Source organism: Clostridium sp. 001 (assembly GCF_019056555.1).
Classification (GTDB): domain Bacteria; phylum Bacillota; class Clostridia; order Clostridiales; family Clostridiaceae; genus Clostridium_B; species Clostridium_B ragsdalei.
This window is the reverse complement of the sequence record NZ_CP020473.1, coordinates 2,248,473-2,306,143: the sequence shown is the minus strand read 5'-3', so window position 1 is coordinate 2,306,143 and position 57,671 is coordinate 2,248,473. Positions and strand designations below refer to the sequence as shown.

Here is a 57,671-nt window from a genome sequence, read left to right as displayed (position 1 = left end):
TGGTGGACATGCTCAGTATTTAGCTCCAGGTCAGATTCAATTGGGAGGACATGAAACTATCGAGGATACAAGCCGTGTTTTATCTAGATTAGTAGATATTCTTATGGCACGTGTAGACAGACATAAGAGTGTAGTTGATCTTGCAAAAAATGCTACAGTACCAGTAATTAACGGTATGTCTGATTACAACCATCCAACCCAAGAAATGGGAGACGTTTGTACTATGACAGAACATTTACCAGAAGGAAAGAAATTAGAAGATTGTAAAGTTGTATTTGTAGGAGATGCTACTCAGGTATGTGCTTCTTTAATGTTTATTACAACTAAATTAGGAATGCATTTCGTTCAATATGGACCAAAAGGTTATCAATTAAAGAAAGAACTTACTAAGATTGGAGAAGAGAATTGTAAAGTATCTGGTGGTTCATTATTGATTACAGATAACGAAGATGAAGCATTAAAGGATGCAGATTTCGTTTATACTGATGTTTGGTATGGTTTATATGATGCTGAACTTTCTAAAGAAGACAGAATGGCAATATTCTATCCTAAATATCAAGTAACTAAAGAGATGATGGCAAAGGCAAGCCCTAATGTAAAATTTATGCATTGCCTACCTGCAACAAGAGGAGAAGAAGTAGTAGATGAAGTAATAGATGCTGATTATTCTATCGTGTTTGATGAAGGTGAAAATAGATTGACAGCTATGAGAGGATTACTTGTATATTTCTTAAACCAAAATGCAAAAAAAGAAGATAAAGTTGCACAAATGAAGGCTAGAGCTGAATTGGAAGTAGTTCTAAATTCTATTGGCTAGTAGGAATAATTATCTATAGAAATTTGTACAAATAAAGGAGAAAAAATATGTCAAGAATTGTAATTGCCCTTGGGGGAAACGCTTTAGGAAAAACTCCAATAGAACAACAAAAAATGATAGATAATGCAGCTCCATCTTTAATTGGATTAATCAAACAGGGGCATGAAATAATTATAAGTCATGGCAACGGTCCTCAAGTAGGAATGATTAGTCTGGCACTTGATATTGCTTCAGCTAACAATGATAAAGTTGCAAAGTTTGAGCTGCCAGAGTGTACGGCTATGAGTCAGGGATATATAGGATATCATTTGCAAAAGGGCTTAAAAAAAGAACTAAAGAAGCAGGGAATGCCATGGCATGTGGCAACTGTAGTAACACAAATGTTAGTAGATAAGAATGATAATGCTTTTAAATGTCCTACAAAACCAATTGGGGGATTTTATTCAAAAGAAGAAGCATTAAAGATGATGGAAGAAGACCCTAAATTAGTAATGAAAGAAGATGCAGGAAGGGGTTACAGGCAGATGGTTGCATCCCCTAAGCCAGTTGATATTGTAGAAAAAGATTCTATATTAAACCTGCTTGACCATGAATTTATAGTAATTGCCTGCGGCGGCGGTGGTATTCCTGTTGTCTTAAATGAAGATGGTGATTATGAAGGAATTCCAGCAGTTGTTGATAAAGACTTTGGTTCTGCCAAATTGGCAGAACTTGTAGATGCAGATTATCTGTTTATTTTAACAGCAGTTGATCGTGTTGCTATCAATTATGGAAAGCCAAACCAGAAGGAGCTAAAACAAATATCCGTAGAAGAGGCAAAAAATTTAGCTAGTGAAGGCCATTTTGCACCAGGAAGTATGCTTCCTAAAGTAGAGGCTGCAGTTCAGTTTGCGACTAGCAAAGCTGGGAGAAAATCAGTAATTGCTTCTTTAGAAAAGGCACCACTTGCTATGAAAGGTCTTAGTGGTACAGTAATTACTTTGTAATAATATCTATTAAAATATTTGCTAGATTAAAAGTACCATATAAAATTCCAGGTTGGAAATTTATATGGTACTTTTTAGTACTGTCTAAATATAATATTAGCTTTTCTTATAGTAGTTAATTTTTTTAAGGTTCTTATTTAAATTATTTGAAATCTCTTTTAAATTTACTATTTCTTCGAGAATTCCTTCAATTGCTTTTGCCTGATCGTTTATGCCATCAGATATGTAAACATTAGCACTATTGACTTTGTCAAACTTTTCAATTATTTTATTGTTATAATTAAATAGTTCGTTTTCCCATAATTTATTATTTCTTATATCATTGGCATTTAGTTCATGTAAAATATCTAATGACAGATTAAACATGCTATTTATCTCTTCTAATTCGTTATCAAGGTTATCCATATACTTTTTAATAAGTTTGGTGTCAGGGTTTTTAGTATTATTTAAGCATACAAGTTTCAACTTATTAAAGTTGTCAGTAACTTTTTTAACTTCTTCATTGAAATTGTCAACTAAGTTTTTAAAACCAGTATAAGTTTTTTCAAGGTTTGTTATATAATTGTTTTTATTTTTTCTTATAGTTTCTATAGTAAAATTTCTTATGTTTTCGTAGGTATAAACCATTTCCTCAACTATTGATGTAATTACTTGAGCAGATAAATTTACTTTATCTACTAAAGAGTTCAATTTATCTGCTTTTAATTCAATTTCTCTGGAATTTTCAGAAACTATTTTTATTAGAAAGCTTATGTTCTTATTCATAGTGTTAATAGTATGAGTAAAATCCTTTATTTCCTTGATTTTAATAATAGATTCATCAAAGTCTAAGGAGAAATCACCCTCTGAAACTTTTAATACAAGTCCATTCAATGATTTTATAACCTTATTTATAGGTTTAACAGAGAAATAACTAATAAATATTCCAATTAAACAGGTTAGTAAAAACAATAAAATAAATGTTATAAATATTTTATGTTTTAAATTTACTATTTGCTGTGCTGATATATCTACTCCGATTAAAGCTACTACTTTTCCCTTGGAATTATAAAGAGGAGCATATGCCGAATAAAATGTGCCCTCAAGGTCAGTAATAGGAGTATCTAAAACTGTAATTTTTCCATTGTAGTATGCGGCCTTCATTTTATCACTAAACATATAGTCTTTCATAAAGGTTGATTGTGCATCATAGGAAGCAAGTACGAACTTTGTATGGGAGTCATCTGATTTTATCATAGTATATACATCAGATACATTACTTTTACGTCTGAATTCTGTAAGAATATTACACATGTCTTTATATTGCTTTGAAGTATAAGTAGTTATTTTTTCGTGTTCGTCTCCATTTATAATATATTGAGATGCTACTGCAACTTTTTTTAGGGCATCTTTTGTATCATTTATCATTATATTTGTACAATATACATAATAAATTACTGATGTTAATGCTACACATAAAATTATTATAAATAAGAATCTTTTTATTATGTATTCATAAAATGTTATTACTTTGTCAGATTTAAGCTTCGATTTTTTCATTCTATCCCTCCGGATTATCTAGTGTATTTAATATTGTGATACTCTTATAATAATGTTAAATGTAGTTATTTTCAATAAGAATATAGTCCCATTGAGAATAGAATAGGTAAATGTTATAAGTTAAATACTCATAACATTTACTTAAAAAAGGTATTCAATCTAGGAAATACTTTTAAAGCGTTTTTATAAAAAATATAATCATAAAATTTTTCATCAAAAAGGGACTTTATAAGTTCAACATAATTTTTTATAGGTACCAATGGCCAGTCTGTTCCAAATAGAAATTTTTCGTACCAATTTGGAATAACTTTAATAAATGTAATTCCTCTTTGAATATGCTGGATAAAATACTGGTCATTTTTAAATGCATCAATATCATTTTGATTCCCTACTAGAAGTCCTGAAAGATCAGTGTAAACATTGGAATTTTTATATATCACTTCAGCAGCACTCATTATCCAGGGGTTTCCAAAGTGAGCAATAACAAAATTTATATCTCTATGGCTTACTGCAAGTTCATCTATGTGTATTGGATGAGAATATTTTACAAGGGCTTTGCTTGAATATGGATCACCGCCATGGATGACAACTGGTATTTTATAAGATGAAGCTAATTTATATATAGGGTCGTATATTTTATCCCAAACATAATAAGGATAATATCCCGGATAAATTTTTAATCCTACTACTTTACTATTTTTAATTCTTTCTTTAATTTTTGATAGTTCTTCATCATTCAATTTTTGAGGATTAATTCCTAAACAGTAAACTAGATTATCAGGTATTTTTTCTTCAAGATCTAAATCCATAGGATTATCAGAATTTAAATCTGGAAATCCTCCAATTTCTTTTTCTGTTAATCCCATACCTATGCCCATGATTACGTGGCTTTTTTCAAATTCCTCCTTTAATCCTGTACTGGAGTAGTTTACTTTTGATAAGTTTAAGGCTGCTTCTTTAAAACTATTAATATTTGAAAAATGTAAATGTGAATCAATTATTTTCATTTAAATCACTCCTTCAAATTAAATAATGAAGCATAAACTATACCAAATGATTAAGTAAAATATAATTAAAAGTGAATTTTAATATTTGTAGAAATTTGTAGAAAATTATGATATCATAAAGCTAATTAGAAGAAAAGAGTGATTGTATATGTTCGTTTTGAAGTATTATGATGAAAAAAATGCTTTCAATAATAGTATTCTTGATAAATATATCAATATTATGAATATGTATGATAAAGGCGTAATATTTTTTGATTTAATTAAAAATACAGCTTACTTCAATGAAAAATGTAAGAATATTTTTAATACTGATAGTGATATGAGCGAAATTGAAAAGTTTATAAATGGTATAGAAAAAGATTTTTATGAAGATGATAGAGAAAATAAAGAAGTAAATTTGACAGGTTTAGAAACTGATATTACATATACAATTAAACATTTAATAGAAGGAAAAAAAATAAAGTATATTTTATGTACTATTGAGTGGAAGTCCAATAAAAGAAATATGGGAAAAAGTGCCTATATTTCTAAAATCATTGGTGAAAGCGATGTCATGTTAAATCTCAAGGCAAAGGTTAAAATAGTTGGAAGATACGATTCTACCATTCTTTTATTGGGACAGACAGGTACAGGAAAAGAACTGTTTGCAAAAGCTATTCATGATATTTCACCAAGGAGGAATAAGAAGTTTATAGTAGTTAACTGTGGTGCTATACCTGATTCACTTCTTGAGAGTGAACTCTTTGGTTATGAAAGGGGAGCGTTTACAGGTGCAAACTCCAATGGAAAAGTTGGAAAGTTTGAAGAAGCTGATGGAGGAACAATTTTTTTAGATGAAATAGAAAATATGAGCCAGTTTATGCAAAATAAAATATTAAGAGTTATAGAAGATAGAAAAATATGTAAAATAGGTTCAAATAAAGAGGTTGATGTAAATGTTAGGATAATAGGAGCAACAAATATAGAACTTAAAAAGATGGTAGAGGAAGGTAACTTTAGAAAAGATCTATATTATAGACTAAATGTAATATGTTTTAAAATTCCCAGCTTGATAGAAAGAAAGGATGACATTTTTCTCATAAGTGATTATTTGATTAAAAAGTATTGTAAGATATTTAAAAAAGATATAATTGACTTAAGTGCTGAAGTTAAAAAGTTATTTAAAACTCATAAGTGGGATGGTAATGTAAGAGAACTTAGAAATGTAATTGAATATGCAATGAATTTTGAAAATAGCAATTATATAACTGAGGCAAGTTTGCCAAATGAATTTATAGGAGAAAATGAAGTAAAAATAGAGCAAAAAGATATTATATCAATTGAGGAAATGGAAAAAGAAATACTTAGAAAGACGCTGGACTGGTTTGGGTGGGATGAAGCTGGAAAGATTAAAGCTGCAGAAGCTCTTGGAATAAGCAGGTCATCAGTTTACAGAAAAGTTATAAAGTATGGTCTTGAATATAGTGTAAACGATATTTCAAATTGATATGTCAAATTGAGATGAATTTATAATTTAATATAATGAAAAGCCTTATAAATCATATATTTATAGGGCTTTTTTATTTGGTATAAATGTTGCTTATAAAAAGTATTATAAGTTTATAAATTAAAAAATTAAGCTAAAAAGGGATGTTGTATATGTTTACTTTAAAATATTATGATGAAAAAAATGCTTTCAATAATAGTATTCTTGATAAATATATCAATATTATGAATATGTATGATAAAGGCGTAATATTTTTTGATTTAATTAAAAATACAGCTTACTTCAATGAAAAATGTAAGAATATTTTTAATACTGATAGTGATATGAGCGAAATTGAAAAGTTTATAAATGGTATAGAAAAAGATTTTTATGAAGATGATAGAGAAAATAAAGAAGTAAATTTGACAGGTTTAGAAACTGATATTACATATACAATTAAACATTTAATAGAAGGAAAAAAAATAAAGTATATTTTATGTACTATTGAGTGGAAGTCCAATAAAAGAAATATGGGAAAAAGTGCCTATATTTCTAAAATCATTGGTGAAAGCGATGTCATGTTAAATCTCAAGGCAAAGGTTAAAATAGTTGGAAGATACGATTCTACCATTCTTTTATTGGGACAGACAGGTACAGGAAAAGAACTGTTTGCAAAAGCTATTCATGATATTTCACCAAGGAGGAATAAGAAGTTTATAGTAGTTAACTGTGGTGCTATACCTGATTCACTTCTTGAGAGTGAACTCTTTGGTTATGAAAGGGGAGCGTTTACAGGTGCAAACTCCAATGGAAAAGTTGGAAAGTTTGAAGAAGCTGATGGAGGAACAATTTTTTTAGATGAAATAGAAAATATGAGCCAGTTTATGCAAAATAAAATATTAAGAGTTATAGAAGATAGAAAAATATGTAAAATAGGTTCAAATAAAGAGGTTGATGTAAATGTTAGGATAATAGGAGCAACAAATATAGAACTTAAAAAGATGGTAGAGGAAGGTAACTTTAGAAAAGATCTATATTATAGACTAAATGTAATATGTTTTAAAATTCCCAGCTTGATAGAAAGAAAGGATGACATTTTTCTCATAAGTGATTATTTGATTAAAAAGTATTGTAAGATATTTAAAAAAGATATAATTGACTTAAGTGCTGAAGTTAAAAAGTTATTTAAAACTCATAAGTGGGATGGTAATGTAAGAGAACTTAGAAATGTAATTGAATATGCAATGAATTTTGAAAATAGCAATTATATAACTGAGGCAAGTTTGCCAAATGAATTTATAGGAGAAAATGAAGTAAAAATAGAGCAAAAAGATATTATATCAATTGAGGAAATGGAAAAAGAAATACTTAGAAAGACGCTGGACTGGTTTGGGTGGGATGAAGCTGGAAAGATTAAAGCTGCAGAAGCTCTTGGAATAAGCAGGTCATCAGTTTACAGAAAAGTTATAAAGTATGGTCTTGAATATAGTGTAAACGATATTTCAAATTGATATGTCAAATTGAGATGAATTTATAATTTAATATAATGAAAAGCCTTATAAATCATATATTTATAGGGCTTTTTTATTTGGTATAAATGTTGCTTATAAAAAGTATTATAAGTTTATAAATTAAAAAATTAAGCTAAAAAGGGATGTTGTATATGTTTACTTTAAAATATTATGATGAAAAAAATGCTTTCAATAATAGTATTCTTGATAAATATATCAATATTATGAATATGTATGATAAAGGCGTAATATTTTTTGATTTAATTAAAAATACAGCTTACTTCAATGAAAAATGTAAGAATATTTTTAATACTGATAGTGATATGAGCGAAATTGAAAAGTTTATAAATGGTATAGAAAAAGATTTTTATGAAGATGATAGAGAAAATAAAGAAGTAAATTTGACAGGTTTAGAAACTGATATTACATATACAATTAAACATTTAATAGAAGGAAAAAAAATAAAGTATATTTTATGTACTATTGAGTGGAAGTCCAATAAAAGAAATATGGGAAAAAGTGCCTATATTTCTAAAATCATTGGTGAAAGCGATGTCATGTTAAATCTCAAGGCAAAGGTTAAAATAGTTGGAAGATACGATTCTACCATTCTTTTATTGGGACAGACAGGTACAGGAAAAGAACTGTTTGCAAAAGCTATTCATGATATTTCACCAAGGAGGAATAAGAAGTTTATAGTAGTTAACTGTGGTGCTATACCTGATTCACTTCTTGAGAGTGAACTCTTTGGTTATGAAAGGGGAGCGTTTACAGGTGCAAACTCCAATGGAAAAGTTGGAAAGTTTGAAGAAGCTGATGGAGGAACAATTTTTTTAGATGAAATAGAAAATATGAGCCAGTTTATGCAAAATAAAATATTAAGAGTTATAGAAGATAGAAAAATATGTAAAATAGGTTCAAATAAAGAGGTTGATGTAAATGTTAGGATAATAGGAGCAACAAATATAGAACTTAAAAAGATGGTAGAGGAAGGTAACTTTAGAAAAGATCTATATTATAGACTAAATGTAATATGTTTTAAAATTCCCAGCTTGATAGAAAGAAAGGATGACATTTTTCTCATAAGTGATTATTTGATTAAAAAGTATTGTAAGATATTTAAAAAAGATATAATTGACTTAAGTGCTGAAGTTAAAAAGTTATTTAAAACTCATAAGTGGGATGGTAATGTAAGAGAACTTAGAAATGTAATTGAATATGCAATGAATTTTGAAAATAGCAATTATATAACTGAGGCAAGTTTGCCAAATGAATTTATAGGAGAAAATGAAGTAAAAATAGAGCAAAAAGATATTATATCAATTGAGGAAATGGAAAAAGAAATACTTAGAAAGACGCTGGACTGGTTTGGGTGGGATGAAGCTGGAAAGATTAAAGCTGCAGAAGCTCTTGGAATAAGCAGGTCATCAGTTTACAGAAAAGTTATAAAGTATGGTCTTGAATATAGTGTAAACGATATTTCAAATTGATATGTCAAATTGAGATGAATTTATAATTTAATATAATGAAAAGCCTTATAAATCATATATTTATAGGGCTTTTTTATTTGGTATAAATGTTGCTTATAAAAAGTATTATAAGTTTATAAATTAAAAAATTAAGCTAAAAAGGGATGTTGTATATGTTTACTTTAAAATATTATGATAAAAAAAATACTTTTGATAACAGTATTCTTGATAAGTATATTAATATCATGGATATGTATGATAGAGGCGTAATATTTTTTGACCTAATTAAAAATACAGCTTACTTCAATGAAAAATGTGGAAATATCTTTGATACTTATAGTGATATGAGTAAAATTAAAAAATTTATAGATGGTATAGAAAAGGATTTTTATAAAGATGATGAAAAAAATAAAGAAGTAAAGTTAACTGATATAGAAGACAGTATTACATATACAATTAAACATCTAACAGAAGAAAAAAGAATAAAATATATTTTATGCACTGTTGAAAAGAAAGCAAATGCAGGAAATAGTAAAGAAAGAGAGTATCTTTCTAGAATTATTGGTGAGAGTGATGTTATGCTAAATCTCAAGGAAAAAGTTAAAATAGTTGGAAGATACGATTCTACCATTCTTTTATTAGGACAGACAGGTACAGGAAAAGAACTGTTTGCAAAAGCTATTCATGATATTTCACCAAGGAGGAATAAGAAGTTTATAGTAGTTAACTGTGGTGCTATACCTGATTCACTTCTTGAGAGTGAACTCTTTGGCTATGAAAAGGGAGCCTTTACAGGTGCAAACTCCAATGGAAAAGTTGGAAAGTTTGAAGAAGCTGATGGAGGAACAATTTTTTTAGATGAAATAGAAAATATGAGCCAGTTTATGCAAAATAAAATATTAAGAGCTATAGAAGACAGGAAAATATGCAAAATAGGTTCAAATAAAGAAGTTGGTGTAAACGTTAGGATAATAGGAGCAACAAATATAGAACTTAAAAAGATGGTAGAGGAAGGTAACTTTAGAAAAGATCTATATTATAGACTAAATGTAATATGTTTTAAAATTCCCAGCTTGATAGAAAGAAAAGATGATATTTTTCTTATAAGTGATTATTTAATTGAAAAGTATTGTAAGGTGTTTAGAAAAAATATAATTGGCTTAAGTCCTAAAGTTAAAAAATTATTTAAGATTCATAAGTGGGAGGGGAATGTAAGGGAACTTAGAAATGTAATTGAATATGCAATGAATTTTGAAAACAGCAATTATATAACTGAGGCAAGTTTGCCAAATGAGTTTATAGGAGAAAATGAAGTAAAAATAAAGCCAGAGGGTATTGTGCCAATTGAGGAAATGGAGAAGGAGGTGCTTAGAAAAACACTAGATTGGTTTGGATGGGATGAAGCTGGAAAGATTAGAGTTGCAGAAGCTCTTGGAATAAGCAGGTCATCAGTTTACAGAAAAATTGCTAAATATCACCTCGCCCCCCCCGACATGATTAATATTTCTTGATAAAGATTAGTATGTTATTATATTTAAAATTAGCATGAAAAATATAATAACATACTAATTTTAATTTTTTGTACAGTAAAATACAATTAGATGATATTGTATTTTATATTTAAAGTATATAGTTTTATCATATATTTCAATATGAAATGCATTTTTAATTCCAGAAACCTAGATATAATACGGTGTTTATATATTTTTATGTCACTTTGACATAATTTTTTAAATTAGTATAAAAAAAAAGCCTTGAATTGGCGCGATTCAAGGCTTTTTTTTATTGGCACGAGGATTGCTTAATAAAAATATTGTAAACATTTAAATGTAGTAATATGAAAAATAAAATTTAGGCCCTAAAAATAATCTAAATTATGCTATTTCCGGAATGTAGTGTAATGAATAAAGGTTATATAAAACAATATGTAAACAATTTATAAGAACAAGAAGCGAAGAGAAATTAAAGTAGGAAAGGAGAAATTTAAAATGGATAGTGATAAAAAAAAGTTTAGGATGTTTGATGTCATTTTAACAGTTATATGTGTAGTATTTGTAGCAGAAGCAGCTGCTCCTGTAGCTGCAATTGGAAATCAGCAGTTCTTTTGGTGGATATTACTTATAGTGGCATTTTTATTACCTTATGGATTAATAGCAGTAGAACTTGGTACGACTTATGAGGGACAAGGAGGTATGTATGATTGGGTAAAGAGAGCTTTTGGAAATAGAATGGCATCTAGGACAGCTTGGTATTACTGGCTTAATTTCCCACTATGGATGGCTTCTCTGGCCGTTATGATACCTCAGATTTTACAAATAATTACAGGTGACGCAATACCAACATTGCCAACAATTATAATAGAACTTGCATTTATTTGGATTGTTGTATTTATTAGCTTTTATCCAGTAAGTGATAGTGTATGGATTCTTAATGGAGCAGCAGTTCTAAAAATGCTCTTGGCACTCACACTTGGAGGCCTAGGAATTTATGGCGCTATGACACATGGTGTGGCTAATCCATTTACCCTAAGATCCTTTTTACCAACTTTGGATATGAAGAGTATATCACTTATTTCAGTAATAATATTCAATATGTTGGGATTTGAAGTTGTATGTACTTTTACAGATAGCATGGAAAACCCCAAAAAGCAAATTCCACAGGCAATTATTATCGGTGGTATTGTTATAGCTGCAATTTATATATTTTCAAGTTTTGGTATTAGTGCTGCAATACCTACATCTCAAATTAGCAGAAGCAGTGGAATGATTGATGCTCTTCAGATATTGACAGGCCAAAAAACTGGAATGTTTATTGGAATTATGGCTTTTATATTTATGCTTACATTGTTTGGAAATATGATTTCATGGTCATTAGGTGTTAATAATGTAGTTCAATATGCGGCAGAAGATGGAAATATGCCAAAAGTATTTATTGGAAAAAGTAAAAAAAATGGTATGCCTATAGGAGTATCTATAATGAATGGAATTGTTGCAACTGTTGTTGTTGTAATTGCACCATTTATGCCTAATCAAGATTTATTTTGGAGCTTCTTTGGTTTAAATTTAGTTATGTTTTTGTCAAGCTATGTACCAATGTTTCCAGCTTTCTTAAAGCTTCGTAAAATTGATCCTGATAAGGAAAGACCATTTAAGGTTGGTGGAAGTAATTTTGTTGTTAAGCTAGCAGCATATGCTCCAATGATAATAGCTATAATAGCTATCATCTTGACTGCTGTACCATTATCTGCAGATGATATTGGAGCAAAATTGCCAATTACAGTAGGAGCTGTTATAGGTTATGGATTTGAAGAAATTTTTATAAGAGTGAAAAGAATTAAAAATGAAGAAAATGAAAAACTAGTAAAGCAAAATCAATAATTAACATAAAACATTGATCTAAAATTAGGAGGGTTATAATTATGACAAAAAGAATTGAAGGAACAACACCAAAACAGGATGGATACAGAATGCCTGGAGAATTTGAAAAACATACAAGGACTTGGATGTTATGGCCAGAAAGACCAGATAACTGGAGAGATGGAGCAAAACCTGCACAGAAAGCATACGCTGAAGTAGCAAAAGCTATCAATAAGTTTGAACCAGTTACTATGTGTGTTTCTAAAGAACAATATGCAAATTGCCGTGAGCAGTTACCATCAGAAATTAGAGTAGTTGAAATAGCAAGTAATGATTCTTGGATTCGTGATTGTGGTCCTTCTTTTGTAATTAATGATAAGGGCGAAATTAGAGGATGTGACTGGGAATTCAATGCATGGGGTGGCCTTGTAGATGGACTTTATTTCCCTTGGGACCAAGATGATTTAGTAGCACGTAAGGTATGTGAAATTGAAGGAATTGATACATACAGAACTACAGGTTTTGTATTGGAAGGAGGTTCAATTCATATAGATGGAGAAGGTACAGTAATAACAACTGAAATGTGTTTATTAAGTGAAGGTCGTAACCCTCACATGAGTAAAGAAGAAATAGAGAAAAAGCTTTGCGATTATTTGAATTGTGAAAAAGTAATTTGGGTTAAAGATGGTATTGATCCAGAAGAAACTAATGGACACATTGATGATGTAGCTTGTTTCATACGTCCTGGAGAAGTAGCTTGTATTTATACAGACGATAAGAAAAATCCATTCTACGAAGAGGCACAGGCAGCATACAAGACTTTATGTGAAGCAACAGATGCAAAGGGACGTAAATTAAAGGTTCACAAATTGTGTTTACCAGAAAAACCAGTTACAATTTCAGGTGACTTTGCTATAGATGCCATTGAAGGAACTATGCCAAGAGAAGACGGAGACATTTGTATTGCTTCATATATGAATTTCTTAATTGTAAATGGTGGAGTTATTGTTCCTCAGTATGGAGACGAAAATGATGCATTAGCATTGAAACAGGTTCAAGCTATGTTCCCAGAACGTAAGGCAGTTGGAGTTAATACTCGAGAAGTAGTATATGGTGGAGGAAATATTCACTGCATTACACAACAACAGCCAGCAGTTTAAAATGTATTGAGAGTTTATGATACTACAATCACAAATGTAGAGAAAATGTAAAATAGAATACCTTTTCAAATTGACCCAGTGGAATGATTTAAATTTAAAGTTTCACTGGGTATTAATTTAAAAAAGTACATGAAATGAACTTAGTCCGTTAAGGAGGAAGGTTTCGAGTTGAAGAATAAAATCATAACAAAAATAGTTTCTACTATAGTAGTTTGTTTTATTTTAGTTGCTATTATAGTAGGTGGTGTCAGCGTTATAAAATCAACGCAGGTAATTAAATCGGAAGCAATTGACAAGCTGTTGAATATAGCATCCAGTAAAGGAAATGAGTATTCTATACAACCTGCCAAAATGGAGAACACAGTTAGTGAATTGTCAAAAACAATTCTGCAGAGTATGGATGTTTCAAAGATAAATGATACTAATTATATGAATGAATATGAAAATAATATAGGGCTACTAATGAAAAGCTTAGGTGAGAATAATAAAAATATAGTAGATTTATATATGAATTTTGACCCAGATTTTACAGGAGGACATGAAACTTATGATATAGGATATGAATATGACAATGTGAGAAATCAAGGTAATATTAAATTAAATTTATACACACTTGCAGACTATAAAAAGGGTGATAGTAAGATGTCCTGGTATTATGATCCTATTAAATCAAGGAAAGGACTATGGTCTAAACCCTATGTTGATTCTTTAAGAAACATAAATGTGATATCATATACTGCACCTATATATCTTAATAATGTACTAGTAGGGGTAGTAGGAGCAGATATGTCTTTTGAGAGCCTAAAAAGCTTGATATTAAATACAAGAGTGTATGATACTGGCAGGGCATTTTTGTTAAGCAGTGATTATACTTTTATAGTTGATAAAAGCATAACATCTAAATATAATTTAGGTACTATGAATGGCGGAAAGTATAAAAGTGTAATAAGTAAAATAAAAAATAATAAGTCATCGGTTATTGAAATAAATTTTGAAGGACAAAAAATGTTATTTGCATATTATACCGCATATAATGGACAAATTGTAGGGATTATTGTTCCTAGTAAAGAAGTACTTAAGAGTTTAAATAACACGATATATACAATTTTAGGAGCTATTATAATAGGAATAATATTTTCAACAGTTGCTGCATTATGTATGGGAAAAAGAATATCTAAACCAATAGAAGTGGCAACTGATTTTATTACTAAAATGGCTAAGTTAGACTTAACAAAAAATGATTGTTCTAATTTAAATATTATAATATCTAATAAAAATGAAATAGGTATTATGGGAGACAGTTTGGAGTTACTTAGGAAGGAACTATTAGAAACAGTTCAAACGATAAAGCAACATTCCACAGAAATTGTACAATATTTGGATTGTATGGCTGTGTCTTCATCACAGACAACGTCTTCCATTTCTGTTATTACAAAAACTATTAATGAACTGGCCAAAGGAACTAGAGAACAAGTAGATAAAATACAAAATAGCTTTTCCAAACTAAATTTACTTGCTAGTGATATAGAAAAATCTGTTTTAAGTATTTCTAATCTTGGAAAGTATTCAAAGGAAATGAAAAAAATGCAGGGTGAAGGTTGTGAATCTATTGAAGTACTTAATGAAAATTTGAACAAAAATGATAAGATCTCAAAAAATTTAGGTGATAATATAGATAAGTTATGCAAAAAATCAAATTTGATAGGTGAAATTATGTCTACAATTAATTCTATTGCGGAGCAAACAAATCTTTTAGCTTTAAATGCGTCTATTGAGGCGTCTAGGGCTGGAGAAAGTGGTAAGGGGTTTGCAGTTGTTGCAGATGAAATTAAGAAACTTGCAGATAGTTCTCTTGATGAAACTCATAAAATAGGTAAGATATTGAACGAAATACAAGAAGAAATAGCTTTAAATAAGGATAATATGGATGAAGCTAAAATTACCGGCAGGGAAGTGAATAAGTCAATGGTATTATGCATGAAATCATTTCAATTTATCGGTAAATCAATTTCTGATACTATGCTTCAAATTGAAGACTTAGAATGTACTATTAATGAGGTTAATGAGAGCAAAGATCATTTGATTAGGTCTAATGAAGAAATATCTACAATAATAGAAAAATCATCATCATCAACAGAAGAAGTTGCAGCAATAATGGAGGAGCAAGAATCAGCTGTTGAGAATATAGTTGAATCTATAGAGAAAATAAATACATTGGCAGTAACTTTAGATGGCATAGTTCAGAGGTTTAAAATTGTTTAAAAGATTAAATGTGCAGCTTTACAAAGTTTTCAATGTAAAGCTAGGTTGTAATTTGACAGAGAAAAATTATAGTTTTTAAATATAGAAACATCCACTTGTTTATTGTAGCAATATTTACAGTAAACTAGGGATGTTTTTTTGTGTATAACAAAAAGTAATAAGAAGAAATTAAATAGAACAAACTAGTATATGGACTTATACATGAGAGGTGTTTTGTTTGAAATATAAAAAGAACAAGATAATCCATTTTTTTATATTTGGAAGTATTTATTTAAATGTAGAGATAATTTCTAGAGCATGCTGTGGTGCATTAACAGGTTTTAGTGGTATATGTAAATGGAGTTTATGTGGGTGGACTTCCCTTTGGATGTTTCCTATAGGAGGATTATGTGCTGCATTAATTGGAAGTTTGAATGATAGACCTGAATATTATAACTTAAAAATGTGGCAGCAGGTTATAATGGGAGGTTCTTTAATTTGTATAGTGGAACTACTTACAGGAGTATTTTTTAATTTATATTTGCATTTCAATTTGTGGGACTATTCACAAGAGAAATTTAACTTTATGGGACAAATATGTTTAAAAAACAGTATTTACTGGTATGTATTAAGTATTGTAGTAATATGGTTTGATGATGTTTTATCTTACTATTTTTATGAAGGAGAAAAACCATCCAGCTTATTAAGTTATTTTGTGAAGTTAGTTAAGCTGCAATAAAGGGAAATTTTTGAAGGCTGCTATTGGACTTCAGCAGCCAGACATTTTTTAAAAACTTTTAAGGTATAAAATTATTTAATGTTTTACTACGGTTAAAAGCATTTTAAATTTTTCTACAGCTTTTAATCCATGAGGGATGTCAGAAGGCATTATTATAGTTTCACCTGATTTTAAAATGAAAACATTATCACCTATTGTAATTTCAGCTGTACCATCTAGTATTTGAACCATAGCGTCACCAGAAGTCACATGCGTGCTTATACCTTCACCTTTGTCTAGTGAAAATAAAGTAATATTTGAAGTAGGTATTTGTGCTATAGTTTTGCTTATGACTTGACCTTCTTGGTAAGAGATAAGATCCTTTAAATTAAGCACCTTTGAAAATTCTATATTCTTCATTAAATTATTCATAACTTTACCTCCTAGAAATTCTAATTATAGTATAAACTTGTTTTTGACAAAAATACGTACCATAAGATACCACTATTACTGAAATAGTTAACTATATATTAAATAAGTTATGAACATTTTCTTGAGCACATAAGTAAATTTAAATGTTAAAATAAATTATATAAAAAAGGTTTTTGGAAAATCCAAAAACCTTTTTAGTTGTATAGAATATTATAGCTCATAAAATTTATTAAAGGATTCTAAAGCATACACATAATCTTTTATGCCACCTAATTCTCTTACAGAATGCATGGATAATATAGCCAAGCCCATGTCTAAGGACATCATGTTTATATGACTTGAAGATATTGGACCTATAGTTGAACCTCCTCTTTCATCTGATCGATTCACAAATACTTGAACAGGAACTCCAGCTTCGCAGCATATATTTTTATATATGGCACTGGATACAGCATCTGTAGTATAGCTCTGGCTGGCACTTATTTTTATAATAGGGCCTTTATTTATAATAGGTCTGTTTACAGGATCAGATTTCTCTTGATAATTTGGATGCAGTGCATGACCCAAATCACAGGATATTATAAATGATTTTGATATAGCTCTGTAAAAATCATCTTTGCTTTTACCAAGATTGAAAGCTATTCTTTCTAATATAGACAAAAGCATAGGTGAATTTGCACCTTGCTTTGTGGTGCTCCCTACTTCTTCATTGTCAAAGCAGACCATTACACTTGTAGTATTTTTAATCTTGCTATTTGAAATTGCTTTTATCCCTGAATAAACCATGCTTAAATCATCTAGTCTTCCTGAGGATATAAATTCCTGGTCAGCGCCTATTATGCTGCCTTTTTCAAATTCATATAGGAATAAGTCAAAATCCAATATATCTTCTTCAGGTACTGAAAGTTCTTCACTTATAATTTGAGTAAGGTAATGTCCCTGTTTGAATTTATCATTTACTAGTGCTAAAAGAGGGAGGATATGTTTTTGCCTATTTAGTTCAACACCTGAATTTATATCTCTATTCATATGTATTGCTAAGTTTGGTATTACCATAAGAGGTTTTTTTATGTTTAAAAGTTTTATCTCAGGATGAAAGGAATCTTTGCTTTTTAAAACGACTCTTCCTGCTAACGAAAGAGGTCTATCCATCCATGTATTTAATATTGGGCCTCCGTATACTTCTGTATTTAGCTTTACATAAGCACCTTCTACTTCTATGTCTGAATTTGGCTTTACTCTAAAGCTGGGTGAATCAGTATGAGCTCCTATTATTCTAAACCCATCGTTTTCAAGTTCGCCTTTTCCAACTGTAAAAGCAATAAGGGCAGATTGATTTTTAGTTACAAAATATCTACCTCCCTTTTTTATTTTTAAAGCTTCTCCCTCTTTAATTTCTACAAATCCAAATTTTTTAAGTTCAGATACAGCATTTTTTACTGCATGAAAGGAAGTTGGACTTTCGTAAATATAATTTATAAGTTCTTCAGCCTGTTTAATTTCATAATTTTTCATAATGTCCTCCTTAAAATCTAGATAGATGATTTATCTATGTTAGTTTGCCATTTTAAAATTCTTATTTAAATCAGAAAACTTATCTTTAAACTTTGATGATGTGTAAACCTTATTATCTTTGGTAGTAACCTCGCAAGATATACCAGGTGTTTTGTTTACCAAATTTAAACCTTCCTTAGGGCCTAATTCAAATACAAGTAGAGACATGATGTCGGCTGTGGTATTACTATCAGAGACATTATTGTCAACTATAACAGTTACACTCATAACTCCATTATCTACAGGGTATCCTGTTGCAGGATCAAGTATATGATGATATCTTTTACCATTTTTTATAAAATATCTTTCATAATCACCTGAGGTAGATAGTCCTTCGTTTGATAGTTTAACTATACCTAGCATATCATCGCTTCTAGGATTTTTAATTCCTATTCCCCAAGGGGAATTACTTTCATTTTTACCAACTGCATATATAGAACTTGAGCCTAAGTCTATAAGTCCATTTTTTATATTATATTTTTTGTAAATCTTTAATACTTCATCAGCAGCAAATCCTTTGGCAATTCCGCCTAAATCTAAGGCCATGCCGGGCTGCGTCAGCATAATACTGCTATTTTTTTCATCAATTTTGATCTTATCATATCCGACTAGTGGTAATTTAGATTTAATTTCTGAATCCGATGGTAGTCTTGCTTTGTCGGTACCTATTCCCCATAGGTTTATTATAGGACCTACTGTAATATCCCACTTACCACTACTTATTTTTGAATATTTTTGTGAGAGTTTTATCATTTTAATTATTTCAGGGTTAACCTTTACATAATTTTTGCCTGAAGCGTTGTTAATTTTCATAATATCGCTGTTATTTACAGTAGTACTTGCCATATCATTTAGTTGATACAATTTTTTAACACTTTCATCTACTGCTTTCTGAGCATTAGTCCCATAGGCTTTTAAATCCATTGGCGTATCCATAGTTATTATGTTTTTTTCATAGAGCTGATTATTAGAAGCGTTATTGTAAGAACATGAACTAAGTAGTAAAATGAATGACAAACAAACTATTAGTTTTAAAACATGGAATTTTATCTGTGAATTGTATTTTTGACCATTTCGTAACATTTTACATCACCTCATATGTTATATTATATATGACTCATGTTTGTACATCAACTAAAGGAAAAACGGTATAATTTATGTATATATAAATGTGATGTATATATAAAAATAGGAGAATAAAATATGAAAAAGAAAAATAAATTTTTATTGATATTAAGCATAATTGGTCCTGGATTAATCACTGTAAATGCAGGAAATGATGCAGGTGGTATTACTACTTATGCGACTATTGGAGCATCCTATGGTTACAACATGCTTTGGGGACTGTTATTAATAACATTTAGCTTATCTGTTATACAGGAAATGAATGCTAGAATGGCTGTTGTAACAGGAAAGGGGCTTTCTGATTTAATCAGAGAAAATTTTAGCGTTAAGCTTGCCTTTTTTGCAATGCTAATTTTATTTGTTGCTAATTTTGGTGTTTGTGTAGGTGATTTTGCTGGTATAGCTGCTAGCATGGATATGTTTGGCATAAATAAATATGTTTCGGTTCCTGTAATGGCGTTTGTTGTTTGGTTCCTTATTACAAAAGGTTCTTATTCAAATATAGAAAAGATATTTTTAGCTTTTACACTTGTGTTTTTTTCTTATATAATAACTTGTTTTATAGAAAAACCAGATTGGAATCATGTAATAAGAGCAACTTTTACTCCTACTTTAAAATTTGACAGTGGATTTATTTTGTCATTTATAGGAATGATAGGTACTACAATTACTCCGTATATGCAGTTTTATCTTCAATCTTCTGTAGTAGATAAGGGACTACAAATAAAAGACTATAAATATGAAAAATTGGATGTATATTTAGGTTCCGTTTGGGGAAATTTGGTTGCATTTTTTATAATAATATGTACTGCTGTTACCTTATACAAAGCAGGAGTAAAAATAGATAGCGCCAGCCAAGCTGCACAGGCACTTAAGCCGCTAGCAGGAAACTATGCGTCCATCCTCTTTGGAGTTGGGCTTTTTGGAGCATCTGTGCTTGCATGTATGGTTATTCCATTGTCTACTTCATATGCAATATGTGAATGCTTTGGACTTGAAAGCGGATTAGACCATAAGTATAAGGAATCGCCTGCTTTTTATGGTATTTTTACTTTTATGATAATATTTAGTTCAATAATAGTATTGATACCTAATGTATCATTAGTAGGGGTTATGCTTGTTACCCAACAGCTTGCAGGAATTTTATGTCCTATTATATTAATATTTATGGTATTACTTACTAATAATAAAGAACTTATGGGTGAATATGTTAACAATGGATTACAAAATATTATCATATGGGTAACTGTAATATTTATAATTGTTCTTTCAGTAATTCTTTTTGTTTCACCGTTTATTAAAATCTAAGAAACTAAAGGAGCTAAATTAAAATTCTTAATTTAGCTCCTTTAATAATTTAAATGATATTTGAATTAATTTTGGTTTAATTTAGTGTCATTAGATAGATCTTTAGTATTTTTAAGTGTATCCTCATTATTTGCTTTACTTAAATTGTCTGCAGAGGAGTTATCTTTATTGTCAGTATTATTGGTGGTATTTGTATTTAAATTATTGTTTGAAGTTGTATCCTGAGTATTTAAAGAAGAGTTATCTTTAGGTACTGTATATATAATATTATTTATGTTGTAAGTTCCCTCTAAAGTTGTAAGTGGTTTAGTAAAAGTACCTTCTGCTTCTGTTTGACCTTCTTTTAAATCATTAAGATAAGCCATACCTACAAAATCATCACCTTTATATACAAGAACAATTACTTTGTTTCCAAAAACTGTATTTTTGGCAAAAGGATCAGTAAAGTGAACTTTTATACCTTCCTTAGTCAATTTTTCTATAGTGAAGTAAGGTTTAATTTCTATTGGATTAGAAACATAATCATCCATAGTGTTTCCTGCATCATCAGTTATATTTTTAGCTACTAGTTTCCATTTACCTTCAGTTAATGTAGTAACAGGATTTATTAGAAATGAACCAAAATCTCTAAATCTAGTGATTCCTTCATTCTGTGGATCAAAATCATACTTAAAAGGGATTTGATTTAGTCTAAATGCAATTTTATCACCATTGTCCTCACCTTTAGCACCAGTTTTAAGTATGTCACCCATTAATGAATATTTTCCTTCGATTGTTACAGGATTACCATCTTTATCAAGTATGTTGTTTCCCTTATCATCAACTTTATAGTATTTAGCTGAGAATATTGGAAGACCATATTTGTTATCTTTAAGTTGTTGTTGACTAGGGGTCAGAGGATTGTATCCACTTTCTATTTCGGGAAGGGTTCCGCCTGATTTTTCTAAAGAATCTGCCATTTCTTGTGTAAATATTTGAACAGGCTCATTAAATACAAGTCTTGTATTTCCAGCAGTCTGGAAACCATTTTCACCGATATAAGTATATATAGGTTTTTGATATATTACCTTTGGTTTTTGAGTATCTTTTGCAAGATTTATGCTGCGTTTTGCAGTTAACTCGGTTGAACCATCTGCATTTGTGAGTTTGTTTCCATTTGCATCCTCTAGGTTTTCTGCTGTGAGTTTTAATCCATTTACTCTAGCATCGTAATAATTTATGCCAGTTTCTTCAGTATTTAAAATTCTTGTCCAATCTTCTGTAAGTTCTATGTATAGACTGTTTACATTTCCTTTATTTTTTACAACGAAACCTGATACAGGTTTCCCCCCATGTACATTTGCAAGAGCTGTAGGTTTATTAGAGCCATCCAAATTAATGATAATTTCTCCAAGTTTATCAGTTCCGTAGGGATCTTTTTTAGTGTTGTCTGGAACTATGATTTTTAAAGTCCCTTTACTTCCGTTTATATTTTGATTAAAATTTACTACAAATTGTTCTATAGATTCATTGTCAGCATCTTTATCATGTGAGTAATCTCCATCTTGATACCAATCAAATGAAAAATTATGGTTTTTGTAAATACTTGAATCTTCACCATTTACTTTTAAGATATCATTTGAAATAGTGTCTAGAGGTGTACCATTTTTTAAATTTGTAAAACTTTCTATATCCTTTCCTGTGTACCATTTTCCATTGTATTTATAGTAAACTCCATTTTTATTGTCTACTGTTTTTGATGACTCTACAAAAGTATTTAGATTATAAACTGAATTATTAGCACTGTCTAGTTTAAATAAGCTTTTTCCAAGTACTAGAGAATTATCTTGTATATTAGGTAATTGATCAATGCTTTCTGCTAGTGCACAATTTCCTGCTCCTAAAATCATTATTGTTGATAGTGCCAATGAATACATAAATTTTTTTCTTATCATTTTTATACCTCCAATTATTTTATTCCACTAAAGTTAATATATTTTCCATCCTTTGAAATTTGAAATTTGGATCTATCAGTGTCATCTCCAAAGAAAATAGATAGAGGTTTTGTTATTCCATCTCCATCTTCGTCACTAGCTATTACTGTTCCATCATACAGTAATTTATATCCTTTTAGCATTTCTGAACCGTTGTTTGAGGTTACTTCTAGGTCATAAGTAAATGCGCCTGGAAATGACTGTTTCATAGATACAGTATAGGAGGATTCATTAGAATTAGAAGAACTACTTGAACCTCCTGAACTTTCAGAAGTGTTATTTTCTTTAGAAGGAGAGCTATTTATATTAACTAAAGTATCTACTAGATTTGCAGATACAATTTTTTCTCCACCAAGTGCAATTATAATGCTTTCTTTAGTAACTTTGGATTTTATAAGATTCAAAGTATCTTTATTTATATCAGTGTTAACTAACACCACTGGGTTACAATTCTTTGCAGCTAATGCAGAACTTGATAGAGCATCGGCAAATTGGTCTATTCCATTATGCTGTGCAGCAGTTAAGTATATGTTGTTAAAATTTATAGAGTCTTGAAATCTGTTCAATATTTTTTCGTTACTTTCATAACGATCTTTTCCATATATTCTCTCAGGGTTTGAAACAATTTTTTCTATATCTTTTGAAACACAAGCTTCTCCTCCAATTATGTAAGTTTTAGTAACAGAATTACTTTTTACATAATTTTGTATACCGTTATTGTTTTGATCTGCTAACAATATAGGCATATTTTTATTTGCAGCTATAGAGCTTATTGATAGTGCATCTGACGGAACTTTACCTGAAACTAATACAATATTATTACTTTTTCCGACTTTTTCTGCAATGATTTTTGAAGTTTCATATCTATCAGTTCCACCTAATCTATCAATTTTTTTCAAATTAGGTACAGAGGATTTTATTTCATCTTCAACTTTGCTATTTATAACTCCTTTTCCACCTATAATAGTGACGCTATCAGGATTTAATCTTTTTAATTCTTGTTTTATATTTTGATTTAGACTATCTTTATTGTTAAGTAAAATAGGTGCATCATATTTTTTAGCTAGTGGTACAGCACAAAGTGCATCGGGGAAATTTTCTCCATTGCATATAATCACATTGGAAGAAATTTTCCAACCTTCCTTACTTATCAGTGCAGAAGTTTCATATCGGTCGTTTCCGAAAATTCTTTTTTGATTTAATGTATATGAAGATTCCGCAAAAACAGTTGATGTAGAAAGTAGTATTGTTGACATTATTAAGCCTATAATTTTTTTTGAATTCAATTAGATCCCCCCTCGTAGCATTTCTTGATTTAGTTAAAGTTTAATTATGATAGAAATTTAACATAATAAAGCCTCCTTACAATATAATGATAATATATTTCATATGAGATTGATTATCATTCACGTTCATACTTTAACATAGATATGATGTGTAGTCAATATAAAGTGAAAAGCAGTTGACTGAAATATTATTTTAGCCAACTGCTTTTTACTTTATAATTATATCTCTTGTAATTTAATTTTCATCGTCCCATGCCATTTTAGCTAGTGGAAATGGTTTTAAAGCTCTATCTAGTATACCTTGGACATATGCAATAAGTATGCCATAGTTTACAATAGGGACATTAAGTTCTTTTGCAGTATTTATTCTATAAAGCATTGCGGCTCTATTTAACATGCAAGCACCGCAGTGAACTACTAAGGCATATTTCTTTATTTCTTCTGTAAAAGAAACACCAGATGAAAATTCAAAATCTATTTTTTTACCGGTAATTTGTCGTATCCATCTAGGAATTTTTACTTTACCTATATCATCAGATTGTCTATGGTGAGTGCAGCCTTCTGCAATAAGTACTTTGTCTCCATCTTTTAATTTTTTTACAGCTTTTACTCCTTTTATAAGTTCTACTAGGTCTCCTTTGCATCTTGCAAAGAGTATGGAAAAGGAAGTCATCAATATATCTTTTGGGGTATCTGCTGCTACTTTTAAAAATGCTTGGGAATCTGTAACTACTATTTTAGGTTTTTTCCCTAGGTTTTGTAAGGTTTCTCTAAGTTCAAATTCTTTAGTTACCACTGCAGTAGCATCACTTTCCAGTATATCTCTTATGGTTTGCTGCTGAGGGAGAATAAGTCTTCCTTTAGGAGCTGCTTTATCTATTGGAGTTACAAGAACCACAAAGTCTCCAGGGTTTATTAAATCACCAATTACTTTAAATTTATCTTCACTTTGAGGTTGTGCAGCTATTATTTGATTTTTTAACTCAAGTATACCTTTTCTTTTAAGTGCAGATACTTTTACAATTGGTATTTTGAGTTCTTTTCTCATATGTTCTACATCTAAATCTTTTATATCAGCAGCATCGATTTTGTTTAAGACTCCTATAAGGGGAATTTTTTTATTTTTAATTTGATTTATTATAGACTCGTCATAATCTGTAATTCCAACAGTTGAATCTATTACAATTATTGATATGTCAGTTTTATTTAAAACGCTTAATGTTTTTTCTTTTCTAAGTTCGCCGAGTTCGCCTTCATCATCAAGGCCTGCGGTATCTATTATTACACAGGGACCTATGGGAAGTATCTCCATAGATTTATAGACTGGATCTGTAGTAGTACCCCTTACGTCTGATACGATGGCTATATCTTGGCCTGTTAAAGCGTTTATAATACTTGATTTGCCAGCATTCCTTTTGCCAAAGAGTGCTATATGTGTTCTTACTGAGCGAGGTGTTTCATTTAAACTCATAAGTAATCTCCTCCAATATTTATTTGCCAGGTATACCTGGTTTTGTCAGCTGATATGGATTTATTATTTCATCTATTTTTTCCTTAGGCAGTATTTTTTCTTCATATAGAATTTCTCTTATAGTTTTATGATTTTTCAAGGCTTTCTTTGCAAGCTCACTAGCCTTATCATAACCTATGTAATGTACTAATGCAGTTACCAGTGCTGTGGAATTTTCAAGATTTTTTTTACAATTTTCTTCATTTACTTTGATTCCGCTAATGCACTTTTCCCTAAATAGTGTAACTGTTCTTTCTAAAAGTTCTAGGGATTCAAGTAGACATTCTGCAATGAGTGGAGTGAATGCATTTAACTCCAATTGACCTGAACTGCTGGCCATAGTAATTGCTGTGTCGTTTGATATTACTCTCATACTTACCTGTGCTACCATTTCAGCTATGACTGGATTGACTTTTCCCGGCATGATGGTTGAACCTGCTTGTACCTTTGGAAGAATGATTTCTCCTATTCCTCCCCGGGGTCCCGAATTTAAAAGCCTTAAATCATTTGAAATTTTTAAAAGATTGCAGGCTAGGGACTTTAAAAGTCCTGAGACCTCAACAAATACATCACAATTTTGAGTAACATCCATAGGATAATCGGAACGGGCAATTCCAAGGCCGGTTAAGTCTTGAAGTACATCTGTTATCTTATATATAAATTTATTAGTTGCATTAAGACCTGTACCTATAGCGGTACCGCCTATGTTGATTTCCCTGAGTCTTTCTTCTACTTTATATATTCTCCATCTATCTCGAGATATTGCTTTGGCGTAAGCACCAAAACCTTGTCCTACCATCATGGGAAGCGCATCCATTAGTTGGGTTCTACCTAATTTCAATATATCTGAAAAATCGTTTTCTTTAACTTGAAGCTCTTCCTGAAGATCAGACAGACAACTGCTTAACTTTCTTATGCGGCGTATAGCTGCAATTCTAAGAGCAGTAGGATAAACATCATTTGTAGATTGAGACATATTTACATCATTTAAAGGATGTACTAATGAGTAATCTCCCTTTTTACCACCTAGTAGCTCTATAGCTCTGTTTGCTATGACTTCATTTACATTCATATTTGTGGATGTGCCGGCTCCACCTTGAAATGCACTTAACTTAAATTGATCGTCAAATTTGCCACCGATAACTTCTTCACTAGCTTTAATTATGGCATCAGCTTTTTCAATTTTAAGTTCTCTTAAATCTTTATTGACTAGGGCAGCTGCTTTTTTTATGAGTGCAATTTCTTTAACTAAATTTAAATTAACGGTTTTGCCCTGTAAATTAAAATTTTCTAAAGCTCTTTCGGTATTAATACCAAAATAGGAAGAGGTTTCAATTTCCTTTTCTCCAAGTAAATCTTTTTCTACTCTAAAGTTCACATTTTATCCCCCTTAAGTTAATAACTAAAATTTAACTTATTAATATTTTATAACAAAAAAGCTAAAAATAAAATAGAATGCAATTTTGAAGAGAAATATAAAAATAAGCACTTAAATTTAATTAAGTACTTATTTTCAAGAGGTATAGAAGTATTAAGGTTTACCAATCCCAGTCATCAAAATCTAGTGGAAATACAATTGGGAATATGAATGGAGAATATGGCATTCTGTGTCTACGTCTGCGTCTTCTTCTTCTCCTTCTTCCACGTTGTCTGTATAGATCATCTCCTGATTCAGTAAAATCGTCCTCTTCATCCATCATTTCTGGATTGTAGGGGCAGTTATATACAGGGCAGTAATAAGCAGGAGAAGAAGCATAAGTATCTTTATCAGTACGATCATAATACTGGGTATTTTCTTCTTTATCATTTGAGTTATTTTGATTGGTATTCATTTAATGCCTCCATAAAATTTATTATATTATCATAGTATGATGAAAGGAAAAATTTGTTACAGAAAATTTCACTATGGAGTTTTACGAATTTTATTATTATTTTAATAGAAATTATTCGTGATTTTCTGTTGACTGTAACATACAATTTTGATACCATATTGTAGGAGGGATGCTACTTGAAAGAAAAATATGATGTAATAATAGTTGGAGCTGGTCCTGCGGGAATATTTACTGCTTTAGAAATTACAAAGCTTAACAAGAATCTAAGTGTACTTATAATTGATAAAGGCAGAAATATAGAGGATAGAAAGTGTCCGGCTAGGATAAATGGAAAGTGTGTAAATTGCAATCCATGTGGTATCACTTCTGGCTGGTCAGGTGCAGGAGCTTTTTCTGATGGAAAGCTTTCTTTAAGCCCAGAAGTCGGAGGTAGAATTTTAGAGTATTTTTCAGAAGATGAATGTAAAAAATTAATAAAATATTGTGATGATATATATTTAAATTTTGGAGCTAACAAGGTTGTATATGGATTAAACAATGAAAATATAGATAAGATAAAGTATGAAGCAAGCAAATATAATATTCGTCTTATACAGTGTCCTGTTAGGCATCTGGGAACAGAGTTAGCCTATGAAGTACTGAAAAAAATGTATTACCATCTTTTGGATAACACAAATACTGAATTTAATGAACTTACTACAGTAGATGAGATATTAGTAGAAGGTGATAGCGTAATTGGAGTTTGTGTGGAAAACAAGGATGGTAAGAAAAAGGTTTTAGCACATCATGTAGTAGTTGCTCCAGGCAGGGGTGGTGCAGAATGGTTTTCAAATCAATCCCAAAAGTTAAAGTTAAAAACTACAAATAATGCTGTAGACATAGGTGTTCGGGTTGAGGTACCAAATTCAATAATGGACCACTTGACTAAAGACTTATATGAAGCAAAACTTGTATATTATTCTGATACTTTTGATAATAAGGTTAGAACTTTTTGCATGAATCCAGGTGGGGTAGTATCAGAAGAGCACTATGATGGTACCATAGCAGTTGTAAATGGGCATAGTTATGAAGAAAAAGAATTGAGAACAGAAAATACAAACTTTGCAATGCTCGTTTCTACATCTTTTACAGAGCCCTTCAACCAACCTATAACTTATGGTAAGTATATTGCAAAGCTTGGAAATATGCTTACTGGAAATGGCATAATGGTACAAAGACTGGGTGATTTATTAAATGGAAGAAGAACTGATTATTCAAGACTTAAAAAATCCACTACTATTCCAACTTTGAAATCAGCAGTGCCTGGAGATTTAAGTTATGTTTTACCTCAGAGATATCTTACATCCATAGTTGAGGCACTAAAAGCTTTTAACAATGTAGCACCAGGACTTTATAGCAAAAATACACTTTTATATGGCGTGGAGGTAAAATTCTATTCTAGTAAATGTGACACAAATGATAAGTTTGAAACTTCTATAAAGAATCTATATGCCATAGGAGATGGTGCAGGTATTACAAGAGGGCTTATGCAGGCCTCAGTAACAGGTGTAGTAGTTGGAAGAGATATAGTTAGCAAATAATTGTAAATTATTATATATTATTTTGAAAGATTTGGGTTATACAAAAAAAGGGGAGGAAATTCTCATGTCAGCATTTATTGTTTTAGGATCCCAATGGGGTGATGAAGGAAAAGGAAAGATGACAGATTATCTTGCAAAAGGGGCAGATGTTGTTGTCAGATTTCAAGGTGGAAATAATGCAGGTCATACAGTTGAAGTAGGTGATAAGCAATACAAACTTCATCTTGTACCATCTGGAATATTGTATAAAGATAAGGTGAATGTAATAGGAAATGGAGTAGTGCTTGATCCAAAAGCATTATTTGAAGAAATGGATTATTTAAAAGACCTAGGAGTAGACATATCACCTGAGAATTTAATAATAAGTGATAGAGCCCAGCTTATTATGCCTTACCATAAGGTATTAGACGGTATAAAAGAGAGGGCAAGAGGTAAAAAAGATATAGGAACTACAGGAAAAGGAATTGGACCGTGCTATACGGATAAAATGGAAAGAAGCGGCATAAGAGTTTGTGATCTTATGCACCAGAATATATTTGAAGAAAATCTAAAAGAAAATTTAAAAATAAAGAATGACATAATAACTAAGGTTTATGGAGAAAAGGCTCTTGACTTTGATACTATATACAATGAATATATTGATTATGCAAAGAAATTAGCTCCTTATGTTAAAGATATATCTGTAGAAGTATATAATAGTATAAAAGGTGGAAAAAAAGTATTATTTGAAGGTGCACAGGGTACTTTGCTGGATATAGATTATGGAACTTATCCTTATGTTACATCTTCAAGCACTATTGCTGGTGGAGTATGTATTGGTTCAGGAATAGGACCTACTATGATAACAGGAGCAGTAGGTATTGCAAAGGCGTATACTACAAGAGTAGGAAAAGGACCTTTCCCTACAGAGCTTTTTGACAAGACAGGAGAATGGATTAGGGAAAATGGTCATGAATATGGAGTTACTACAGGAAGAGCTAGAAGATGCGGATGGCTAGATCTAGTAATACTTAAGACTAGCAGCAGAGTTTCTGGACTTACAAGCTTTGCTATTACAAAAATAGATACTTTAGCAGGACTTGAAAAGGTAAAAGCATGCGTAGGATATAAATTTAATGGAAAAATTATAGACTATGTACCTGCAAGTTTAGAAGATTTAGCTAAATGCGAACCTGTATATGAAGAATTTGAAGGTTGGGGCAGAGAAATAGAAAATGCCAAAACTTATGACGAGTTACCACAGAATGCTAAAAAGTATTTAAGTAGAATAGAAGAATTTACTGGAACAAAGGTATCTATAGTATCTGTTGGACCAAGAAGAGATCAGACAATAGATGTAAGTGAAATATAAAATTAAAGTTATCACCCTTAAATAAATTTATTAAATTAAGTTTATTTAAGGGTGAATTTTTTATCTTTAGCAATTTTATTCTACAGAAAAAATGGAAATTATATTATAATATAAATGTAATAGAAATTTCTAAGATAAGGAGGGTAAATAAAATTGGAAAATGTAGTTACTGAAAAAGAATACGAAGTCCAATACTATGAAATAGATTTTAGAAAGAAATTGCTTGTAACAAGTCTTATGAACTATTTTGAAGATGTATCTACAAAACAATCAGAAGATATAGGAGGAGGACTTGATTACTTAAAACAAAAAGGGGTAGCCTGGGTACTGTATAAATGGGATATACATATTAATAGGTATCCTCATTATGGTGAAAAAATAACAGTTCAAACTAAAGCATATTCCTTCAGAAAGTTCTATGGATATAGGACTTTTAAGGTTTTAGATGATAAGGAAAATGTCATTGCATCAGCCAATTCAATATGGCTTCTTATAGATAAAGAAAAACGTAAAGTAATTAGGATAACTGAAGATATGTATAAAATGTACGGTGTATCTGGAAATGAGATAAAACCGTTGATTATTAAAAAAATAAAGTTACCAGAACAGTTTGATATAGAAAAAGGTTTTAATGTAAGGTACAGTGACATAGATACCAACAGGCATGTCAATAATGTTAAGTATGTAGATTGGATTGTGGAAACTATACCTCTTGATATAGTACTTAATTTTACTATAAAAAATCTAAATATAACTTATGAAAAAGAGGCATTATATGGAGAAAAAATAAAAATATATACTGAACTGAAAAAGAAAGAAAATAGTTATATATCTCTGCATAAGATAGTGGATCAAGAGGAAAAAGAATTATCAGTGATAGAAGCGGTTTGGGAAAAGAATGAAGAATAAAAAGCAGAGAGAAAGGCTGATGAATTATGTTTCAGCAGCACTTTTCCCTGCAGTAAATCCCGAACTCCAGGCCCATTGTAAATTAAAACCACCACAGTCACCATCCACATCCAAAATTTCTCCTGCTAAATATAAATTTTTTATTTTTTTTGATTCCAAAGTAGTGCTGTTTACTTGAGAGGTGTCTACTCCTCCACAGGTAACTTGAGAATTTTTGAAGGAATTAGTATCATATACTGTAAATTCCCAGGATTTGAGTAAGTGACATATATTCTTTTTTTCCTGCCAATTTAATTCACTACATGATTTATGAATATCTTCAATGGATGATTCTCTTAAAAGTATAGGTATGATTTTTTTATTTATTACTCCTATGAATGAGTCGAATATACTTCTGTAACCAAAAGTTCCCCAGCGATTTTCCAGGAACTCTACTAAATCCTTTTCTTCAAAATCTGGAAGCATGTCAATTTTAATCTTAACGGACTTTTTACTAAATAAATTACAGGAAGCTATGCGACTTATGTCAAGTATAGGTGGCCCTGATATTCCGTAATCTGTAAATAATATTTCTCCATATTCTCTTTTTTGTATTATATTATCCACAACTATGTATACATACCCATTAAATTTTACTCCCGATAGGGCTTTTAAATGAGTATAGCTTAATTTCAACTGTACAAGGCCAGGAAGGGGTGGTATTATACTGTGGCCAAGGTTTTTACATAGGGTAAATCCCGAACCGTCAGATCCTGTATTAGGGGCAGATTTACCACCTGTACATAATATTAGTTTATTACATTCGTAAATTTGATCATTACAGTATATTTTAAAGGATTTTTTACCAAAAGCTATATTACCGACTTTTGAATTTAAATAAACAGGTATATTTCGATCTTCAATAGCCATTTTTAATATATCTAGTACGGAGGATGATTGAAGAGAGAGGGGATACATCCTTCCGTTTTCCAAAGTTGTAATTGGAAGACCTAGTGAATTAAAAAAGTTTATTGTGTCGTCAAGGGAAAAATTATTTAAGACACTTTCAAAAAAATGAGTATTATTACTGTGATATCTACAAAAATCTATATTTTTATTAGTTATATTACATCTCCCATTTCCAGTTGATAATATTTTATTTCCTATTCTACTTTTAGATTCTAAAATTGCTACGTCTTTTCCTCTGTCTTTTGCCGTAATTGCAGCCATGATACCAGAAGCACCTGCACCAATTACTATGATTTCATGAAACATGTAGATACATCTCCTATTTAATAAAATTCATTTATCCGATCGCTATCAGTGCTAACCCCCTCATCTTTATTAAAGTGGGGGATAAGTACTGTTACGCGCCTGGATAAGTTCTTCCCCTAAAGGATAACGTATTCTAAGTGCTAAAGACACTAAGAATACTGTTAATAAGGTTCAGCTAGAGAAAGTCATCCTTATAAGCAAGCTCCATCTGAACCTAAGAATCACTTGATAGTTATATTTTAACTTACTTGTACTTCTTTTAATACAGTTTGCAAAAAAATATATATTTAACTGCAGTTTGTAATATAATAAAAACAACATTATAAACATGAACGAGGTAAAAATTCATTTCTATTATCTTATATATTTTGTAAAAAGGAGTGTTGTCCAAATGGAAGCTGCTAATTTTCTATATTATAAGAACTGGGTAGTAGTTGGCGATGTGTCTAATGAAGAAAAATATGCTTTTAAAATATTAAGTTCTCTTAAGGGCGCAATGTATAATGCAGAGGGAGTGAATCCTAGAGATGCTAGCGGGAAGGTACACAAATCTTTAAGTGAAATACCTTTTAAAGTAGATGTACTTGATTTGTGCATAAATCCTAAGACTGGTATTGATATAGTTAAAAAAGCTTTTGAAATTGGCATAGACAAAATATTAATACAGCCAGGTGCAGAAAGTGAGGAAATATTAAATTTCTGCAGTAACAATGCAATTGATGCAGTAAAAGGATGTGTACTTGTAGAACTTACGAAAAAACATCAATGAATCTTACTTAGTGGGAGTTCGGTTTCTCCCACTAAGTCTAGATGAATTATCTAGGGGCGTAGCTACTGTTATCTCCCGCTTTGATAGAAAAGCAGATATCCCAAATCTTTGATTTGGTGATAGTCGCTTTCACAGAGTGCGTGGGAGTGTTACAGTAGGTAGCCATCAAATAAAGTTTAGGGGGTTTTTTATGCTTAAAATATATGCAGTTTCTGACTCTATAGGTGAGACTGCAGAACTTGTTGCTAAAGGTGCTGCTAGCCAATTTTATTCAGAGATAGAAGTACACAGGGTGCCTTATATAAAGAGTTATGAGGATGTAAATGAATTTATAAATGGGTTAGAAAGCAAAGAAAATATCATGGTTATATCTACAATAGTCCTTGTAGAAGTAAGAGAATTTCTAGTTCAAAGGTGTGTAGAATGTGGTATTCCTATAAATAATATTTTAGGACCTTGTATAAGTATGATATCAAGGATACTAAATAAAATACCTGAATATAAGCCAGGTGCTGTATGGGAAATAGATTCTGAGTATTATAAAAAGGTAGAGGCAGTAGAATTTGCCATAAAGTATGATGATAGCAAGGATAATTCAGGAATAAAATATGCGGATGTTGTTCTTTTAGGTCTTTCTAGAACTTCTAAAACGCCACTTTGTATGTATCTTGCAAATAAGGGAATAAAAGCTTTGAACATACCGCTTATGCCCGAGGTACCTGTGCCAGAGGAGCTGTTTGACATTGATAGAAAAAAGATTGTAGCTCTTACTATAGATCCAGTGCACTTAATAGAAGTAAGAAAACATAGAGTAGATAGATACAATACTACATCTAATAGGTTTAAGTATGCAAATGAAGAAAGGGTTCTTCAGGAACTGGAATTTTCAGATAAGGTTATAAGAAGATTAAGGTGTAAGGTAATAGATGTGACAAAAAGGGCAATAGAAGATACAGCATTAATTGTAATGGAATATATAGGATATATGGAATCAAAAGGTTATTAAAGTACAAATTTTATTATAAGAAAGCTGTTTTTTGCTTTTAAATCCAAAATTATATAAGAAATTTTAAAATATAAAATTGACCTAATACGTTGATATATAAGGAATCGTGAAGAAAAGTTCAAAGATGTCCAATAAAATATCACAAAAAAGTATTGACACTTTATAAAATATTTTGTATTATAGTGTATGTCAGGTCGTCAGGTACGACTTAATAAAACAGTATAAGGCCCCTTGGTCAAGTGGTTAAGACACCACCCTTTCACGGTGGTAACAGCAGTTCAAGTCTGCTAGGGGTCACCAAGAGTAAGTATATGTGGGCGCATAGCTCAGCTGGGAGAGCATCTGCCTTACAAGCAGAGGGTCACAGGTTCGAGCCCTGTTGTGCCCACCACATATGGCTCAGTAGCTCAGCTGGTTAGAGTGCCGGCCTGTCACGCCGGAGGTCAAGGGTTCGATCCCCTCCTGAGTCGCCATTATCTATGGTTATGCATAGATTTGATTTTTAAGTTTAACTTAAAGAGAAGTCTACACTTAAGGTGAGAGTTACTTGTTTAAGTTAAAGTTCTTAGCTTATGCTGTGTAGTAATAGTTAAAGATTTGCATTGACAATTAAATAAGGCCCCTTGGTCAAGTGGTTAAGACACCACCCTTTCACGGTGGTAACAGCAGTTCAAGTCTGCTAGGGGTCACCAAAAGTAAGTATATGTGGGCGCATAGCTCAGCTGGGAGAGCATCTGCCTTACAAGCAGAGGGTCACAGGTTCGAGCCCTGTTGTGCCCACCACATATGGCTCAGTAGCTCAGCTGGTTAGAGTGCCGGCCTGTCACGCCGGAGGTCAAGGGTTCGATCCCCTCCTGAGTCGCCATATGTGCTGGCATGGCTCAGCAGGTAGAGCAACTGACTTGTAATCAGTAGGTCGTGGGTTCGATTCCTACTGCCAGCACCAAAAATAAGAATGTATTTTTAAATACATTCTTATTTTTTTTATCTAGATATTTATTTGAAATTTTTATTTTGTATATTTTGTTTTATTCTTATGTCTTCTCCGAAAAACTTATACAAGGTAAATTCTCCAAGCAACCTAGAAGAAATTCTCTCTGAATAGCATTTTAAAATTTCTTCTAAGTCATAGTTTGTGGATACAAGCATTTTGCTTTGTCTCAATAGTTTTTTATTTAAAAGGTTAAATAGTTCAGTTTTAGAAAAGTCCGTTATTTGCTCAGATCCTAAATCATCTATTATAAGTAAATCACAATTCATTAAAATATCTTCTAATTCTATATTATTGTTGAATCTTATATCTCTTAGGTCTTTAATCAAGGATTCAGAGGTTCTATAAATTACTAAAAAACCTCTGTCTATCAATTCTTTTGATATACAATTTGACAAGAAGGTCTTTCCTGTTCCGGCAGATCCATAAAATAATAAATTTTCGCTGCAGTTAGAAAAGTTTTCTATGTATTTCCACGATGTGGATGCTATTACTTCTATATTTTTTCTAGGACTTGTAGGGTTTCCCTCACTTTTGGTGGAGGAATATAGCTGAAAGTTAAAGTTATCGAAGTTATTCTTAGCTAACATATTTTTGAAGTCAGAATTGCTGTAGTAAAGTTTAATAAGTTTTTGTTTATAGCAGTCGCATTTTTTGTTTCCAATGAATCCAGTGTCTTTGCATTTATCACATTTATAGGACATATCTAAATAATTTACAGGATAATTATTAGATGTTAAAATATGAGCTTTTTTTATCCTTAAATCTGAAATTTTTTGGTGAAGTTCCTTTAAGTAAATATCCTTGTTTGAGACATTGTTTAATATATTTATTGATAATTTTAAGGAAAGTCTACCTATTTGATTTTGTATGTTTAATACTTCAGGTAGTTTTTTTTTAATTTCTTCCTTTCGAAAGCCTAAAGCTTTTCTATCATCGTCTCTTATTTTTTCATATATTTTCATTATATTAGAGTGATAGCTCTTAATCATTCTTATCCCATCCTAGTAGTTTTTTTTCTAAGTCTTTAAAGTCATAGTTTCTCTGTTTAAAATTGTTAAAAGTTCCTTTTGAACTTTTATTTTCTGTAATTCTTTTTACATTTTTAAAATTGCCTTTATTTACTTTCTTTAAATCCTTTTTTTCTATATCTTCTAATGTCTTAATTTTATCTTTATTCCAGCTTGTTAATATTCCATCAATATATTTAAAGTCAGCCTTATTTATTCTTTGAAAGCATATGTCACAAGCTTTATATATAATTTCAACTGAGAAATTGTAAGCTTGAATCCATTTAGAAAGTAAATCCTCTTGGGGCTTCATTATTTCTCCATCTTTTATACCAAGATAGCCTAAAATTTTTCTTATTTTAATCCATTTATCTTCATGTTTTTTTATAAAAGACTGGGCATCATTTATATCTTTTATTTTAGCGTCAAACCAAGATATTGCAGTTTTTTCTATATATCTGCTGTTGGTTTTTCCTTTTAAAGCACAGTATTGAACTAAAAGAAGTATAATCTCTGGAGAAAAATTAAAATCATTTAACCAGCTTATGTACATAGTCATTTCTTTTGAAGATAAGGTCCTACCTAAGGATTTTTCTATATCTTCAAGCATATCTTTAATAGAAGTTTTATTTAATTCTTCAAGTAAATTTATATCATCTTCTTTTTCATTGTCTCTATCTGATAAATCTAAGAATTCTATATTATAATTTCCCATATTGTCAACGGGTACCATTTTAATAACATTTTCGTCATTCCAGTAGTTCCAGGCGTTTAATACATCCGTTTCTAAAAGATGTAAAGCACTTGCAACAATTTGAGAGCTAACTCCTAATTCACCTGATTTGCAATATTTTAGCCCAAGCAGGTATACTTTAACAAATTCCCCTCGGGCTTTAGGCATAAACTTATCTATAAAAACGTTGCTTACAGGAGTATAGTTAGCTTCAGCGGTCTTAAATACAAAAGTACTCATATATTTTTTACCTACCTTTTATAAGCTTTGTTTTAAAAAGCTATCATATAAATATTATAACAAAATATAAAAAGTATAACAATGTAATACTTTTGGAATTATTTTCTATATTTAAGTTTACTAACTTTTCAATTTATTATATTATAGAGTTTAAAGGCATAGTTTTAAACTATTTTGTTTTAATATTATATTAAAATTACTTGATTATACTAAGGTAAATAGGATAAAATTAAGTTTTAGGATATAGTAGTCTTTAATCTTAAAATTTTAAGATGCTGGACAGTTAAAAGTTTTTAATATATACTTTGAATATCAAAATATTCGAGTATCAAAAATTATTTGAAGGAGGGGGTCACATGAAATTACCTCCATTGATCATAGGAGATCTAAAAGCTAAAATACCTATTATACAAGGTGGAATGGGTGTAGGAATTTCTCTACATAATTTAGCACAGGCAGTAGCAAATGAAGGTGGTATAGGTATAATTTCTACAGTGCAGATAGGATATAGAGAACCAGATTTTGAAGCTAACCCAACGGAGGCTAACCTTAGAGCATTGAGAAAGGAAATACAAAAAGCTAAAGAATTAAGTCCCAAAGGTATAATTGGAGCAAATATTATGGTGGCTATAAATGATTATAATGATATGGTAAAGACCTGTATTGAGGAAAAAGCTGACATTATAATATCCGGAGCAGGACTTCCACTTATTTTACCTAAACTTGTTGAGGGAAGCAGCATAAAGATAGCACCTATAGTTTCTTCAGGGAAGGCAGCTTCTCTTATAATTAGACACTGGTTGAAAAAATATTCTAGACTTCCGGATTTAGTTGTAGTAGAAGGACCTAAAGCTGGGGGACATTTGGGATTTCATTTAGAACAACTACAAGAAGGAAAAGAATGTTTAGAAGATATAGTATGTGAAGTAATCAAAGTAGTTAAATATTTTAGAGAAAAATATAATAAGAATATTCCTGTAGCAGCAGCTGGTGGAATATATACAGGAGCTGATATTGCAAAATTCTTCAAGTTAGGTGTAGATGCAGTACAGATGGGAACACGTTTTGTGGCAACTGAAGAATGTGATGCTAGCATAAACTTTAAAAAGGCATACATAGATTCAAAAAAAGAGGATATAAAAATAATAAAAAGTCCTGTAGGGCTTCCTGGAAGAGCTTTAAGAAATAAGCTTATAAGGCAAGCTGAAGAAGGGAGAATTGCGCCTAAAAGATGTTACAATTGTTTGAAAAAGTGTAATCCTAAGGAAACTCCTTATTGTATATCCAGAGCACTGATCAATGCTGTTAAAGGAAATATAGATGAAGGGCTTATTTTTGTTGGAAGTAACGCTTATAAGGTAAACAAAATTGTAAAGGTTAAGGAACTTATGAAAGAGCTAGTTTTAGAAGCAGAAAATATTTGATATAAGTGGCGTAAATTAATTGTCAAAGTGGTGATCTAGTGAACAAAGGTATAAATGTTATAAATGAATTGTTAGTAGATCTTTTTAACGATATTCTAGTAATAGAACAAAAATCCCTTCAATATGCAACATTTAAAGATTTATCTGTAACGGAGGTACACACTATAGAAGCTATAGGTATGGATAAACTGAAGAGAATGAAAGATGTTGCCTGTCAACTAGATATAACTATGGGGACCTTAACTACGGCCATAAATCGTTTAGAAAGAAAGCAATATGTTACACGAACAAGGAGTAAAGAAGATAGAAGAATTGTATACATACAGTTGACCCAAAAAGGAAAACTTGCCTTTAGAGTTCACCATAAGTTTCATTCTAATATGGTTGAAGAAATCGTAGGAGAGTTAACGGAAGAAGAAGAAGGGGTTTTAATTAAATCATTGGAGAAACTCAATAATTTCTTCAGATCAAAGTATAATCTAAAAATTGGATCAAAGGAGAAGAATAATGAATAAAGTAGAAATTACAGGTACAGGAAGCTATGTTCCTCCCAAGATTGTGGATAATAATGATCTGTCTCTCATAGTAGATACCAGTGATGAATGGATAACAAGCAGAACAGGGATAAAGGAGAGAAGGATATCTCAAGGAGAAGATACCTCAGATATGGCAACAAAAGCAGCTATAGAGGCAATTAAGGATGCTAAAATAAGTGTAGAAGATATTGAACTTATAGTACTTGCAACTGTTACTCCGGATAGCTTTATGCCTTCTACCGCCTGTATAGTTCAGAAAAATATAAAGGCAGTAAATGCTACATGCTTTGATGTATCGGCAGCTTGTTCAGGTTTTGCATATGCAATGGATATTGCAGTTCAATTTATAAGGGCTGGAAGGTTTAAAAATGTTCTTGTCATAGGAGCAGATACATTTTCTAAAATACTTGACTGGAAAGATAGAAGCACTTGTATATTGTTTGGTGATGGTGCGTCAGCTGCATTTTTGCAAAGTGGAGAAGAAGATCAGATACTTTCAACTTATACTGGATCAGATGGAAGTAAGGGAGATTCATTAACATGTCCTGCAGTAGCTGTAAACAATCCTTATGTTGATGGTGTTACAGGCACTATTAAGAGTGTAGTTGGAATGGAAGGAAGAGAAATATTTAAATTTGGAGTAAAAGTTTTAGAAAAATCAGTTAAAGCCCTACTTCAACAGGCTGATTGTACTTTAGAAGAAATTAAATATATAATTCCTCACCAGGCAAATTACAGGATAATAGAATGCGCAGCAAAAAAACTTGGAATAGGTATGGATAGGTTTTATATCAATTTGGATAGTTATGGCAATACTTCTGCTGCAAGTATAGGGATAGCCTTAGATGAAGTTCGCAAAAAAAACTTAGTTAAAAAAGGGGATAAAATACTTATTGTAGGTTTTGGAGGAGGATTAACCTATGGAGGATTTATATTAAAGGTAAATTTATGATTGATATAAAACTCTGGAGGTTAAGAATGATATTAGGAAAAATTAAAGAGGATAAAGGGAGGTTAATTTATGATTAATTCTGTATTTTCAAATATGGTAGGAATAAAGTATCCAATTATTCAAGGAGCAATGGCTTGGATTGCAGACAGCTCACTAGCAGCTGCGGTGTCAAATGCAGGAGGACTTGGAATAATTACTGGAAACGCACCACTTGAATGGGTAAGAGATGAAATACGAAAGGCCAAAAAACTTACAGATAAACCTTTTGGCGTAAATATAATGCTTTTATCAGAAACAGCTGAAGCAGTAGCTAAAATGGCATGTGAAGAAAAGGTTAAAGTTGTAACTACTGGAGCAGGAAATCCAGGAAAGTACATAGATATGTGGAAGGAAAATGATATAAAGGTTATACCTGTTGTAGCATCTGTAGCATTAGCTAAAAGAATGGAAAGAGCAGGAGTCGATGCAGTTATTGCAGAAGGCTGTGAATCTGGAGGACACGTAGGAGAGCTTACTACTATGGCATTAGTACCTCAAGTAGTAGATGCTGTAAGTATTCCTGTAATTGCAGCAGGTGGTATTGGAGACGGAAGAGGTGCAGCAGCTGCTTTTATGTTGGGAGCTCAGGGGATACAGCTTGGAACTAGATTTTTAGTTGCAAATGAATGTACAGTCCATGAAAATTATAAAGAAAAAGTGTTAAAGGCAAAAGATATAGACACACAGGTTACAGGTAGGGTGACGGGTCATCCCGTTCGTGTTCTTAGAAATAAACTAGTGAGAAAATTCCAGCTGCTAGAGAAAAATGGAGCACCTATGGAAGAATATGAAAAATTAGGAAGAGGAGCACTAGCAAGGGCAGTTCGTGAAGGAGATATAGATAACGGTTCTGTTATGGCAGGTCAAATAGCAGGACTTGTATGTAAAGAACAAAGCTGTGATGAAATTATTCAGGAAATATTTAAAGAGACTCAAGAGAACTTAAAAAGAGTTCAAAATATGTTTTAAAAATAATATTTGGAGGTATATATGGGTAAAATAGCTTTCTTATTTTCAGGACAGGGAGCCCAGTACGTAGGTATGGGAAAAGACCTTTTTGAAAATATAGATGTATGTAAAAATGTGTTTAAAGATGCGGATGAGGTATTGGATTTCTCAATAAGTAATATGTGTTTTGAAGGTCCGGAAGAAGATTTAAACAAAACTGAAAATACCCAACCTGCAATTTTAACTACAAGTATAGCAGCTTTAAGAGCATTGGAGGGCTTTGGAATTAAGCCAGATATAGCAGCAGGTTTAAGTCTTGGTGAATATTCAGCTCTTGTATGCAGCGGTGTTATGGGATTTAAAGAAGCAGTTTCCCTAGTTAAAAAGAGAGGAAAGTATATGCAGGAGGCAGTGCCTGAAGGTATTGGTACAATGGCCGCAATACTAGGATTAGATTATGTAAAAGTGGAAAAAATATGTGCAGATAGTTCTTCTTTTGGTATAGTGGAAACTTCAAATATGAACTGTCCTGGTCAGGTAGTAATTGGAGGAGAAATAGAAGCGGTAAAAGCTGCTTGCAAGCTAGCAAAAGAGCGAGGAGCTCGCAGAGCTATAGAGCTTTCAGTTAGCGGACCTTTTCATACTTCTATGTTGAAGCCAGCAGCAGAAAAGTTAGAAGGAGAATTAAATAAATTATCCCTTAAGGAGTTTTTAATTCCAGTTGTAACAAATGTTACAGGGGAGATAATTGAAAAACTGGATAAGGTAAAATCTTATTTGAAAAGGCAGGTTATGAGCACTGTACTCTTTGAGAAAAGTATAAACACTATGCTTGAAGCAGGGGCAGATACTTTTGTAGAAATAGGGCCTGGAAAGGTTTTGAGTGGATTTGTAAGAAAAATAGACAGAAAAGCCCTTATATTAAATGTTCAGGATATTAAATCATTAAATTCTACTGTGGAAGAATTAAAAAATAGATAGGAGAATTAAAATGGATATTGTTAGTAAAAAGGTAGCGGTAGTCACAGGTGGAGCTAAAGGCATTGGAAGAGCCATTGCACTTAAATTGGCAGAAGACGGATTTAATATAGTAGTCAATTATAGAAGCAGCTTAAATTCAGTAGAAAAAGTAATAGGTGAAATTAAGGAAAGAGGTTCTGAAGCTATTGCAGTGCAGGGTGATGTAAGTGTATTTGAAGATGCAAAAAATATTATGAAGCAAGCAGTAGATACTTTTGGTAGAATAGATGTACTCGTAAATAATGCAGGGATAACTAGAGATGGACTTATACTTAGAATGAAAGAAGAAGACTTTGATAAGGTAATAGAGGTAAACTTAAAAGGAGCCTTTAATTGTATAAGACATGTGAGTCCTATAATGGTTAAACAAAAAAGTGGTAAAATAATAAGTATATCTTCAGTAGTAGGAGTTACAGGGAATGCTGGCCAAGTAAACTATTCTGCAGCAAAAGCCGGAATAATAGGCATTACGAAGTCTACAGCTAGGGAATTAGCATCAAGAGGAATAAATGTGAATGCTGTGGCACCTGGTTTTATAAAAACCGATATGACAGAAGTTCTTTCAGATAAAGTTAAAGATGCTACATTAAATAATATACCTCTAAAAAAATTTGGAAGTGCTGAAAATGTAGCAAATGTAGTAGCTTTTTTAGCATCTTCTAGTGCAGATTATGTAACAGGTCAGGTAATAAACGTAGATGGTGGAATGGTAATGTAAAAATTTTTAAGGGTTGGTGAAAGATATGGAAAAAAGAGTGGTAATTACAGGACTTGGAGCAATTACACCAGTAGGAAATGATACCGATACATTTTGGAATAATATAAAAAATGGAGTTTGTGGAATAGATTTTATTAAGGCTTTTGATGCAGAAAATTATAAAGCAAAAGTTGCAGCAGAAGTTAAAGGATTTGATCCACATGAACATTTAGACAGAAAAGAATCAAAAAGGTTTGACAGATTTTGTCAGTTTGCTATGGTTTCAGCAATGGAAGCTGTAGAAGATTCTAAACTTGATATTGAAAGTGTAGAGAAAGAAAGATTTGGAGTAGTTATTGGTTCAGGTATAGGTGGAATAGGAACTATAGAAAAACAACATTCTGTGTTAGAGGAAAAAGGACCTAACAGAATAACTCCTTTATTTATACCAATGATTATAAGTAATATGGCTGCTGGAAATATAGCTATAAAATTTGGAGCTAAGGGACCATGCAGTAATATAGTTACAGCTTGTGCTACAGGTACAAATTGTGTGGGTGAAGCTTTTAGAATGATTAAAAATAATCTTGCAGATGTAATGATAGCAGGTGGAACCGAAGCATGTATTACACCATTGTCTATGGCTGGATTTGCTGCAGCAACTACTTTAACTAAGAGTACAGATCCTAAAAGAGCATCTGTTCCTTTTGATAAGGAAAGGGATGGATTTGTAATGGGAGAAGGTTCTGGCATATTGATATTGGAGTCTTTAGAGCATGCTCAAAAAAGAGGAGCTAAAATATATGCAGAATTAGTTGGATATGGTTTTACATGTGATGCATACCATATGACATCACCAGCACCAGGTGGTGAAGGTGCAGCAAGGGCTATGAGCCTTGCTATAGAAGAAGCTGGAATTGAAAAAGAAGAAGTATCTTATATAAATGCTCATGGAACAAGTACAAAAATAAATGATAAAGTTGAAACAGAGGCAATTAAAAAAGCTTTTGGAGATTATGCTAAGAATATACCTATAAGCTCTACAAAATCAATGACTGGACATTTGCTTGGAGCTGCAGGAGCAATAGAGGCTATAATAAGTGTTAAGGCTTTAGAAGAAGGAATTATACCTCCTACAGTAGGATATAAAGTTCAGGATGAGGAATGTGACTTAGATTATGTTCCAAACAAGGCAAGAGAGGCTGAACTTAAATATGTTATGTCTAATTCTTTAGGATTTGGTGGACATAATGCAGTGATTTTATTAAAAAAGTGGAGTGAGTAAATATGGACTTTAAAGCAATTGAAAATATGATAAAAACTATGGATAATTCAAAGCTTGGATATTTAGAAGTTAATTGGGATAACGTATCTATAATTATGAAAAAGCAAGGTGAAGAAGGAAACATAAAACAGGTAAACATAGTAAAAGAAAATGGAGAAAATATAAAACCTGTTTTTCAAAAACAAAGTGACAAAATTGAAGTAAAAGAAGATAATATAGATAAGGTTAAAAAATCTGAAGAAAAAAAAGATGACGATATAGAAGGTGACAACATAAAAGATGTAAAGTCACCTATAGTAGGTACTTTTTATAATTCATCAGGACCTGAAAAACCTGTTTTCGTAAATGTAGGATCTAAAGTAAAAAAAGGAGACACTCTCTGTATAATAGAAGCTATGAAACTTATGAATGAGATTCAAAGCGAGGTAGATGGAGAAGTAGTGGATATTTTAGTTAAGAATGAACAAATGGTAGAGTATGGTCAGCCACTATTTAAAATAAAAACTGAAGCTTAATAGCTGTGGGAGGAGAATACTTATGGAACAAGATGAATTTAATGTGAACTTTGGAATAAATGAAATAAAAAAAATTATTCCTCATAGATATCCATTTCTTTTGTTGGATAAGGTAACCTATATGGAGCCAGGTAAAAAAGTTATAGCATATAAGAATGTTACTGCTAATGAATATTTTTTTCAGGGACATTTTCCAGAAGAACCTGTAATGCCTGGAGTACTTATAATAGAAGCATTAGCTCAGGCTGGAGCTGTAGCTATTTTAAGCAAAGAAGAATTTAAAGGAAAAATAGCTTTCTTTGGAGGAATAAGTAAGGCAAAATTCAGAAGAAAGGTAGTGCCTGGGGACACACTTAAATTAGAAGCAGAAATTGTAAAAATTAAAGGACCTGCAGGAATTGGAAAGGCAGTAGCCTATGTGGAAGGCAAAAAAGCTGCTGAAGGTGAATTGTTGTTTATGATAGGAGACAAAAATTAAATTGTCAGGAGTTGAATTTTAAAAGTGTTTAATAAGATTTTGATTGCCAATAGAGGAGAAATAGCAGTTAGGATAATTAGAGCTTGCAGGGAAATGGGAATAGAAACTGTAGCAGTGTATTCAGAAGTAGATAGGGATGCACTTCACACTCAGATGGCAGATGAAGCCATATGTATAGGACCGGCATCTCCTAAAGAAAGTTATTTAAACGTACAAAATATAATAAGTGCCACAGTTTTATCAGGAGCACAAGCCATTCATCCTGGATTTGGTTTTTTATCTGAAAACAGTAAGTTTGCAAGTATATGTCAGCAGTGCAATATTACTTTTATAGGTCCTACTCCGGAATGCATTGACAATATGGGCAATAAGTCTAATGCCAGAGATATAATGGGAAAGGCAGGGGTTCCTATCGTACCAGGGTCAGATGGGGCCATAAAAACAAATGAAGAACTTTTGGAAACTGCAAGAAAAATAGGATACCCTGTTATGATAAAAGCATCTGCAGGCGGTGGTGGACGTGGTATAAGAGTTGTATATGATGAATCTGAGATTATAAAAAATTATGAAAATGCTAAAGCTGAAGCTAGTGCAGCCTTTGGAGATGATACTATATACTTGGAAAAGTTTATAGAAAGGCCAAAGCATGTAGAAATTCAGATACTTGGAGATAATTTTGAAAATGTAGTTTATCTGGGAGAAAGAGACTGTTCCATGCAGAGAAGAAATCAAAAAGTAATGGAAGAAGCACCTAGCAAGGTAGTTACGGAAGAACTTAGAAAATGCATGGGAGAAACAGCTGTAAGGGCTGCAAAAGCTGTACATTATAATAATGCTGGAACTGTAGAATTTCTTTTAGACAAAAATAACAATTACTATTTCATGGAGATGAATACTCGTATTCAAGTAGAACATGCTATAACAGAAATGGTAACGGGTATAGATCTTGTAAAAGAGCAGATAAAAATTGCAGCAGGAGAAAAGTTGGATTTTTCTCAAGAGGATGTGAAAATAACTGGTCATTCTATAGAGTGCAGAATAAATGCAGAAGATGTAAAAAGAGGTTTTATGCCTTCTCCAGGGAAAATAAAAGATTTATATGTACCTGGAGGTTTTAATGTAAGAGTAGATAGTGCAGTGTACTCGGGATATAATATTCCTCCCTATTATGATTCTATGATAGCAAAGCTCATTGTATATGGAAAAGATAGAGATGAGGCTATATGTAGAATGAGGAGAGCTCTGGGAGAGTTTATTATAGAAGGAGTTAGTACCAATATAGACTTCCAATTTGAACTCATAGATAGTAAGGAATTTATAGAAGGAACTTACGATACAAAGTTTATAGAAAATAATTTCAAGTATTAATTCCTTCCTTTATTTGTAGTAAAATAGTTATATTGCTTTACTATAAAATAAATTGACTATTTACGATTTGGTGGTCAATCTTATAAGAGAGGTGATAAAGCTTGTTAAATAAATTCTTCAAAAAAACAAAATATATTACAGTTAGTCAGAGGGCTTTAAATAATATCCATGAAGATTTAGATTCAAAGCCAAGTATACCAAATGGAATGTGGGTAAAATGTGATGGATGTGGCAAGGTACTTTATAAGCAGGATCTAGAAAAAAATAATAGAGTATGCCAGTATTGCAAGCATCATTTTAGGATGAATGCTAAAGAAAGAATAGATCTTATAACAGATAAGGACAGCTTTTGCCAATTTGATGAAAACATGACGTCTACTAATCCTATAGGATTTAAAGGATATGAAGATAAAATCAGTAACATGCAGAAAAAGACTAATCTCAAAGAAGCTGTAATTACAGGAAAGGGTACCATAGGAGGAGAGTCTTCAGTAATTTGTGTTATGGATAGTAATTTTATGATGGGAAGCATGGGTTCCGTTGTAGGAGAGAAAATTACCAGAGCTGTAGAAAAAGCTATTGAGTTAAAAATACCTCTAATTATTTTTACAGCTTCTGGAGGTGCTAGAATGCAGGAAGGTATTTTTTCATTAATGCAGATGGCAAAGATAAGTGGAGCTATAAATAGGTTGAATGATGCAGGACTTTTATATATATCGGTTCTTACAGATCCTACTACTGGTGGAGTTACAGCAAGTTTTGCTATGCTTGGTGATATAATTTTAGCAGAACCTGGAGCGCTCGTGGGATTTGCAGGAAAGAGAGTAATAGAGCAGACCATAAAGCAAAAACTTCCTGAGGGATTTCAAAGTGCAGAATTTCTATTAAAACATGGATTTGTAGATAGTATAGTTTCAAGGGAAAGTTTAAAGAATACCTTGAAGAAGATATTGTATATTCATAATAGGAATAGGTAAATTTTCTAAATGAAAGGAAGCTCTTATATGGAAAAATTAGAAAAGGTTCAAAAAATTTTTAATAAAAAATTTGAGAGTAAAAATGCGTGGGATAGGGTTACTTTAGCTAGAATGATAGAAAGGCCAACTTCACTTGATTATATAAATAGAATATTTGACTCTTTTATGGAGCTTCATGGAGATAGATATTTTAATGATGATCCTTCTGTAGTAGGAGGTATTGGATTGTTAAATGGGGAACCTGTAACAATTGTGGCCCAGCAAAAAGGTAGGAATACACAAGAAAATATAAAGAGAAATTTTGGTATGCCAGAGCCTGACGGATATAGAAAAGGATTAAGACTTATGAAACAGGCAGATAAATTTGATAGGCCTATTATATGTTTTGTGGATACACCTGGAGCCTTTTGCGGCATGGAAGCAGAGGAAAGAGGACAGGGAGAGGCAATAGCCAAAAATCTAATGGAGATGTTTAATTTAAAAGTACCTATAATATCTATAATAGTTGGAGAAGGTGGAAGTGGTGGCGCCCTTGCTTTTGCTGTAGCAGATTCAGTTTGGATGCTGGAGAATTCTATATATTCTATTTTAACCCCGGAAGGTTTTGCAGGTATACTATGGAAAGATGCTTCCAAAGCTAAGGAAGCAGCTGAGATTATGAAAATTACAGCTCAAGATTTAAAAAAATACGGTATAATAGATAAAGTATTAAAGGAACCTGCAGGAGGGGCACAAAAAGATGTAGATAAAATGTCCTGCACCATAAAAGAAGAACTTATAGAAAAAATAGGTATACTTAGGAAAAGATCTAAAGAAGAGTTACTCCAGGAAAGGTACAATAAATTTAGAAAAATGGGCAAGTTTATGGAATAAGTGGATTTTAGGTATTTGATTTTGTAGGGGTGAGTCTTATGGGAATTAAATTACTGTGTACGCGTGATTTTGGTAAGAAAAGTATCAGCGGCATACAAAGATTAGGATATGACATAGAAGTAGTTGAAGATGACAATTTGCATTATAAGGATGAATTTAAGGATGCAGAGGTTTTGTTATGCTATGATCCTTTTAAAACTCTAGATATAAGTAAAATGAATAAGTTAAAATGGATACAGCTTTTTAGTGTTGGAATAGATCAGGCTCCCAAGGATGATATTAGGAAGAAAAATATAATTTTGACTAATAATAAGGGTGGATATAGCATACCTATGGGAGAATGGATAGTATTAAAGATATTAGAAATGCTGAAACACAGCCAGAAGTTCTATGAAAAACAAAAAAATAAGATCTGGAAAATGGATATGGGAATATTGGAGTTGTGGGGCAAAACGGTAGGATTTATAGGTACAGGTAGTATAGCTAAAGAAGCGGCAAGTAGATTGAAACCGTTTGGTGTAAAAATTTTAGGATTAAATACAAAGGGCAATGATGTGGAACATTTTGATAAGTGTTTCTCTTTGGAAAATGTAGAAGATATGTTAAAGTTATCTGATATAGTAGTAGTGTCTATTCCCTATACTAAGAAAACCAATCATTTAGTAAATGAAAACTTATTTAAAAGTATGAAAAATGGAGTTTACATAGTGAACATTGCTAGAGGATCTATATTAGATGAAAAAGCTTTGCTAGAGAACATAAAAAATGGGAAAATAGCAGGAGCTGCTTTAGATGTGGTAGAAAATGAGCCTTTAGATGAAAGTAGTCCTTTTTGGGAATTTGAAAATGTAACTATAACACCTCATAATTCTTGGGTATCAGATCAAGTGGACATTAGGAGATTTAATATGATATATGATAATCTAAAAAGGTATGCATCAGGAGACAAGTTAGTAAACATAGTAGATATAAATAAGGGTTATTAGAATTAAATTATATTTTGTTAAATGATAAACTACAAAGAATAGATCAAACTATTCATTTGTAGTTATTTTATATTTAAGGCAATAATCTATTTAAATCCAACATACCAGAACCTTGACACCATTTTGGTACGTTGATTAGGTTGCAGGATATTTTTAAAAGAGAACTTAGATCATTGAAAGTGAGCTCAGGATTATTTTCATACATTAAGGCACATACACCACTTATATAGGCTGCGGCACAGGAGACTCCCGTATAATATACATATGGATTTTCAAGCGGTTTTGGATATAGTTTCGCTCCATTTCGCTGGGGTATATATTGTGTATTTGAATTTATAGAGCATATATTTACGCAGGCAGCACTCAGGTCAGGTTTTTGAATTTTATTAATGGGACCGCAGGAAGAGTATTTATAGGGTTTAAGATCTTTAAAAGTTGTATCAATGCCTGCAGCAGTTATACAATTGTTTAAAGTGGCAATGCCTTTTATGCTACCTTGAAGGTTACCTCGGTGACCAGACGGCACTATAATTGTTATGTTTAATTTAACAGCTATTTGAAACATTTTTTCAAATAAGGATAGTATGAAATGATTATCCATATCTAGTTCAAAGGGAAGGCAAATTATTTTTATTTTTTCATCTGAGCTTTCATTCAATAATAGCTGAAGTGAAAATAATATATCTGACACATAGCCTTTACCTAGAGCATTAAAGGCTTTTATAGAGTAAATACTGCTGTTTTCTGCAATACCTTTATATAGTCCTTTGGACTCAATACCGCTGCCACACATAATTCCACTCATAAAAGTACCATGTCCATTGTCATCATAGGGATATTTATATGAGTTTATTAAATCCACAAATTTTGTTATCTTATTTTTAGGATTCAAAAGATCTGGATGAGGGTAAGAACCTGAGTCTATTAACCCTATACACACATTTTTACCTGTGAGTTTGTAGTTATCCTCAAATACTACACCATTTGAAGCAAGTATGCTATTATTACCGCATAGTAGAGCACAGCAGTCATTTGTCACGTAACGCACTTGAGGAAATTCTATTATCCTGTTTATAGAACGAGAGGTTAAGGTGGCACATATGCAATTTATAATTGGAATTGAACGTATTATTTTACCGTTGTACAGCTTTATTTTTTTTTCTATAATTTCCATAAGAGAATTACATTTTATTATAACTCTGTAAGTTTTATATAATCCCTTGTCCATTGATAATTTTAGGTTAAGTTCCAATTTCTTTTTTATGGAAAACATATTATTCTCCTTAAAATTTATTACAATATATTATAATGCTTATTACAGTATATGTGCTATAGTTAAAAATTAATAATTGAAAACTAATAGTGAAGGATGATTTTTAGCTATCGCAAAAAATCTTTAAATTTATATGAATCAGCAATGTTTCGCTTTAGCGAAACGAGTTGTTAAAAGTTTAATCAAAGATTTTTGTAGTGCAACGAAAAAAATCCACATTAACTCTCCACTTTCCACTCTCAATTCTCAACTAAGAAAATTGCTTCGCATTATTTTTATATTAATTCAAAATTTTATGTATAAGTTAATTTAGGAAAAAAGAACCCTATAGCATACTAATCTATCTTAAAACATTTTTTACAAAAGTTAAAAAATGATTTTGCTGTTGGAGTAAGAGATCTCTTAGAACTTATAATAAGATATATGGATCTAGTTAGTGGAATATCCTTTATAGTACTTTCCTTTATAAGTCCTAGGGATATATAATTTTTAAGTACTTGCTTTGAAACTACAGCTATACCAAATCCTTTTCTTACAAATTGTATAAGAGTGCTTATATTATTCACTTCTAAACATGAAGTTATGTGAGAAGTACTATATCCATTTTTTATTAAGGCATCTTCAAATGTCTTTCTTGTAGCAGAACCTTTTTCTCGTAATATAAAATTGTACTTAAAAAGGGAAGGTATGTCTATAATATCGGGAATGTTAAAGGAAGGATGAGATATAATAACTAGCTCATCTTTAGTTAATTCATAACTTTCAATTTTTTCATCGTCTATAGGTTCTCCTATTAATCCAATTTCAAAATTAAATTTTATTATGTTATCAATTATTTTTGAAGAGTTTAATTCTAATACATCGAAAGTTACACCAGGATGTATATTATGAAATTTTTCTATTAAGGAAGGAACTAAGGTGTTACAGGGAGTAGTACTAGAAGCTAATTTTAAATTACCAGTTATAGTTTCATTAAAATTAGTTAATGTATATATGGCGTTGTCACGAATTTCTAAAATTTCTAATGCAAAGTTTAGAAAAGATTCTCCTGCAGGAGTAAGACGTACCTCTTTAGAAGTCCTATCAAATAAATATACTTTTAATTCTTTTTCTAAAATAGAAATGTGAGAACTAATGGCAGGCTGAGATAAAAAACTGAAATTTGCAGCCTTTGAAAAGCTTTTAAATTTAGCTACATTTATAAAAGCTTCTATTTGTTTAAAGTCCATTGAAAATTCCCCCTTAAAATGGCAGTTTTACTTTTTTAACATATCCTGTATTAATTATATATTTATTTAATTAATTAGTCTAATATATTAAAAGTATCTAACTTCTCCATTTAAGTATTATTATACCTAAAACCATCATAGTCAATCCTAGTATTTTATTTGTTGTAAAACTTATTTTCTGGGAATCAAACAATCCCCAAAAATCAATTAAGGCTGCAGTAGCAAGTTGGGCAACTAAAATTATTGCAATAGAATGAGTTGGCCCTAGAAATTTAATGCCTTGTATTACAGTTACTGTTATGATTATACCTAAAACCCCACCTAAAAGGTATAACTTTTTGCAGCAACTTATGTTTTGCAAGGTGTTTTTTTTGCTAAAAAAAGCTAAGATAAGGGCTATTACAAACCCAGTGCCTTGAACTATTGTGGTTGTGATCCATAGCCCTAATTTATCACTCAATCTAGTATTAAATACACCCTGAATGCTCATGCTTATTCCTGCTACTATTGAATAAAGTATACCAAACAATTTATATCGCCTCCCACAGTAGTTTAACCATAGGAGATCTATATTATTAAAACTTTGTTTATAAAAATATTCTCAAGGTTATGCACTTGAGAATATTAGAAGTTAAGTTTATTTACATAAGAACAGAATGTTTAGAGTAGTAAGCATTTTCTATGACTTTCGTGGAAAAACCTAGGCTGTATCCTAAACTCAAAAAATCTTCGAATAAAGTTATGTAATGATCTTTAGATGAACAGACGATAAAGTCATTTATATCGATATATAAATTTAAGAATTGAGATGTAATATCTCCATCGTTGGTTTTTACGTTTATTTTAATATCAGTAAATTCTTTTTCAAGTCCTAGAGTTAATATAAAATTTAAAGAATTTATATACTCCTTTAAAATTAAATCATTGTTTGCAGTTACATCATTACTCCAAAAATTAAAACACTGGGTTTCATTAGCCAGTTCAGCCATTTTTACTTGAAGTGCAAGAGTTTCCTTTGAAATTAAAGAATCTTTTTTTATAGAAATGTTACTTCTAATTCTGCTATTTAAATTTTCTTGTAATTCAAATAATTTTACTATATTCATGCATAGGCCGCCTTTCTTTATATATAATTATTATAAAATTTTTTTACAATGACTTTTCCTACATATTATATTTTAGCGAAATTTAATAAATATTGAAACAATGTGCAACCGGTTACAATGAAAAAAATTATAAAAATTTATAAATTTTTATAATTTTTCGTATAAAGTAATTTTAATGTCAAAAGTAAAAGGTTTACAAAGTAATTTTATTATGTAAGGATATTTTGAACACAAAAATAAGACCTCCTTAATTTTATGTAAATTTTAGAAGTCTTATTCTTATTTAATAAAATTACTTTTTAGTTATAGCAGTTTTTACCGTTATTCCATCCATTTTACCTAACTTGCCAGTCATGGAACTTATTTCATCTGAGGTACCGTCTACTATTACTGATATAACTGAAACGTTTTTTTCTCTGTATGGAATACCTAATCTTCCCACTATGATATTTGAAAAAGAGTGAAGTATAGTATTTACTTTTGGAGAGTTTTCAAGGTCGTTTACTACTATACCAACTACACCTATTCTTTTTTCCATACAATATTACCCCCCTTAAGGCATTTGAAAGAAATAGGCTAGCATATTGACTAGTTATTTCTTTGAAAATGCCTAACAATTAGTGCATTAAAATTCAGCAGAACCAGTTGTTCTAGGAAATGGAATTACATCTCGTATATTAGACATACCAGTTATATACATTAGTATTCTTTCAAACCCAAGGCCAAAACCGGAATGTTTAGTTTCTCCATATTTTCTAAGTTCTAAGTACCACCAATAATCTTTTTTATTAAGTCCAAGTTCTTCTATTCTTTTTTCAAGAACTTTATATCGTTCTTCTCTTTGGCTTCCTCCAATTATTTCTCCTACTCCTGGTACCAAAAGATCTGCAGCTGCAACTGTTTTCCCATCTTCATTTTCTCTCATATAGAATGCTTTTATGGCTTTTGGATAATCGGTAACAAATATAGGCTTTTTAAATACTTTTTCAGTTAGATATCTTTCATGTTCTGTTTGAAGGTCAATACCCCATTCTACTGGATATTCAAACGATGCTCCACTTTTCTTTAATATATCCACAGCCTCAGTGTAAGTTATTCTACCAAATTCTGAATTAGCTACATTATCTAATCTACTAAATAAAGTTTTATCTATGAAAGAATTGAAAAAGGCCATTTCTTCTGGTGCATTTTCAAGCACGTAATTTATTACATATTTTACTAATTCCTCTGCTACATCCATATAATCTTTTAATTCAGCAAAGGCCATTTCAGGTTCTATCATCCAAAATTCAGCAGCGTGTCTAGCTGTATTTGAATCCTCTGCTCTAAAAGTAGGACCAAAAGTATATACATTTCTAAAAGCAAGAGCCATAGTTTCTGCGGACAATTGACCACTTACAGTTAAATTTGTTTCTTTACCAAAGAAATCTTTTGAATAGTCTACGCTGCCATCTTCCTTTTTAGGAATGTTATTTAAATCCATGGAAGTTACTTTAAACATTTCTCCAGCACCTTCACAGTCACTTCCAGTTATTAAAGGTGTGTTTGCATATACAAATCCTCTTTCTTGGAAGAATTTATGAACTGCATAAGCTGCTATAGAACGAACTCTAAATACTGCAGAAAAAGTATTGCTTCTTGATCTCAAGTGAGCGATGGTTCTAAGATATTCTAAAGTATGTCTTTTTTTTTGAAGAGGGTAGTCTGAAGATGAATTACCTTCTAATGTTATTTTCTTGGCCTGTATTTCAAAAGGCTGTTTTGCATTAGGTGTAAGAACCAAGGTGCCCTCTATAGACAATGATGAACTGATAGCTAATTTTGTTAGTTCTTTAAAGTTAGTCAATTTTTCATCAAAGACTATTTGAATGTTTTTGAAAAATGATCCATCATTTAATTCTATAAAGCCGAATGATTTAGAATCTCTTAGGGTTCTAATCCAGCCTGAAATTTTAATATCTTTGTTTACAAATTTTTCAGTTTCTCTATAAAGAGATCTTATCAATGTGGTTTCCATAAATTTTCCTCCATAAGTACATTGTATTTTAAATTTTCATAACTGCTTTAAAATATTGGATTAACTGAATACACAGTTTTTAAGATTAGTATGAACTTTATAAATAGGTTCTTGGTATCAGAGGGAGTTTTAACTCTATCTGATGCTTAGGAATCGTTATTTAGTCACATTCTATTATATTATACAATAATATAATAGGTATGCAAACGAAAAATTTACATTAAACATATGTACAGTGGTGTTTTTAGTTACCTCGCACTTCAAATTCATCTATAAAAGTATAATAATTAGGTTTAGTAATAGAAGTTAGTTTTATATATCTTGCATTTATAGGCCTGGACAAAGTTAAATATAGTGGATATTTGGAACCATATCTATCTGAAAAAGGTACAGAAGGAACCCTAAAAAGTCCTACAGGTGTAAAATTTACACCATCTTCAGATACGGCAATAGAAGCTCTATCGGGAAGTTCAGCCCAAGAAATTGTGTCTCTAAAATAACTTACCATGAATTGTTCCACTTGTTTTGAGCTTCCTAGATCTATAGTTATATCTATAGGTTTAGTGTACCAACCTACCAAAGCTTTGTCTTTTACTGAATTTACAGAAGCAAACTTTCCGTCAGTAAGTTTTTTAAGCGTTGCATCATTGTAATTTTCGTGGGGCATAGGAAGCAAGGTGTAAGTGCAATTCCTTGAAAGCAGGTTTGGAAGCTTTTTTATAGAATCCACTGCAGCTACTGCAGGTTTTGAAGGTTTTGATACATTGCCCGAAAAACCTAGAGATCTTACTTCATAAGTACAATGTTTTGTATCTTCACGTAGTAAAGGTATATCTGTAATGGATTTAGTAAAAGATTGAGGATTACCTCCATATTTCCTTTGGGTCATAATACGAGAAATTAGGGTACCGTTTCTGTAAACTTCATAGCCGCAAATATCATTAGAGTTTTTAGGGCTTGACCAAGTTATTCTAAACTTGTTTTTTTCTATAGTTGATACAGTTAAATTTTGAGGAATATCTAATTTTTTTATAGGAAGTTTGCCTTTTTTTACATAATAAGAATATGCTTCATTAAAGCCACTGTCTATGTTATTTGGACTATAATAGTGACTGTAAGAAAAACATATTATGTTGTCCACACAGGGCTGTTCCAAAGTGAGTTGTTTTAAAAACCTGTCCAAAGGTGTACTGGAGTTATTGGCATAATCAAAGTTTTCAGCATTGGCCCAAAATAACATGCCAGGTTTGCTGTCTACAGCTTTTCTAAGGGCAGTATACCATGAATTAACTTCTTCTAGTTTTAGCCTACCACTGCCTACGCAATCTTGAGGACAAAATATATCTCCTTTTTTAAAGTCTGTTTTTGAAAATACATATTTCCAATCTGCTTCATATTCTTTGGCAGTACCTGCAGATGAATTCATGAAGGGCGATAATAAAATAGGAAGACGTTCTTTTCTTTCACTAAGAGTTTTAAGGTGAACATTTATAGCATTTATTAGAGCGTCATATTTATTGAATTTATTAAATTTAGCATTGTCTACTTCATAAGGAAAATACCATCCATAAAAAGCATTAGGATATTTACGGTGATAGTTCTTATATAAATCATCAGCTATAAGACTGCTTCTTTCTATTTGAGAATTTAACCAGGCTGAGTTTTCCGGAGATATTTGCCACCACTCATTGTTATAATTGGTATCCATAAAAACTTTCATGTTTAATTTTTCAGCATTTTTTAAACATAAATCCACAGGATCAACGCTAGGATATAATTTCAGGTAGTTTGTGTTTGAATTTTTATATGAAATCTTAGTAATGTTGTCATTAGTTTGGGAGACACCAGATAGCACCAAATACTTCATTTTGTTTTGCTTTAGATAGGTTAGTTCCTTCTGCCAATCACTATCTGACCAATTTTGAGTGAGATCTAACTGGATAAATGACCCGGTGACTATGGGGTAATTTTTATTAGACTTAAGTGGGCTATTAAAATAAATAAATGTAAAAAGAGCAATTGCTAAAATTGAAATTATGAGTGTGATTTTTTTGCTTTTAATTTTCATATTTAAAAATCCTCCTTTATAAAAAATTAAGTTCTATTTTACGATAATATATCAAATGATTCTTAGGTTCAGATGGAGTTTGCTTATATGACAGCGATGGGATAAATATAATAATAAAAATGGAGCAAACTTTAAAAAGCTTACTCCAAATTAAACATGAAAATCATATACTTATTTTTTACCACAGCACTGTTTATACTTTTTACCGCTGCCACATGGACAAGGATCATTTCTACCAACCTTAGTTTTATTTACTACGGTTTTAGAAGAAACCCATTGTTTATGTATTTCTCTTCTTTTTTGATTTGAAAATATAGACTCCCACTGAGGAAGATCATACAGATAATCAGCTTTGGCATCTAACATGTTAAAGTATAATTTTTCAAAATTAATTTCTATAGCGATTTTTGAATCTACCTTTAAGTCTTCAAGAACTAAAGGTTTTTCAAGACTGTCATTTATTCCATCTAAAAATCCCATGAAAAATACTTCTGAAGTTTCAAACTTTTTTGCCAAGTCTTTTATAGCTCCATCTATAGCGCCCTCATGTTCAGATAAAATTTTTGTATAAATACTTTTTTCAATTGAGCCATATTCTTTCCAAAAGGCAGCTTCACCTTTTGACTTTACAAAATTTACAACCATATTTGTCCAATCTTCATACAAACTCATACGTTATCCTGCTGTATACATTTTTTACAGCAGTACCTCCCTTCAAATCTACAGATAAATATATAGGTGTTCTAAT

The 57,671-nt window shown here is 31.2% G+C and carries 50 protein-coding genes and 7 tRNA genes (1 of these 57 only partly in view); 36 read left to right on the top strand and 21 right to left on the bottom strand.

What is annotated here, in order from left to right; all coding sequences use genetic code 11:
* Positions 1-817: the 3' portion of a putrescine carbamoyltransferase gene (gene ptcA, locus B5S50_RS10695; protein ID WP_217303738.1), read on the top strand. It extends 200 nt beyond the left edge of the window; 817 of the gene's 1,017 nt are visible here — the last part of the coding sequence; its start codon lies off the left edge, out of view; its stop codon occupies positions 815-817.
* A 47-nt stretch (positions 818-864) separates the two neighbouring features.
* Complete coding sequence (gene arcC / locus B5S50_RS10690; protein ID WP_217303737.1) at positions 865-1,803, top strand: carbamate kinase; 939 nt, start codon at positions 865-867, stop codon at positions 1,801-1,803.
* Between the two features lie 96 nt (positions 1,804-1,899).
* On the opposite strand, the gene B5S50_RS10685 is transcribed toward arcC, so the two are convergent.
* Together B5S50_RS10685 and B5S50_RS10680 are read right to left on the bottom strand one after the other, a co-directional pair.
* Positions 1,900-3,342: a hypothetical protein gene (locus tag B5S50_RS10685; RefSeq protein ID WP_217303736.1), complete on the bottom strand. Its 1,443-nt coding sequence runs from the start codon at positions 3,340-3,342 to the stop codon at positions 1,900-1,902.
* A 137-nt stretch (positions 3,343-3,479) separates the two neighbouring features.
* Complete coding sequence (locus B5S50_RS10680; RefSeq protein WP_217303735.1) at positions 3,480-4,349, bottom strand: amidohydrolase family protein; 870 nt, start codon at positions 4,347-4,349, stop codon at positions 3,480-3,482.
* A gap of 148 nt (positions 4,350-4,497) precedes the next feature.
* Here B5S50_RS10680 and B5S50_RS10675 point away from each other — a divergent pair, with 148 nt between their 5' ends.
* The 8 genes from B5S50_RS10675 (at position 4,498) to B5S50_RS10640 (ending at position 16,290) form a co-directional block, all read left to right on the top strand.
* Positions 4,498-5,835, top strand: a complete 1,338-nt coding sequence (locus B5S50_RS10675; RefSeq protein WP_217303734.1) for a sigma-54-dependent Fis family transcriptional regulator — start codon at positions 4,498-4,500, stop codon at positions 5,833-5,835.
* A gap of 152 nt (positions 5,836-5,987) precedes the next feature.
* The gene (locus B5S50_RS10670) at positions 5,988-7,325 is read left to right on the top strand and encodes a sigma-54-dependent Fis family transcriptional regulator (RefSeq protein ID WP_217303733.1); all 1,338 of its coding nucleotides are present in this window, start codon (positions 5,988-5,990) and stop codon (positions 7,323-7,325) included.
* A 152-nt stretch (positions 7,326-7,477) separates the two neighbouring features.
* A complete protein-coding gene (locus B5S50_RS10665) occupies positions 7,478-8,815 on the top strand; it encodes a sigma-54-dependent Fis family transcriptional regulator (RefSeq protein WP_217303733.1) in 1,338 nt (445 codons plus the stop codon).
* Positions 8,816-8,967: 152 nt separating this feature from the next.
* The gene (locus B5S50_RS10660; protein ID WP_217303732.1) at positions 8,968-10,305 is read left to right on the top strand and encodes a sigma-54-dependent Fis family transcriptional regulator; all 1,338 of its coding nucleotides are present in this window, start codon (positions 8,968-8,970) and stop codon (positions 10,303-10,305) included.
* Positions 10,306-10,782: 477 nt separating this feature from the next.
* Complete coding sequence (locus B5S50_RS10655) at positions 10,783-12,171, top strand: APC family permease (RefSeq protein ID WP_217303731.1); 1,389 nt, start codon at positions 10,783-10,785, stop codon at positions 12,169-12,171.
* A gap of 41 nt (positions 12,172-12,212) precedes the next feature.
* Positions 12,213-13,310 carry an agmatine deiminase gene (aguA, locus tag B5S50_RS10650; RefSeq protein ID WP_127723716.1) on the top strand — a complete coding sequence of 366 codons (1,098 nt, stop codon included), beginning with the start codon at positions 12,213-12,215 and terminating at the stop codon, positions 13,308-13,310.
* A 168-nt stretch (positions 13,311-13,478) separates the two neighbouring features.
* On the top strand, positions 13,479-15,572 hold the full coding sequence (locus B5S50_RS10645; RefSeq protein WP_217303730.1) for a methyl-accepting chemotaxis protein: 2,094 nt from the start codon (positions 13,479-13,481) through the stop codon (positions 15,570-15,572).
* 217 nt (positions 15,573-15,789) lie between these two features.
* A complete protein-coding gene (locus B5S50_RS10640; protein WP_127723712.1) occupies positions 15,790-16,290 on the top strand; it encodes a hypothetical protein in 501 nt (166 codons plus the stop codon).
* Between the two features lie 75 nt (positions 16,291-16,365).
* Here B5S50_RS10640 and B5S50_RS10635 read toward each other — a convergent pair whose 3' ends face one another.
* From B5S50_RS10635 to B5S50_RS10625, 3 genes are all read right to left on the bottom strand, one after another.
* The gene (locus tag B5S50_RS10635) at positions 16,366-16,701 is read right to left on the bottom strand and encodes a cupin domain-containing protein (protein WP_217303729.1); all 336 of its coding nucleotides are present in this window, start codon (positions 16,699-16,701) and stop codon (positions 16,366-16,368) included.
* 210 nt (positions 16,702-16,911) lie between these two features.
* Complete coding sequence (locus B5S50_RS10630) at positions 16,912-18,216, bottom strand: M18 family aminopeptidase (protein WP_217303728.1); 1,305 nt, start codon at positions 18,214-18,216, stop codon at positions 16,912-16,914.
* Between the two features lie 39 nt (positions 18,217-18,255).
* Positions 18,256-19,338 carry an FAD:protein FMN transferase gene (locus B5S50_RS10625; protein WP_065076959.1) on the bottom strand — a complete coding sequence of 361 codons (1,083 nt, stop codon included), beginning with the start codon at positions 19,336-19,338 and terminating at the stop codon, positions 18,256-18,258.
* A 120-nt stretch (positions 19,339-19,458) separates the two neighbouring features.
* Here B5S50_RS10625 and B5S50_RS10620 point away from each other — a divergent pair, with 120 nt between their 5' ends.
* Positions 19,459-20,688, top strand: coding sequence for an Nramp family divalent metal transporter (locus B5S50_RS10620; protein ID WP_065076958.1), 1,230 nt, complete (start codon positions 19,459-19,461; stop codon positions 20,686-20,688).
* A 65-nt stretch (positions 20,689-20,753) separates the two neighbouring features.
* Here B5S50_RS10620 and B5S50_RS10615 read toward each other — a convergent pair whose 3' ends face one another.
* The 5 genes from B5S50_RS10615 to B5S50_RS10595 form a co-directional block, all read right to left on the bottom strand.
* Positions 20,754-22,622 carry a hypothetical protein gene (locus B5S50_RS10615; protein WP_217303727.1) on the bottom strand — a complete coding sequence of 623 codons (1,869 nt, stop codon included), beginning with the start codon at positions 22,620-22,622 and terminating at the stop codon, positions 20,754-20,756.
* A 14-nt stretch (positions 22,623-22,636) separates the two neighbouring features.
* Positions 22,637-23,947: a cell wall-binding repeat-containing protein gene (locus B5S50_RS10610; RefSeq protein WP_065076956.1), complete on the bottom strand. Its 1,311-nt coding sequence runs from the start codon at positions 23,945-23,947 to the stop codon at positions 22,637-22,639.
* 235 nt (positions 23,948-24,182) lie between these two features.
* Complete coding sequence (gene hydF / locus B5S50_RS10605) at positions 24,183-25,418, bottom strand: [FeFe] hydrogenase H-cluster maturation GTPase HydF (protein ID WP_065076955.1); 1,236 nt, start codon at positions 25,416-25,418, stop codon at positions 24,183-24,185.
* A 19-nt stretch (positions 25,419-25,437) separates the two neighbouring features.
* Positions 25,438-26,835, bottom strand: a complete 1,398-nt coding sequence (locus B5S50_RS10600) for an aspartate ammonia-lyase (protein WP_065076954.1) — start codon at positions 26,833-26,835, stop codon at positions 25,438-25,440.
* Positions 26,836-26,995: 160 nt separating this feature from the next.
* On the bottom strand, positions 26,996-27,289 hold the full coding sequence (locus tag B5S50_RS10595; RefSeq protein ID WP_065076953.1) for a hypothetical protein: 294 nt from the start codon (positions 27,287-27,289) through the stop codon (positions 26,996-26,998).
* 176 nt (positions 27,290-27,465) lie between these two features.
* Here B5S50_RS10595 and B5S50_RS10590 point away from each other — a divergent pair, with 176 nt between their 5' ends.
* From B5S50_RS10590 to B5S50_RS10580, 3 genes are all read left to right on the top strand, one after another.
* Positions 27,466-28,869, top strand: coding sequence for an NAD(P)/FAD-dependent oxidoreductase (locus tag B5S50_RS10590; RefSeq protein WP_065076952.1), 1,404 nt, complete (start codon positions 27,466-27,468; stop codon positions 28,867-28,869).
* Positions 28,870-28,933: 64 nt separating this feature from the next.
* A complete protein-coding gene (locus B5S50_RS10585; protein WP_217303726.1) occupies positions 28,934-30,220 on the top strand; it encodes an adenylosuccinate synthase in 1,287 nt (428 codons plus the stop codon).
* 153 nt (positions 30,221-30,373) lie between these two features.
* A complete protein-coding gene (locus B5S50_RS10580) occupies positions 30,374-31,129 on the top strand; it encodes an acyl-[acyl-carrier-protein] thioesterase (RefSeq protein ID WP_065076950.1) in 756 nt (251 codons plus the stop codon).
* A gap of 24 nt (positions 31,130-31,153) precedes the next feature.
* On the opposite strand, the gene B5S50_RS10575 is transcribed toward B5S50_RS10580, so the two are convergent.
* Positions 31,154-32,383: an NAD(P)/FAD-dependent oxidoreductase gene (locus tag B5S50_RS10575; RefSeq protein ID WP_217303725.1), complete on the bottom strand. Its 1,230-nt coding sequence runs from the start codon at positions 32,381-32,383 to the stop codon at positions 31,154-31,156.
* 391 nt (positions 32,384-32,774) lie between these two features.
* Between B5S50_RS10575 and B5S50_RS10570 the strand changes: the two genes are divergently transcribed.
* From B5S50_RS10570 to B5S50_RS10530, 9 genes are all read left to right on the top strand, one after another.
* On the top strand, positions 32,775-33,152 hold the full coding sequence (locus tag B5S50_RS10570) for a CoA-binding protein (RefSeq protein WP_217303724.1): 378 nt from the start codon (positions 32,775-32,777) through the stop codon (positions 33,150-33,152).
* Positions 33,153-33,342: 190 nt separating this feature from the next.
* Positions 33,343-34,158, top strand: coding sequence for a pyruvate, water dikinase regulatory protein (locus B5S50_RS10565; RefSeq protein ID WP_217303723.1), 816 nt, complete (start codon positions 33,343-33,345; stop codon positions 34,156-34,158).
* Positions 34,159-34,383: 225 nt separating this feature from the next.
* Positions 34,384-34,458 (top strand) — tRNA-Glu (locus B5S50_RS10560).
* 15 nt (positions 34,459-34,473) lie between these two features.
* Positions 34,474-34,549: transfer RNA gene (locus tag B5S50_RS10555), tRNA-Val, on the top strand.
* Positions 34,550-34,554: 5 nt separating this feature from the next.
* Positions 34,555-34,631 (top strand) — tRNA-Asp (locus B5S50_RS10550).
* A 144-nt stretch (positions 34,632-34,775) separates the two neighbouring features.
* Positions 34,776-34,850: transfer RNA gene (locus tag B5S50_RS10545), tRNA-Glu, on the top strand.
* Positions 34,851-34,865: 15 nt separating this feature from the next.
* Positions 34,866-34,941, top strand: a tRNA-Val gene (locus B5S50_RS10540).
* A gap of 5 nt (positions 34,942-34,946) precedes the next feature.
* A tRNA-Asp gene (locus B5S50_RS10535) sits at positions 34,947-35,023 on the top strand.
* 5 nt (positions 35,024-35,028) lie between these two features.
* Positions 35,029-35,104, top strand: a tRNA-Thr gene (locus tag B5S50_RS10530).
* Positions 35,105-35,154: 50 nt separating this feature from the next.
* On the opposite strand, the gene B5S50_RS10525 is transcribed toward B5S50_RS10530, so the two are convergent.
* Positions 35,155-36,141 (bottom strand): ATP-binding protein, encoded by a 987-nt coding sequence (locus B5S50_RS10525; protein ID WP_065076946.1) that lies wholly within the window; start codon positions 36,139-36,141, stop codon positions 35,155-35,157.
* Positions 36,134-37,132, bottom strand: a complete 999-nt coding sequence (locus B5S50_RS10520; protein WP_065076945.1) for a DnaD domain protein — start codon at positions 37,130-37,132, stop codon at positions 36,134-36,136. Before B5S50_RS10520 ends, B5S50_RS10525 begins: the two co-directional genes overlap by 8 nt.
* 356 nt (positions 37,133-37,488) lie before the next feature.
* Between B5S50_RS10520 and B5S50_RS10515 the strand changes: the two genes are divergently transcribed.
* The 13 genes from B5S50_RS10515 to B5S50_RS10455 all read left to right on the top strand — a co-directional run bounded on the left by B5S50_RS10515 (position 37,489) and on the right by B5S50_RS10455 (position 49,230).
* A complete protein-coding gene (locus tag B5S50_RS10515) occupies positions 37,489-38,556 on the top strand; it encodes a nitronate monooxygenase family protein (RefSeq protein WP_065076944.1) in 1,068 nt (355 codons plus the stop codon).
* A 38-nt stretch (positions 38,557-38,594) separates the two neighbouring features.
* The gene (locus tag B5S50_RS10510; protein ID WP_065076943.1) at positions 38,595-39,071 is read left to right on the top strand and encodes a MarR family winged helix-turn-helix transcriptional regulator; all 477 of its coding nucleotides are present in this window, start codon (positions 38,595-38,597) and stop codon (positions 39,069-39,071) included.
* On the top strand, positions 39,064-40,044 hold the full coding sequence (locus B5S50_RS10505; RefSeq protein ID WP_065076942.1) for a beta-ketoacyl-ACP synthase III: 981 nt from the start codon (positions 39,064-39,066) through the stop codon (positions 40,042-40,044). Before B5S50_RS10510 ends, B5S50_RS10505 begins: the two co-directional genes overlap by 8 nt.
* A 69-nt stretch (positions 40,045-40,113) precedes the next feature.
* Positions 40,114-41,052, top strand: coding sequence for an enoyl-[acyl-carrier-protein] reductase FabK (gene fabK, locus B5S50_RS10500; RefSeq protein ID WP_065076941.1), 939 nt, complete (start codon positions 40,114-40,116; stop codon positions 41,050-41,052).
* A gap of 21 nt (positions 41,053-41,073) precedes the next feature.
* Entirely contained in the window at positions 41,074-42,012 is a 939-nt protein-coding gene (fabD, locus tag B5S50_RS10495) for an ACP S-malonyltransferase (RefSeq protein ID WP_065076940.1), read from the top strand.
* Positions 42,013-42,022: 10 nt separating this feature from the next.
* The gene (fabG, locus tag B5S50_RS10490) at positions 42,023-42,769 is read left to right on the top strand and encodes a 3-oxoacyl-[acyl-carrier-protein] reductase (RefSeq protein ID WP_065076939.1); all 747 of its coding nucleotides are present in this window, start codon (positions 42,023-42,025) and stop codon (positions 42,767-42,769) included.
* 25 nt (positions 42,770-42,794) lie between these two features.
* A complete protein-coding gene (gene fabF / locus B5S50_RS10485) occupies positions 42,795-44,033 on the top strand; it encodes a beta-ketoacyl-ACP synthase II (RefSeq protein WP_217303722.1) in 1,239 nt (412 codons plus the stop codon).
* A gap of 2 nt (positions 44,034-44,035) precedes the next feature.
* Positions 44,036-44,548: an acetyl-CoA carboxylase biotin carboxyl carrier protein gene (accB, locus tag B5S50_RS10480; RefSeq protein WP_065076937.1), complete on the top strand. Its 513-nt coding sequence runs from the start codon at positions 44,036-44,038 to the stop codon at positions 44,546-44,548.
* A gap of 22 nt (positions 44,549-44,570) precedes the next feature.
* Positions 44,571-45,026, top strand: a complete 456-nt coding sequence (gene fabZ, locus B5S50_RS10475) for a 3-hydroxyacyl-ACP dehydratase FabZ (protein WP_217303721.1) — start codon at positions 44,571-44,573, stop codon at positions 45,024-45,026.
* Between the two features lie 24 nt (positions 45,027-45,050).
* A complete protein-coding gene (locus tag B5S50_RS10470) occupies positions 45,051-46,394 on the top strand; it encodes an acetyl-CoA carboxylase biotin carboxylase subunit (RefSeq protein ID WP_217303720.1) in 1,344 nt (447 codons plus the stop codon).
* Between the two features lie 101 nt (positions 46,395-46,495).
* Complete coding sequence (gene accD, locus B5S50_RS10465) at positions 46,496-47,371, top strand: acetyl-CoA carboxylase, carboxyltransferase subunit beta (RefSeq protein WP_217303719.1); 876 nt, start codon at positions 46,496-46,498, stop codon at positions 47,369-47,371.
* A gap of 27 nt (positions 47,372-47,398) precedes the next feature.
* The gene (locus B5S50_RS10460) at positions 47,399-48,244 is read left to right on the top strand and encodes an acetyl-CoA carboxylase carboxyltransferase subunit alpha (protein WP_065076933.1); all 846 of its coding nucleotides are present in this window, start codon (positions 47,399-47,401) and stop codon (positions 48,242-48,244) included.
* Between the two features lie 38 nt (positions 48,245-48,282).
* Positions 48,283-49,230, top strand: a complete 948-nt coding sequence (locus B5S50_RS10455; protein ID WP_217303718.1) for a phosphoglycerate dehydrogenase — start codon at positions 48,283-48,285, stop codon at positions 49,228-49,230.
* 73 nt (positions 49,231-49,303) lie between these two features.
* On the opposite strand, the gene B5S50_RS10450 is transcribed toward B5S50_RS10455, so the two are convergent.
* From B5S50_RS10450 to B5S50_RS10415, 8 genes are all read right to left on the bottom strand, one after another.
* Complete coding sequence (locus B5S50_RS10450; protein WP_217303717.1) at positions 49,304-50,503, bottom strand: S8 family serine peptidase; 1,200 nt, start codon at positions 50,501-50,503, stop codon at positions 49,304-49,306.
* Between the two features lie 335 nt (positions 50,504-50,838).
* Positions 50,839-51,732, bottom strand: a complete 894-nt coding sequence (locus tag B5S50_RS10445; RefSeq protein ID WP_217303716.1) for a selenium metabolism-associated LysR family transcriptional regulator — start codon at positions 51,730-51,732, stop codon at positions 50,839-50,841.
* Between the two features lie 97 nt (positions 51,733-51,829).
* Positions 51,830-52,261, bottom strand: coding sequence for a DMT family transporter (locus tag B5S50_RS10440; protein WP_065076929.1), 432 nt, complete (start codon positions 52,259-52,261; stop codon positions 51,830-51,832).
* A 112-nt stretch (positions 52,262-52,373) separates the two neighbouring features.
* Positions 52,374-52,838, bottom strand: coding sequence for a dUTP diphosphatase (locus B5S50_RS10435; protein ID WP_065076928.1), 465 nt, complete (start codon positions 52,836-52,838; stop codon positions 52,374-52,376).
* A gap of 292 nt (positions 52,839-53,130) precedes the next feature.
* Positions 53,131-53,376, bottom strand: a complete 246-nt coding sequence (locus B5S50_RS10430) for a TM1266 family iron-only hydrogenase system putative regulator (RefSeq protein ID WP_065076927.1) — start codon at positions 53,374-53,376, stop codon at positions 53,131-53,133.
* Between the two features lie 87 nt (positions 53,377-53,463).
* Complete coding sequence (gene asnS, locus B5S50_RS10425) at positions 53,464-54,855, bottom strand: asparagine--tRNA ligase (RefSeq protein ID WP_065076926.1); 1,392 nt, start codon at positions 54,853-54,855, stop codon at positions 53,464-53,466.
* A gap of 244 nt (positions 54,856-55,099) precedes the next feature.
* A complete protein-coding gene (locus B5S50_RS10420) occupies positions 55,100-56,923 on the bottom strand; it encodes a DUF4434 domain-containing protein (protein ID WP_254306743.1) in 1,824 nt (607 codons plus the stop codon).
* A 171-nt stretch (positions 56,924-57,094) separates the two neighbouring features.
* The gene (locus tag B5S50_RS10415; RefSeq protein WP_065076925.1) at positions 57,095-57,595 is read right to left on the bottom strand and encodes an SEC-C metal-binding domain-containing protein; all 501 of its coding nucleotides are present in this window, start codon (positions 57,593-57,595) and stop codon (positions 57,095-57,097) included.
* Between the last annotated feature and the right edge of the window lie 76 nt (positions 57,596-57,671).

What these genes read in the sequence shown, in the direction of transcription:
- arcC (WP_217303737.1), top strand. Translation starts at nt 865, where the DNA reads ATGTCAAGAATTGTAATTGCCCTTGGGGGAAACGCTTTAGGAAAAACT.
- B5S50_RS10685 (WP_217303736.1), bottom strand. Translation starts at nt 3,342, where the DNA reads ATGAAAAAATCGAAGCTTAAATCTGACAAAGTAATAACATTTTATGAA.
- B5S50_RS10680 (WP_217303735.1), bottom strand. Translation starts at nt 4,349, where the DNA reads ATGAAAATAATTGATTCACATTTACATTTTTCAAATATTAATAGTTTT.
- B5S50_RS10675 (WP_217303734.1), top strand. Translation starts at nt 4,498, where the DNA reads ATGTTCGTTTTGAAGTATTATGATGAAAAAAATGCTTTCAATAATAGT.
- B5S50_RS10670 (WP_217303733.1), top strand. Translation starts at nt 5,988, where the DNA reads ATGTTTACTTTAAAATATTATGATGAAAAAAATGCTTTCAATAATAGT.
- B5S50_RS10665 (WP_217303733.1), top strand. Translation starts at nt 7,478, where the DNA reads ATGTTTACTTTAAAATATTATGATGAAAAAAATGCTTTCAATAATAGT.
- B5S50_RS10660 (WP_217303732.1), top strand. Translation starts at nt 8,968, where the DNA reads ATGTTTACTTTAAAATATTATGATAAAAAAAATACTTTTGATAACAGT.
- B5S50_RS10655 (WP_217303731.1), top strand. Translation starts at nt 10,783, where the DNA reads ATGGATAGTGATAAAAAAAAGTTTAGGATGTTTGATGTCATTTTAACA.
- aguA (WP_127723716.1), top strand. Translation starts at nt 12,213, where the DNA reads ATGACAAAAAGAATTGAAGGAACAACACCAAAACAGGATGGATACAGA.
- B5S50_RS10635 (WP_217303729.1), bottom strand. Translation starts at nt 16,701, where the DNA reads ATGAATAATTTAATGAAGAATATAGAATTTTCAAAGGTGCTTAATTTA.
- B5S50_RS10630 (WP_217303728.1), bottom strand. Translation starts at nt 18,216, where the DNA reads ATGAAAAATTATGAAATTAAACAGGCTGAAGAACTTATAAATTATATT.
- B5S50_RS10625 (WP_065076959.1), bottom strand. Translation starts at nt 19,338, where the DNA reads ATGTTACGAAATGGTCAAAAATACAATTCACAGATAAAATTCCATGTT.
- B5S50_RS10620 (WP_065076958.1), top strand. Translation starts at nt 19,459, where the DNA reads ATGAAAAAGAAAAATAAATTTTTATTGATATTAAGCATAATTGGTCCT.
- B5S50_RS10615 (WP_217303727.1), bottom strand. Translation starts at nt 22,622, where the DNA reads ATGATAAGAAAAAAATTTATGTATTCATTGGCACTATCAACAATAATG.
- hydF (WP_065076955.1), bottom strand. Translation starts at nt 25,418, where the DNA reads ATGAGTTTAAATGAAACACCTCGCTCAGTAAGAACACATATAGCACTC.
- B5S50_RS10595 (WP_065076953.1), bottom strand. Translation starts at nt 27,289, where the DNA reads ATGAATACCAATCAAAATAACTCAAATGATAAAGAAGAAAATACCCAG.
- B5S50_RS10585 (WP_217303726.1), top strand. Translation starts at nt 28,934, where the DNA reads ATGTCAGCATTTATTGTTTTAGGATCCCAATGGGGTGATGAAGGAAAA.
- B5S50_RS10575 (WP_217303725.1), bottom strand. Translation starts at nt 32,383, where the DNA reads ATGTTTCATGAAATCATAGTAATTGGTGCAGGTGCTTCTGGTATCATG.
- B5S50_RS10570 (WP_217303724.1), top strand. Translation starts at nt 32,775, where the DNA reads ATGGAAGCTGCTAATTTTCTATATTATAAGAACTGGGTAGTAGTTGGC.
- B5S50_RS10565 (WP_217303723.1), top strand. Translation starts at nt 33,343, where the DNA reads ATGCTTAAAATATATGCAGTTTCTGACTCTATAGGTGAGACTGCAGAA.
- B5S50_RS10525 (WP_065076946.1), bottom strand. Translation starts at nt 36,141, where the DNA reads ATGATTAAGAGCTATCACTCTAATATAATGAAAATATATGAAAAAATA.
- B5S50_RS10520 (WP_065076945.1), bottom strand. Translation starts at nt 37,132, where the DNA reads ATGAGTACTTTTGTATTTAAGACCGCTGAAGCTAACTATACTCCTGTA.
- B5S50_RS10515 (WP_065076944.1), top strand. Translation starts at nt 37,489, where the DNA reads ATGAAATTACCTCCATTGATCATAGGAGATCTAAAAGCTAAAATACCT.
- B5S50_RS10505 (WP_065076942.1), top strand. Translation starts at nt 39,064, where the DNA reads ATGAATAAAGTAGAAATTACAGGTACAGGAAGCTATGTTCCTCCCAAG.
- fabK (WP_065076941.1), top strand. Translation starts at nt 40,114, where the DNA reads ATGATTAATTCTGTATTTTCAAATATGGTAGGAATAAAGTATCCAATT.
- fabD (WP_065076940.1), top strand. Translation starts at nt 41,074, where the DNA reads ATGGGTAAAATAGCTTTCTTATTTTCAGGACAGGGAGCCCAGTACGTA.
- fabG (WP_065076939.1), top strand. Translation starts at nt 42,023, where the DNA reads ATGGATATTGTTAGTAAAAAGGTAGCGGTAGTCACAGGTGGAGCTAAA.
- fabF (WP_217303722.1), top strand. Translation starts at nt 42,795, where the DNA reads ATGGAAAAAAGAGTGGTAATTACAGGACTTGGAGCAATTACACCAGTA.
- accB (WP_065076937.1), top strand. Translation starts at nt 44,036, where the DNA reads ATGGACTTTAAAGCAATTGAAAATATGATAAAAACTATGGATAATTCA.
- fabZ (WP_217303721.1), top strand. Translation starts at nt 44,571, where the DNA reads ATGGAACAAGATGAATTTAATGTGAACTTTGGAATAAATGAAATAAAA.
- B5S50_RS10460 (WP_065076933.1), top strand. Translation starts at nt 47,399, where the DNA reads ATGGAAAAATTAGAAAAGGTTCAAAAAATTTTTAATAAAAAATTTGAG.
- B5S50_RS10455 (WP_217303718.1), top strand. Translation starts at nt 48,283, where the DNA reads ATGGGAATTAAATTACTGTGTACGCGTGATTTTGGTAAGAAAAGTATC.
- B5S50_RS10450 (WP_217303717.1), bottom strand. Translation starts at nt 50,503, where the DNA reads ATGTTTTCCATAAAAAAGAAATTGGAACTTAACCTAAAATTATCAATG.
- B5S50_RS10445 (WP_217303716.1), bottom strand. Translation starts at nt 51,732, where the DNA reads ATGGACTTTAAACAAATAGAAGCTTTTATAAATGTAGCTAAATTTAAA.
- B5S50_RS10435 (WP_065076928.1), bottom strand. Translation starts at nt 52,838, where the DNA reads ATGAATATAGTAAAATTATTTGAATTACAAGAAAATTTAAATAGCAGA.
- B5S50_RS10430 (WP_065076927.1), bottom strand. Translation starts at nt 53,376, where the DNA reads ATGGAAAAAAGAATAGGTGTAGTTGGTATAGTAGTAAACGACCTTGAA.
- asnS (WP_065076926.1), bottom strand. Translation starts at nt 54,855, where the DNA reads ATGGAAACCACATTGATAAGATCTCTTTATAGAGAAACTGAAAAATTT.
- B5S50_RS10420 (WP_254306743.1), bottom strand. Translation starts at nt 56,923, where the DNA reads ATGAAAATTAAAAGCAAAAAAATCACACTCATAATTTCAATTTTAGCA.
- B5S50_RS10415 (WP_065076925.1), bottom strand. Translation starts at nt 57,595, where the DNA reads ATGAGTTTGTATGAAGATTGGACAAATATGGTTGTAAATTTTGTAAAG.